49 protein-coding genes and 1 tRNA gene (1 of these 50 running past the window's edge) are annotated in these 57,671 nt (G+C 73.2%); 26 read left to right on the forward strand and 24 right to left on the reverse strand.

Going from position 1 to position 57,671, the window contains the following annotated elements:
* Nucleotides 1–8 precede the first annotated feature (8 nt).
* On the reverse strand, nucleotides 9–1,382 hold the full coding sequence (gene gdhA / locus AB4880_RS21550; protein ID WP_367921340.1) for an NADP-specific glutamate dehydrogenase: 1,374 nt from the start codon (nucleotides 1,380–1,382) through the stop codon (nucleotides 9–11).
* A 190-nt stretch (nucleotides 1,383–1,572) separates the two neighbouring features.
* Between gdhA and AB4880_RS21555 the strand changes: the two genes are divergently transcribed.
* Nucleotides 1,573–3,624 (forward strand): molybdopterin oxidoreductase family protein, encoded by a 2,052-nt coding sequence (locus AB4880_RS21555; protein ID WP_367921270.1) that lies wholly within the window; start codon nucleotides 1,573–1,575, stop codon nucleotides 3,622–3,624.
* A gap of 1 nt (nucleotide 3,625) precedes the next feature.
* Here the strand turns inward: AB4880_RS21555 and AB4880_RS21560 are convergent, their stop codons facing one another.
* From AB4880_RS21560 to AB4880_RS21585, 6 genes are all read right to left on the reverse strand, one after another.
* Nucleotides 3,626–4,372: a PIG-L family deacetylase gene (locus AB4880_RS21560; protein ID WP_367921271.1), complete on the reverse strand. Its 747-nt coding sequence runs from the start codon at nucleotides 4,370–4,372 to the stop codon at nucleotides 3,626–3,628.
* A gap of 1 nt (nucleotide 4,373) precedes the next feature.
* A complete protein-coding gene (locus tag AB4880_RS21565; protein ID WP_367921272.1) occupies nucleotides 4,374–6,548 on the reverse strand; it encodes a glycosyltransferase in 2,175 nt (724 codons plus the stop codon).
* The gene (locus AB4880_RS21570; RefSeq protein ID WP_367921273.1) at nucleotides 6,545–7,324 is read right to left on the reverse strand and encodes a glycosyltransferase; all 780 of its coding nucleotides are present in this window, start codon (nucleotides 7,322–7,324) and stop codon (nucleotides 6,545–6,547) included. Before AB4880_RS21570 ends, AB4880_RS21565 begins: the two co-directional genes overlap by 4 nt.
* Nucleotides 7,321–8,805, reverse strand: coding sequence for a hypothetical protein (locus AB4880_RS21575; RefSeq protein WP_367921274.1), 1,485 nt, complete (start codon nucleotides 8,803–8,805; stop codon nucleotides 7,321–7,323). The genes AB4880_RS21570 and AB4880_RS21575 overlap by 4 nt, the downstream gene beginning before the upstream one ends.
* Before the next feature lie 90 nt (nucleotides 8,806–8,895).
* The gene (locus tag AB4880_RS21580) at nucleotides 8,896–10,392 is read right to left on the reverse strand and encodes an aldehyde dehydrogenase family protein (protein WP_367921275.1); all 1,497 of its coding nucleotides are present in this window, start codon (nucleotides 10,390–10,392) and stop codon (nucleotides 8,896–8,898) included.
* A 36-nt stretch (nucleotides 10,393–10,428) separates the two neighbouring features.
* Nucleotides 10,429–11,769 (reverse strand): aspartate aminotransferase family protein, encoded by a 1,341-nt coding sequence (locus AB4880_RS21585; RefSeq protein ID WP_367921276.1) that lies wholly within the window; start codon nucleotides 11,767–11,769, stop codon nucleotides 10,429–10,431.
* A gap of 116 nt (nucleotides 11,770–11,885) precedes the next feature.
* On the opposite strand from AB4880_RS21585, the gene AB4880_RS21590 reads away from it, so the two are divergent.
* The 5 genes from AB4880_RS21590 to AB4880_RS21610 all read left to right on the forward strand — a co-directional run bounded on the left by AB4880_RS21590 (nucleotide 11,886) and on the right by AB4880_RS21610 (nucleotide 20,038).
* Entirely contained in the window at nucleotides 11,886–13,481 is a 1,596-nt protein-coding gene (locus tag AB4880_RS21590) for a PucR family transcriptional regulator (protein WP_367921277.1), read from the forward strand.
* A gap of 437 nt (nucleotides 13,482–13,918) precedes the next feature.
* Nucleotides 13,919–15,367 (forward strand): FAD-dependent oxidoreductase, encoded by a 1,449-nt coding sequence (locus AB4880_RS21595; RefSeq protein WP_367921278.1) that lies wholly within the window; start codon nucleotides 13,919–13,921, stop codon nucleotides 15,365–15,367.
* On the forward strand, nucleotides 15,367–18,159 hold the full coding sequence (nirB, locus tag AB4880_RS21600) for a nitrite reductase large subunit NirB (RefSeq protein ID WP_367921279.1): 2,793 nt from the start codon (nucleotides 15,367–15,369) through the stop codon (nucleotides 18,157–18,159). Before AB4880_RS21595 ends, nirB begins: the two co-directional genes overlap by 1 nt.
* Nucleotides 18,156–19,268 (forward strand): uroporphyrinogen-III synthase, encoded by a 1,113-nt coding sequence (locus AB4880_RS21605; protein ID WP_367921280.1) that lies wholly within the window; start codon nucleotides 18,156–18,158, stop codon nucleotides 19,266–19,268. Before nirB ends, AB4880_RS21605 begins: the two co-directional genes overlap by 4 nt.
* Nucleotides 19,265–20,038: a sirohydrochlorin chelatase gene (locus tag AB4880_RS21610; RefSeq protein ID WP_367921281.1), complete on the forward strand. Its 774-nt coding sequence runs from the start codon at nucleotides 19,265–19,267 to the stop codon at nucleotides 20,036–20,038. The genes AB4880_RS21605 and AB4880_RS21610 overlap by 4 nt, the downstream gene beginning before the upstream one ends.
* A 9-nt stretch (nucleotides 20,039–20,047) precedes the next feature.
* Here AB4880_RS21610 and AB4880_RS21615 read toward each other — a convergent pair whose 3' ends face one another.
* Nucleotides 20,048–20,494 carry a MarR family winged helix-turn-helix transcriptional regulator gene (locus tag AB4880_RS21615; protein ID WP_367921282.1) on the reverse strand — a complete coding sequence of 149 codons (447 nt, stop codon included), beginning with the start codon at nucleotides 20,492–20,494 and terminating at the stop codon, nucleotides 20,048–20,050.
* A 216-nt stretch (nucleotides 20,495–20,710) separates the two neighbouring features.
* On the opposite strand from AB4880_RS21615, the gene AB4880_RS21620 reads away from it, so the two are divergent.
* Together AB4880_RS21620 and AB4880_RS21625 are read left to right on the forward strand one after the other, a co-directional pair.
* Nucleotides 20,711–21,910, forward strand: coding sequence for an MFS transporter (locus AB4880_RS21620; protein ID WP_367921283.1), 1,200 nt, complete (start codon nucleotides 20,711–20,713; stop codon nucleotides 21,908–21,910).
* Between the two features lie 55 nt (nucleotides 21,911–21,965).
* Entirely contained in the window at nucleotides 21,966–22,745 is a 780-nt protein-coding gene (locus AB4880_RS21625) for an aldo/keto reductase (RefSeq protein WP_367921341.1), read from the forward strand.
* Between the two features lie 98 nt (nucleotides 22,746–22,843).
* Here AB4880_RS21625 and AB4880_RS21630 read toward each other — a convergent pair whose 3' ends face one another.
* The 8 genes from AB4880_RS21630 to AB4880_RS21665 form a co-directional block, all read right to left on the reverse strand.
* A complete protein-coding gene (locus AB4880_RS21630; protein WP_367921284.1) occupies nucleotides 22,844–24,619 on the reverse strand; it encodes a DUF3352 domain-containing protein in 1,776 nt (591 codons plus the stop codon).
* 40 nt (nucleotides 24,620–24,659) lie between these two features.
* A complete protein-coding gene (locus tag AB4880_RS21635) occupies nucleotides 24,660–26,162 on the reverse strand; it encodes a sodium/solute symporter (protein ID WP_367921285.1) in 1,503 nt (500 codons plus the stop codon).
* On the reverse strand, nucleotides 26,162–26,536 hold the full coding sequence (locus AB4880_RS21640) for a hypothetical protein (protein WP_367921286.1): 375 nt from the start codon (nucleotides 26,534–26,536) through the stop codon (nucleotides 26,162–26,164). The genes AB4880_RS21635 and AB4880_RS21640 overlap by 1 nt, the downstream gene beginning before the upstream one ends.
* Nucleotides 26,533–27,270, reverse strand: coding sequence for a LytR/AlgR family response regulator transcription factor (locus AB4880_RS21645; protein WP_367921287.1), 738 nt, complete (start codon nucleotides 27,268–27,270; stop codon nucleotides 26,533–26,535). Before AB4880_RS21645 ends, AB4880_RS21640 begins: the two co-directional genes overlap by 4 nt.
* Nucleotides 27,267–28,388, reverse strand: coding sequence for a sensor histidine kinase (locus AB4880_RS21650; protein ID WP_367921288.1), 1,122 nt, complete (start codon nucleotides 28,386–28,388; stop codon nucleotides 27,267–27,269). Before AB4880_RS21650 ends, AB4880_RS21645 begins: the two co-directional genes overlap by 4 nt.
* Before the next feature lie 61 nt (nucleotides 28,389–28,449).
* A complete protein-coding gene (locus AB4880_RS21655) occupies nucleotides 28,450–29,388 on the reverse strand; it encodes a class I SAM-dependent methyltransferase (protein ID WP_367921289.1) in 939 nt (312 codons plus the stop codon).
* 85 nt (nucleotides 29,389–29,473) lie between these two features.
* On the reverse strand, nucleotides 29,474–29,863 hold the full coding sequence (locus AB4880_RS21660; RefSeq protein WP_367921290.1) for a type II toxin-antitoxin system VapC family toxin: 390 nt from the start codon (nucleotides 29,861–29,863) through the stop codon (nucleotides 29,474–29,476).
* Nucleotides 29,860–30,132, reverse strand: coding sequence for a type II toxin-antitoxin system VapB family antitoxin (locus AB4880_RS21665; RefSeq protein WP_367921291.1), 273 nt, complete (start codon nucleotides 30,130–30,132; stop codon nucleotides 29,860–29,862). The genes AB4880_RS21660 and AB4880_RS21665 overlap by 4 nt, the downstream gene beginning before the upstream one ends.
* Before the next feature lie 73 nt (nucleotides 30,133–30,205).
* Between AB4880_RS21665 and AB4880_RS21670 the strand changes: the two genes are divergently transcribed.
* Nucleotides 30,206–30,934, forward strand: a complete 729-nt coding sequence (locus AB4880_RS21670) for a Fic family protein (RefSeq protein WP_367921292.1) — start codon at nucleotides 30,206–30,208, stop codon at nucleotides 30,932–30,934.
* A gap of 295 nt (nucleotides 30,935–31,229) precedes the next feature.
* On the opposite strand, the gene AB4880_RS21675 is transcribed toward AB4880_RS21670, so the two are convergent.
* Together AB4880_RS21675 and AB4880_RS21680 are read right to left on the reverse strand one after the other, a co-directional pair.
* The gene (locus AB4880_RS21675) at nucleotides 31,230–33,596 is read right to left on the reverse strand and encodes a CARDB domain-containing protein (RefSeq protein ID WP_367921293.1); all 2,367 of its coding nucleotides are present in this window, start codon (nucleotides 33,594–33,596) and stop codon (nucleotides 31,230–31,232) included.
* A 90-nt stretch (nucleotides 33,597–33,686) separates the two neighbouring features.
* The gene (locus AB4880_RS21680) at nucleotides 33,687–34,496 is read right to left on the reverse strand and encodes an HAD family hydrolase (protein WP_367921294.1); all 810 of its coding nucleotides are present in this window, start codon (nucleotides 34,494–34,496) and stop codon (nucleotides 33,687–33,689) included.
* Nucleotides 34,497–34,626: 130 nt separating this feature from the next.
* On the opposite strand from AB4880_RS21680, the gene ssd reads away from it, so the two are divergent.
* From ssd to AB4880_RS21715, 7 genes are all read left to right on the forward strand, one after another.
* A complete protein-coding gene (ssd, locus tag AB4880_RS21685) occupies nucleotides 34,627–35,799 on the forward strand; it encodes a septum site-determining protein Ssd (RefSeq protein ID WP_367921295.1) in 1,173 nt (390 codons plus the stop codon).
* Nucleotides 35,796–36,977 carry a TadA family conjugal transfer-associated ATPase gene (locus AB4880_RS21690; RefSeq protein WP_379227942.1) on the forward strand — a complete coding sequence of 394 codons (1,182 nt, stop codon included), beginning with the start codon at nucleotides 35,796–35,798 and terminating at the stop codon, nucleotides 36,975–36,977. The genes ssd and AB4880_RS21690 overlap by 4 nt, the downstream gene beginning before the upstream one ends.
* Nucleotides 36,974–37,681 carry a type II secretion system F family protein gene (locus tag AB4880_RS21695; RefSeq protein ID WP_367921296.1) on the forward strand — a complete coding sequence of 236 codons (708 nt, stop codon included), beginning with the start codon at nucleotides 36,974–36,976 and terminating at the stop codon, nucleotides 37,679–37,681. Before AB4880_RS21690 ends, AB4880_RS21695 begins: the two co-directional genes overlap by 4 nt.
* A 5-nt stretch (nucleotides 37,682–37,686) precedes the next feature.
* Nucleotides 37,687–38,445, forward strand: a complete 759-nt coding sequence (locus AB4880_RS21700; RefSeq protein ID WP_367921297.1) for a type II secretion system F family protein — start codon at nucleotides 37,687–37,689, stop codon at nucleotides 38,443–38,445.
* A gap of 165 nt (nucleotides 38,446–38,610) precedes the next feature.
* Entirely contained in the window at nucleotides 38,611–38,799 is a 189-nt protein-coding gene (locus AB4880_RS21705; RefSeq protein WP_367921298.1) for a DUF4244 domain-containing protein, read from the forward strand.
* Nucleotides 38,800–38,808: 9 nt separating this feature from the next.
* Entirely contained in the window at nucleotides 38,809–39,237 is a 429-nt protein-coding gene (locus AB4880_RS21710; protein WP_367921299.1) for a TadE family type IV pilus minor pilin, read from the forward strand.
* A complete protein-coding gene (locus AB4880_RS21715) occupies nucleotides 39,234–39,605 on the forward strand; it encodes an Rv3654c family TadE-like protein (RefSeq protein ID WP_367921300.1) in 372 nt (123 codons plus the stop codon). Before AB4880_RS21710 ends, AB4880_RS21715 begins: the two co-directional genes overlap by 4 nt.
* A 46-nt stretch (nucleotides 39,606–39,651) precedes the next feature.
* On the opposite strand, the gene AB4880_RS21720 is transcribed toward AB4880_RS21715, so the two are convergent.
* Together AB4880_RS21720 and AB4880_RS21725 are read right to left on the reverse strand one after the other, a co-directional pair.
* On the reverse strand, nucleotides 39,652–39,972 hold the full coding sequence (locus AB4880_RS21720) for a hypothetical protein (protein ID WP_367921301.1): 321 nt from the start codon (nucleotides 39,970–39,972) through the stop codon (nucleotides 39,652–39,654).
* A 10-nt stretch (nucleotides 39,973–39,982) separates the two neighbouring features.
* Entirely contained in the window at nucleotides 39,983–42,361 is a 2,379-nt protein-coding gene (locus AB4880_RS21725) for a DEAD/DEAH box helicase (protein WP_367921302.1), read from the reverse strand.
* Nucleotides 42,362–42,644: 283 nt separating this feature from the next.
* Here AB4880_RS21725 and AB4880_RS21730 point away from each other — a divergent pair, with 283 nt between their 5' ends.
* From AB4880_RS21730 to AB4880_RS21740, 3 genes are all read left to right on the forward strand, one after another.
* A complete protein-coding gene (locus AB4880_RS21730; protein ID WP_367921303.1) occupies nucleotides 42,645–42,977 on the forward strand; it encodes an STAS domain-containing protein in 333 nt (110 codons plus the stop codon).
* A gap of 193 nt (nucleotides 42,978–43,170) precedes the next feature.
* A complete protein-coding gene (locus AB4880_RS21735) occupies nucleotides 43,171–45,471 on the forward strand; it encodes a sodium-translocating pyrophosphatase (RefSeq protein WP_367921304.1) in 2,301 nt (766 codons plus the stop codon).
* Nucleotides 45,472–45,473: 2 nt separating this feature from the next.
* A complete protein-coding gene (locus tag AB4880_RS21740) occupies nucleotides 45,474–46,259 on the forward strand; it encodes a DUF2817 domain-containing protein (RefSeq protein WP_367921305.1) in 786 nt (261 codons plus the stop codon).
* A 28-nt stretch (nucleotides 46,260–46,287) separates the two neighbouring features.
* On the opposite strand, the gene AB4880_RS21745 is transcribed toward AB4880_RS21740, so the two are convergent.
* On the reverse strand, nucleotides 46,288–46,572 hold the full coding sequence (locus AB4880_RS21745) for a hypothetical protein (protein ID WP_367921306.1): 285 nt from the start codon (nucleotides 46,570–46,572) through the stop codon (nucleotides 46,288–46,290).
* A gap of 106 nt (nucleotides 46,573–46,678) precedes the next feature.
* Here AB4880_RS21745 and AB4880_RS21750 point away from each other — a divergent pair, with 106 nt between their 5' ends.
* The 7 genes from AB4880_RS21750 to AB4880_RS21780 all read left to right on the forward strand — a co-directional run bounded on the left by AB4880_RS21750 (nucleotide 46,679) and on the right by AB4880_RS21780 (nucleotide 55,556).
* Nucleotides 46,679–48,190 (forward strand): DUF7059 domain-containing protein, encoded by a 1,512-nt coding sequence (locus AB4880_RS21750; protein WP_367921307.1) that lies wholly within the window; start codon nucleotides 46,679–46,681, stop codon nucleotides 48,188–48,190.
* Between the two features lie 5 nt (nucleotides 48,191–48,195).
* Complete coding sequence (locus AB4880_RS21755; protein ID WP_367921308.1) at nucleotides 48,196–49,152, forward strand: DUF2510 domain-containing protein; 957 nt, start codon at nucleotides 48,196–48,198, stop codon at nucleotides 49,150–49,152.
* Between the two features lie 121 nt (nucleotides 49,153–49,273).
* Entirely contained in the window at nucleotides 49,274–52,003 is a 2,730-nt protein-coding gene (topA, locus tag AB4880_RS21760; protein WP_367921309.1) for a type I DNA topoisomerase, read from the forward strand.
* 37 nt (nucleotides 52,004–52,040) lie between these two features.
* A complete protein-coding gene (gene tmk / locus AB4880_RS21765; protein WP_367921310.1) occupies nucleotides 52,041–52,700 on the forward strand; it encodes a dTMP kinase in 660 nt (219 codons plus the stop codon).
* On the forward strand, nucleotides 52,697–53,848 hold the full coding sequence (locus AB4880_RS21770) for a DNA polymerase III subunit delta' (RefSeq protein ID WP_367921311.1): 1,152 nt from the start codon (nucleotides 52,697–52,699) through the stop codon (nucleotides 53,846–53,848). Before tmk ends, AB4880_RS21770 begins: the two co-directional genes overlap by 4 nt.
* A 10-nt stretch (nucleotides 53,849–53,858) precedes the next feature.
* Nucleotides 53,859–55,412, forward strand: a complete 1,554-nt coding sequence (locus AB4880_RS21775; protein ID WP_367921312.1) for an alpha/beta hydrolase — start codon at nucleotides 53,859–53,861, stop codon at nucleotides 55,410–55,412.
* Between the two features lie 71 nt (nucleotides 55,413–55,483).
* Nucleotides 55,484–55,556, forward strand: a tRNA-Thr gene (locus AB4880_RS21780).
* On the opposite strand, the gene AB4880_RS21785 is transcribed toward AB4880_RS21780, so the two are convergent.
* The 3 genes from AB4880_RS21785 to AB4880_RS21795 all read right to left on the reverse strand — a co-directional run.
* Entirely contained in the window at nucleotides 55,525–55,824 is a 300-nt protein-coding gene (locus AB4880_RS21785) for a hypothetical protein (RefSeq protein WP_367921313.1), read from the reverse strand. The two genes, AB4880_RS21780 and AB4880_RS21785, sit on opposite strands and share 32 nt — an antisense overlap.
* A gap of 493 nt (nucleotides 55,825–56,317) precedes the next feature.
* A complete protein-coding gene (locus AB4880_RS21790) occupies nucleotides 56,318–56,704 on the reverse strand; it encodes a hypothetical protein (RefSeq protein ID WP_367921314.1) in 387 nt (128 codons plus the stop codon).
* Nucleotides 56,705–56,822: 118 nt separating this feature from the next.
* Nucleotides 56,823–57,671 carry the 3' portion of a LysR family transcriptional regulator gene (locus AB4880_RS21795; protein ID WP_367921315.1) on the reverse strand. Its footprint extends 69 nt past the window's final position, so only the last 849 of its 918 coding nucleotides appear in the window; its start codon lies beyond the right edge, outside the window; its stop codon occupies nucleotides 56,823–56,825.

Genomic DNA, 57,671 nt, shown 5'->3' on the forward strand with positions numbered 1-57,671 from the left:
GACGCGACTCAGATGACGCCGAGCGCCAGCATCGCGTCGGCCACCTGGATGAAGCCCGCGATATTGGCGCCGGCGACGTAGTTGCCCGGAGCGCCGTAGGCGTCGGCGGTGGCGAGGCAGCGGTCGTGGATGCCGACCATGATCTCCTCGAGGCGCGCCTCGGTGTGGGCGAAGGTCCACGAGTCGCGGGAGGCGTTCTGCTGCATCTCCAGGGCGCTGGTCGCGACCCCGCCGGCGTTGGCGGCCTTGCCGGGTGCGAAGGCGACGCCGGCGTCGGCGAAGACCTTCACCGCCGCCGGGGTGCACGGCATGTTGGCGCCCTCGGCGACGACGGTGCAGCCGTTGCGGACCAGGGCGAGCGCGTGGTCGCCGTCCAGCTCGTTCTGGGTGGCGCAGGGGAGCGCGATGTCGCAGGGCACGTCCCACACGGAGCCCGCGGGGCTGCCGGAGCTGCCGGAGCTGCCGGTGCCGGTCGCGACGAAGCGGGCCGACTCGCGCGCCTCGGCGTACGCCGACAGCCGCTCGCGGCGGACCTCCTTGACCTCCTTGAGCAGGTCGAGGTCGAGGCCCTTCTCGTCGACGACATAGCCGCTGGAGTCGGAGCAGGCGACCACGGTGGCGCCGAGCTCGGCGGCCTTCTCGGCGGCGTAGATCGCGACATTGCCGGAGCCCGAGACGACGACCGTCTTGCCCGCGAAGGAGCTCTTGCGGGCCTTGAGGATCTCGTTGGCGAAGTAGACCGTGCCGTAGCCGGTGGCCTCGGTGCGCACCAGCGAGCCGCCCCAGCCGATGCCCTTGCCGGTGAGGACGCCGGACTCGTAGCGGTTGGTGATCCGCTTGTACTGCCCGAACAGGTAGCCGATCTCGCGGCCGCCGACGCCGATGTCGCCGGCGGGGACGTCGGTGTACTCGCCGATGTGGCGGTAGAGCTCGGTCATGAACGACTGGCAGAAGCGCATGATCTCGGCGTCGCTGCGGCCCTTCGGGTCGAAGTCCGAGCCGCCCTTGCCACCGCCGATCGGCATGCCGGTGAGCGCGTTCTTGAAGATCTGCTCGAAGCCGAGAAACTTCACGATGCCCAGGTAGACCGACGGGTGGAACCGCAGCCCGCCCTTGTAGGGCCCGAGCGCGGAGTTGAACTCGACCCGGAAGCCGCGGTTGAGCTGCACCTGGCCCGCGTCGTCGACCCACGGCACCCGGAAGATGATCTGCCGCTCCGGCTCGCAGACCCGGCGGATGATCGCCGCGTCGGTGTACTCGGGGTGGCGCGCGACGACCGGTCCCAGGCTGTCGAGCAGCTCGCGAGCCGCCTGGTGGAACTCCGTCTCGCCGGGGTTCCGGGCCAGGATCTCGTCGAAGATCGGCTGCAGGGTGGGGTTCAGGTCGTTCACGGGGGGACTCCTTCGGACACGGCCACAGGATGTGGTGGGGTCTCAACGAGAAGGGACACGGTCTCATCCCGGCGCGACCATGGCCGACAGCGGGTCGTCCGGTGAGACCGTGAGGAGACGTTGACGCGGCGGGGCACCCGCTGCTCGCGAACCCGAAATCGGTACGCCGTGCAATGGGTCCATGACCGCGCCGGAGACGCCGAGGGCCACCGAGACCCACTGCCCCTACTGCAGCCTCCAGTGCGGCATGCGGGTGTCGCCGCGCGGGCGCGGCCAGGGCCTGGAGATCGGGGCCTGGGCGGCCTTCCCCGTCAACGAGGGTGCGCTGTGCCGCAAGGGCTGGACGGCGGGCGAGCTGCGCGGCAGCCGGGAGCGGCTCACCTCGCCCCTGGTCCGCGACCGGGCGACCGGCGCGCTGCGCACCGCGGAGTGGGACGAGGCGCTCGACCTGATCGCCGAGCGGCTGCGTGCGGTGCAGGCGGCGCACGGTCCCGACGGCGTCGCCGTCTTCGGCGGCGGCGGGCTCACCAACGAGAAGGCGTACCAGCTCGGCAAGCTCGCCCGGGTCGCGCTCGGCACCAGCCAGATCGACTACAACGGCCGCTGGTGCATGAGCTCCGCGGCGAGCGCGGGCAACCAGGCGTTCGGCATCGACCGCGGGCTGCCGTTCCCGCTGGCCGACGTCGAGCAGGCGGACGTCGTCGTCCTGGTCGGCTCCAACCTCGCCGAGACCATGCCTCCGGCCGCCCGGCATCTCGACCGGCTCCGCGAGCGCGGTGGCCGGCTCGTGGTGATCGACCCGCGGATCACGCCGACCGCCGAGCGGGCCGACCTCGCCCTGCAGCCGGTGCCGGGCACCGACCTCGCGCTCGCGCTGGGAGTGCTGCACCTGCTCGACGCGCAGGGCGCGGTCGACGAGGAGTACGTCGCCGCGCGGACCACTGGCTTCGACGCCGTACGACGCTCGGTGGCGGCGTGGTGGCCCGAGCGCGTCGAGCGGGTCACCGGGATCGCCACCGACGAGCTGCGCGCCCTCGTCGCCGTCCTCGCCGGCGCCGACCGGGTGATCGTGCTGACCGCCCGCGGCCCCGAGCAGCACGCGCAGGGCACGGCGACCGTCCTCGCCTGGATCAATGTCGCCCTTGCGCTCGGCATGCCCGGGCGCCCGTACGCCGGCTACGGCTGCCTGACCGGCCAGGGCAACGGCCAGGGCGGGCGCGAGCACGGCCAGAAGGCCGACCAGCTGCCCGGCTACCGGATGATCGACGACCCCGACGCGCGGGCGCACGTGGCGGCGGTGTGGGGCGTCGACCCGGAGTCGCTGCCGGGCAAGGGGCGCTCGGCCTACGAGCTGCTCGACTCCCTCGGCCAGGACGGCGGCGCGCGGGCGCTCCTCGTCTTCGGCTCCAATGTCGTCGTCTCCGCGCCGAACGCCACGCACGTCACCGAGCGGCTGGAGGCCCTCGACCTGCTCGTGGTCTGCGACCTGGTGATGTCCGAGACGGCGGCGCTCGCCGACGTGGTGCTGCCGGTCACCCAGTGGGCGGAGGAGACCGGCACGATGACCAACCTGGAGGGGCGGGTGATCCTGCGCCGGCAGGCGGTTGCGCCGCCGCGGGGCGTGCGCAGCGACCTCGACGTGATCGCCGGGATCGCGGAGCGGATGGGCGCGCCGGTGCCCTTCGCGACCGACCCCGAGGAGGTCTTCGCCGAGCTGGGCCGGGCGTCCGCGGGCGGACGGGCCGACTACTCCGGCATCAGCTATGACCGGATCACCGCCGAGCAGGGGGTGTTCTGGGGAGCGGAGCGGATGTTCGCCGACGGCTTCGCGACGCCCGACGGGCGGGCGCGGTTCGTGGTGACGGACTTCGTGGGCGCGGCCGAGCAGCCGGACGCGTCGTACCCGGTGCACCTGACGACCGGGCGGGTGCTCGCGCAGTACCAGTCCGGCGCGCAGACCCGGCGGATCCGCTCGCTGCCCGACGAGGGCGCCTTCGTGGAGCTGCACCCGATGCTCGCCGACCGGATCGGCGCGCGCGACGGCGAGCCGGTCGTCGTCCGCACCCGGCGGGGCGAGCTGAGGGCACCGGCGCGGGTGGTCGCCAGCATCCGCCCCGACACCGTGTTCGTGCCCTTCCACTGGGTCGGCGCCAACCGGCTCACCAACGACGCCCTCGACCCGTCGAGCCGGATGCCGGAGTTCAAGGTCTGCGCCGCCCAGGTGGTGGTCTGAGTCAGGGCACCTGCAGGAACCACTCCACGCCGAGCAGCCGCCGGGCCAGCGGCCGCGGCAGCGCGAGCAGGATCCGCAAGGTGCGGACGCCGCCGCCGGCCTGCGAGGCGTGCGCGGCCAGGGCCGCGCGCTTGGCCGCCAGCCGGTCGCGGACGTCGACCCGCAGGAGCGCCGGGCCGCGGGGCGAGTAGATGTCGTCGCCGGGGATGGTCAGCCCCGGGAGCAGCCGGGCGAGCGGCCGCAGCACGCGGAACAGCCGGACCAGCCAGGTGCGGTCGAGGGTGGCCTCGAGCAGCAGGGGACGCCGTACGGCGAGCGGCTGGGCCGCCCGTGCGATCCGGTGCACCTGCACGTGGTCGGGGTGCCCGTAGCCGCCGCGCGCGTCGTACCCGGTGAGGAGGTCGGCGTTCTCCTCGTCGAGCAGCGCGGCGACGGCCCGGGCGGCCTCGGAGACGTCCGCATCGGCGAGACGTCCGGGGCCGTCGGTGGGGGCGTCGGCCATGCCGGAGTCGGCGTAGCCGAGCCAGACGACGCGCGCGGCGCCGAGCGCGCGGGCGGCGGTGGCCGCCCCGTCGCGGCGGGTGCGGCCGAGCCCGTCGCGCAGGGCCGCGTCGGCCAGCCCGGCGTCGCCGTCGGTCGCGAACGCCAGCACCACGCGGTCACCGGCGGCCGAGCGCTGGGCCAGCCAGCCGCCGGTCAGCAGCGCCTCGTCGTCGGGATGCGCGTGCAGGGCGAGGATGGTGGCCACCTCAGCTGCTCACCACGACCGCAGCCGGTACGGCGGCGGGCTCGGACGCCGGAGCGACGGCGACCGCGCAGTCGGCGGCGGCGCGATAGAGCGCGTCCGTGCGGGTCAGGGCGTCGGCCCAGCCGAACCGCGGCGCGACCCGGCGGTTGTGGGCGGTGATCCGCTCGCGCAGCTCGTCGTGCTGGATCAGCTCGGCCATCGCGACCGCCATCTCGGTGTCGTCGGCGACGAGCAGGCCGTCGATCCGGTCGCGGACGAACTCGCCCACGCCGCTGCTCCGGAAGGCAACGACCGGCAGGCCGGCGCAGCGGGCCTCGAGCGCGGCGATGCCGAACGACTCCTTGGGTGCGGGGGCGACGTAGAGCGACGCGGTGCGCAGCACGTCGAGGACCTCGGAGCGCCCGACGCGGCCGGTGATCTCGACGCAGTCGCCGAGCCCCTTGCGCCGGACCGCCCGCTCGAACCGGCCGCGCAGCGGGCCGTCGCCGACGACGACCAGCCGGACGTCGCGGTGCGGGGTGAGGCGGCGGACCTCCTCCATCATCCGGAGCAGCTGGATCGGGCGCTTGCGCGGCATCAGGCGCATCACGCTGACCACGACGGCCGGGGCGTCGCCCGTCCGCACGGCGGGAGGCGAGGAAGGCTGGGCGCGCCAGCGCTCGACGTCGACCGCGTCGGGCAGCACCGCGACGTCCGCGCCGCCGAGCGCCCGGCTGCACACCGCCGCGGCGGCCTGGCTGACGGCCGACCAGGCGACCGGCCAGCCGCGCAGTCCGGCACGGGCCGCGAGCCGGCCGATGCCGCCGGCACCCGACCACAGCGAGTGGACGGTGACGAGGGTGGGCACGCCCGCCGAGGCGGCGGAGCGCGCGACGGTCAGGCCGTACGGCGAGAACACCGACACGTGGACGTGGACGGCGTCGTAGGTGCGGACGGCGCGGCGGGCCTGGCGCAGCGGAAGCCGTCGTACCCAGGCGGGGTCGTCGCCCTGGCCGCGGGTCGGCGTGAGCACGTCGGCCTCGAGCCCGGCGCCGCGCTGGTGGCGGACCAGGTCGTCGACGTGGGTCTCGATGCCGCCGAGGCGGGGCAGGAAGACGTCGGTGACGTGGGCGACGCGGTGGATGGTGCCGGTGCGGGTGCGGAAGTCGGGCGCCAGCGCGCGGCGCGACTTGCGCCGCTGGCCGAGCAGCCAGAGGCCGAGCGTGCCGCCGCCGACGGGGATCTCGACCACGAAGACGAAGATCCGGTAGAGCACGACCGCCGCGGCCACGCCGGCCGGGTCGCCGCCCAGCGCGAGCAGGATGCCGGCCAGGCCGAGGTCGGCGAGGCCCACGCCGCCGGGCGTGAAGGGGACGATGGTGAGCAGCCGCTCGACCGCGAAGCCGGCGATCACCTCGGGGACGCTGGTGCCGGCGCCGGTGAGGTGGAGGCAGAGGCCCAGCAGCAGGCACTGCAGCGCGACATAGCCGGTGATGCCGACCGACATCCGCAGCCAGCCGCGGGCGACGAGCGTCGCGCACTCATGGCGTACGTCGTGCAGCGCCGCCGTGATCCGCAACGGTCGGTCCCGCCGTACCAGCCGCAGCCCCGCGTGGACGATGCGCTCGAGCCACCGGCCGAGGAACTCCGCGCCGTGGGGCGTGGCGAGCAGGCCGCCGGCGACCGCCACCAGCGCGACGAAGCCGCCGGTGGCGACCAGCGCGGTGGTGCGCAGCGAGGGCATCACGTCCTCGCCCGCGCGGGTGAGCGCGAGGACGCCGACGACGGGCAGCAGCAGCTTGGCGCCGACGTCCCACAGGTTCGTGAGGAAGGTGTAGCCCGCGAAGGAGCGGACGTTGATGCCCCAGGCGCGCATCATCCGGCGATTGAGCTCGACACCGGCGGCGCCGCCGAGCGGCACCACGTTGGCGACGGCGCTGCCCGTGACGTTGAGCGTCAGCGCACGACGCCGGGTCAGGCTGGGGGCGGCGGCTGTCAGCACGAACGAGTGCACGAACAGGCCGAGCAGCCACACGCCCACGAGCCCCAGGACGGCCGGCAGCGGGATGCTCAGCAGCACCGGCAAGACACCCCCCCAGGGCACCTTGACGACGTGCGGCACCACGACGCCCACCAGGACCAGCGCGAGCACCCACGACGCGGCGAACCGCAGCCGTGCCCAGCCTCGGGAGCTCACGCGGACCTCAGGGATCGGGCGGACCGGGCATTGCGCTCACGGATCTCGGCCATCCGCCACCGGGCGATCAGGACGACCGCCTCCCGCGCCACGTCGGCGCTCATCTTGGAGGCCCCGGCCGTGCGCTCGGTGAACGTGATGGGGTGCTCGGCGACCCGGAGCCCCAGCCGCTCGGCGTGCCAGGTGTTCTCGACCTGGAAGCCGTAGCCGTTGGACTCGGTGTCGAGGACGCCGCACTCCAGCAGCCCGTCGACGCGCCACGCACGGAAGCCCGAGGTGGTGTCGCGGGTGCGCAGCCGCAGCGTCTGCCGCGCGTACAGATTGGCTGCCCAGGAGAGTGCCCGGCGCCGCGCCGGCCAGTTCTCCGTGGCGCCCCCAGAGACATAACGTGAGCCGACCACCAGATCATTGTCGCGCAGCAGCGCCAGCATGGGCGGGATTGTCTCCACCGGGTGCGATCCGTCGGCGTCGAGCTGGACGACGATGTCGTAGCGATGGCGTACCGCCCACGCGAAGCCGGCGCGGTACGCCGAGCCCAGTCCGCCCTTGCCCTCGCGCTCGAGCAGCCGGATCCAGGTGGGGTGCCCCGGGTGCTCGCGGACCACGTCCGCGGTGCCGTCGGGGCTGCCGTCGTCGACGACGAGGACGTCGAGCAGCACCCCGCGCCGGGTCGCCGTCGCCGCGCGGATCGCGGCGATCCGGTCGAGGAGGACGGGCACGGTGGCGGACTCGTCGTACGTCGGGACGACGAGGAGGCCGCGGGCGGTGGTGTTCATCGGTGCTCCCAGACGTGCAGGCCGCCGTACCGGACCTGGTCGGTGTAGTGCTGGTCGAGGTACTGCTGCGCCCGGGTCGCGTCGAGCCCCCACGAGGCGACGCCGTTGCCGGCGACGACCACCCAGCGCGGGGCGTCGGGCCCGGAGAGGACCTGGGTGAAGGCGGTCAGGTGAGGGTCGCGGACGCGGACCGGCAGGCTCCACAGTTGGGGATAGGGGCTCTGCAGCCCGCTGCCCGCCACGATGTTCGGGTGCCCGAAGGCCACGACGACGCCGTCGCCCGGCGCTGCGTGCGCGCGCAGGTAGGTCTCGACCTGGGCGTCGGCCGAGACCGTCGGGGCGCTGAGGGCCAGCTGGGTCCAGGCGATCGTGGTCGACAGCGCGGTGACGGCGAGGCACGCGGCGAGCAGGTGGCGGGCGCGTCCGGCCGGACGGGCGAGAGCGACGAGCAGAACGAGACCAGGCACCAGGCCGGTCAGGTAGTGCATCCAGTAGCTCCCGCCCGCCGCCACGCCCACCAGCTCCCAGGCCACGAGGGCCATCGCGGCCGCTGGGAGGGCTCGTTCGGGCGTGGGTCGGAGCACCCGGCGCAGGACCGGGACGACGGTGGCGACGAGGACGAGTGCGGCGCCGCTCGTCACGAAGGCCTGCGCCACATGGCTCATCCGCTGCGGTGTCGACGAGGAGGCGGACGTGCTGATCACGGCGGAGGCGTGGATCCGGAAGACCACCACCGCGTCCCAGAGGCCGGCCGGAGTGGTGCCGAGAGCGGCGGCGGAGGCCAGCGCCCCCGCCAGGACGGAAATCGCGCCGCCTGCGAGCCCGGCGAGCAGCCGCCGGCGCTGCGGCGACAGCAGCGCCAGGACGAGTCCGAAGACGAGCGCGTCGGCGAGGCTCTGCTTGATCAGCATCGCGGTCATGCCGGCGGCGCCCGCGCCCGCCGCCCAGGCGAGGGTACGGCGACCGGTCGGCGCCTCCAGTGCTCGCACCGCCGCCCACAGGCCCAGCAGGACGAAGGGGACCGCCAGCACCTCGCCGTTGGTCTCCGGCATGCCGAACAGCGGCGTCGTCAGCAGCGCGCCCGCGAGCACCGGTGCGCCGACGATCGTCCAGCCTGGCCGCTCGATCTGCAGGCGGCTCGCGACCGCAGCGGCCAGGACGCCGGCGAGCACGACCGCGGCGCCCGCCGCCATCACGCCGAGAAGTCGCACCCCGGGGGCGGTGAGCCCACCCGCCGGGGTGGTGACCGGCATGAGGTGAGCGCCCAGCCGGTACAACCAGAGCAGAACGGGCGGTCGGTCGACCCAGTAGTTCCCGTAGAGGGACGTGCCGTGGCCCCATTCCCGCCCCAGCATGAGGAATCCGGCCTCGTCCGCCGTCAGCGGCTGGGTCAGGAAGGGGGCCCAGGCCAGGACGGTGACCACCGCGGCGACGTACGTCACGGGGGAGACCCGGACGCGCCGGGGGCCTGGACTCAGCACGTGACGACGCTAGGTCGCCCCGCATGAAGGAACCATGAAACCGCCGGTCAGCGGCTCGGGCGCGGGCCGGCGTCCAAGCCGGTCACGGCGTCAGGAGCCCAGCCGGACGTTGATCTGCTTGGTCTGGGTGAAGCCGGCGATCATGCCCTCCAGCGACACCTCGCGGCCGATGCCGCTCTGCTTGTAGCCGCCGTAGGCCTGGCCGACCATCTGGCCGCCGCCCTGGTTGACCTGGACCCACCCGGCCTCGAGCCGGTGCGCGGTGTCGAGCGCCTGGTTGACGTCCTGGCTCCACACGTACGCCGCCAGGCCGTACGCCGAGTCGTTCGCCATCCGGATGACCTCGTCGGTGTCGGTGAACGGGATCGCCATCACGACCGGACCGAAGATCTCCTCGCGGGAGAGCCGGAAGGAGTTGTCGGCGCCGGAGAACACGGTGGGCACGTGGTAGAAGCCCTCGGCCAGCGGCCCGGTGGTCGGCGGGGTGCCGCCGAGCTCGAGGGTGAGCGCCGGGTTGGCGAGGCCCTCGTCGAGGAAGCCCTGCACCGAGCCGTACTGGACCTCGTTGATGACGGCGCCGATGTCGGACGCCTCGTCGAGCGGGTTGCCGACGGTGAGCGACCCGAGCCGGGCGACCAGCTTCTCCAGCACCTCGTCGTGGACGTCGCGGTGCAGGAAGAGCCGCGAGCCGGCGGTGCAGCTCTGGCCCTGGCGGTGCACGCGCGAGGAGAGCAGCAGGCCCTCGATCAGCTCGTCGGTGACGGCGCCCGGGAACACGATCGACGGGTTCTTGCCGCCGAGCTCGAGGGAGACGTGGGCGAGCCGGTCGCCAGCCTGGCGGGCGATGTGGCGGCCCACCTCGGTCGAGCCGGTGAAGGAGACCTTGTCGACGCCCGGGTGCTCGACCAGCGCGGCGCCGGCGGTCTCGCCCTCGCCGGTGACGACATTGAGCACGCCGTCCGGCAGGAGCTCCTGGCAGATCTCCGCGAGGAGCAGGATCGACAGCGGTGCGTCCTCGGCCGCCTTGAGGACGACGGCGTTGCCGGCGGCGAGCGCGGCCGGGACCTTGAAGCCGGCGATCATCAGCGGCGAGTTCCACGGCAGGATGCCGCCGACGACGCCGAGCGGCTCCTGGCGGGTGTACTGCAGCTGCGACGAGCCGGCCGGGAGCGTGGTGCCCTTGACCTCGCCGGCGACGCCGCCGAAGTAGCGGAAGAGGTCGGCGAGGGTCTTCGCCTCGGGGCGAGCCTGGGTGCGCAGCGCGTTGCCGGTGTCGGCCGCGGTGATCTGCGCCAGGTCCTCGGCGCGCGCATCGATCGCGTCGGCGATCGTGAGCAGCACCCGCTGGCGGCCGGTGAAGTGCTGGTCGCGCCAGGCCGGGAAGGCGGCGCGCGCGGCGCGCACCGCGCGGTCGACGTCCTCCTTGTCGCCGCTCGGCACCTGGGCCAGCACCTCGCCGTGGCGGCCGGGGCTGAGCACCTCGCGCCAGGCGCCGGTGACGCTCTCGACCCACTGGCCGCCGATCAGCATCAGCTTCTTCGGGGCGGTGCTGGCGGTGCTCGTGGGGGCGTTCAGGGTCTGGGTCATCGTCGAGTCCTTGAGGTGGTCTGCGGGGAAGGGGGATCAGGCGCCGTGGGCCTCGGCGAGGGCCTGGTCGAGGATCGCCAGCCCCTCCTTGGCCTCCTCCGCCGTGATGGTCAGCGGCGGGACGACGTGGATGCGGTTGAAGTTGGCGAACGGGATCAGGCCGCGGCGGGTGCAGCCGGCGATGATCGCGGCCATCTCGGGGCTCGACCCGCCGTACGGCGCCAGGGGCTCGCGGGTCTCCTGGTCGCGGACCAGCTCGATCGCCCAGAAGGCGCCGGTGCCGCGCACCTCGCCGATCCACGGGTGCCGGGCGGCGAGGTCGCGCAGGGCCGGGCCGAGGACGTCGCGGCCGAGGACGTCGGCCTGCTCGACGATGCCCTCGTCCTCCATCGTCTCGATGGTGGCGACGGCCGCGGCGCAGGCGAGCGGGTGGCCGGAGTAGGTGAGGCCGCCCGGGTAGGCGCGCGCGGCGAAGGTCCGGTAGATCCGCTCGGAGATCGCGACGCCGCCGAGCGGCACGTAGCCGGAGTTGACGCCCTTGGCGAAGGTCAGCAGGTCGGGGACGACGTCGCCGTGCTCGATGGCGAACCAGCGTCCGGCGCGGCCGAAGCCGGCCATCACCTCGTCGGCGATGAGCACGATGTCGTGGCGGTCGCACAGCTCGCGCACGCGCGCCAGGTAGCCCGCCGGCGGCATCATGATGCCGGCCGTGCCGGGGATCGACTCGAGGATGAGCGCCGCGATCGTCGACGCGCCCTCGAGCGTGATGACCTGCTCGAGGTGGGCGAGCGCGCGCTGGCACTCCTCCTCCTCGGTGGTGGCGGAGAAGGCGCTGCGGTAGAGGAACGGCCCGAAGAAGTGGACGGTGCCGGTCGAGCCGTTGTCGCTGGGCCAGCGGCGCGGGTCGCCGGTCACGTTGACGGCGAGCTGGGTGCCGCCGTGGTAGGAGCGGTAGGTCGACAGCACCTTGTGCTTGCCGGTGTGCAGCCGCGCCATCCGGATCGCGTGCTCGTTGGCGTCGGCGCCGCCGTTGGTGAAGAAGATCCGGTCGAGGTCGCCGGGGGTGTGCGACGCGATCAGCCGGGCGGCCTCGGACCGGGTGCCGTTGGCGTAGCCGGGGGCGATGGTCGCCAGCGTGGCGGCCTGCTCCTGGATCGCAGCGACGATCCGCGGGTGCTGGTGGCCGAGGTTGGTGTAGACGAGCTGGGAGGTGAAGTCGAGCAGCCGGTTGCCCGCGCCGTCCCAGAGGTAGGAGCCCTCCGCCTTGGTGACCACCATCGGGTCGAGCGAGCCCTGCGCCGACCAGGAGTGGAAGACGTGCTCGCGGTCGAGGTCGTAGGCGCGCTGGGCGTCGGCGGTGAGGGCGGCGGAGTTCATGGGCCTCATCCTCCGGCTGGCGAGGGCGGTGGGTGCCCGGCAGAATGTCGGAGTTCGCAGCAGTCGCCGACGATCCGTCGGGTGACTGCGCCCACGTCCACCGAGGGAGGCGCCGCATGGCCGAGCTGACCGTGGCCGACGTCCTGCGGATGCCGATGGTCCGCCAGGCCGGGGCCGAGGTGCTGGCCGGCGCGAGCGGTCTCGACCGCGCCGTGCGGTGGGTGCACTCCGCCGAGGCCGCGGACATCGCGCCGCTGCTGCGCGGCGGCGACCTGCTGCTGAGCACCGGCATCGCGCTGCCCGACTCCGACGACGAGCTGCGCGCCTACGCCAGCAGCCTCGACCAGGGCGACGTCGCCGGCCTGATCATCGAGCTCGGCCGGCGCTGGCAGCGCCTGCCCGACAGCCTCGTCGCCGCCTGCGAGTCGGCCGGCCTGCCGCTCGTCGCGCTCTCCCGGGAGGTCCGGTTCGCGGCGCTCACCCAGCTGATCGGCGAGCGGATCGTCGACGAGCAGCTCGACGAGCTGCGCGAGGCGCAGCGGGTCCACGACACCTTCACCGAGCTGAGCATCACCGAGGCCGGACCGCGCGAGATCCTGGACGCCGTCCAGCGACTCGCCGGCGCGGCCGTCGTCCTCGAGGGCGCGGACCACCAGGTCACCGACTACCGCTCGGGGCCCGACGACATCGGGGAGTTCCTCGCCGACTGGACCGCGCGCTCGCGCGCCGTACGGCTCGACGGGCGCACCACCTGGGACCCGGTCCAGGGCTGGCTGCTCACCCGGCTCGGGCGGCGGGAGCGGCGCTGGGGGCGGCTGGTGATCGCGTGCCCGGCCGAGCCGCCGCAGCGGCTGATCGCCGTCGCCGAGCGGGCGGCCGCGGCGCTGGCGCTGCACCGGCTGCACGAGCGCGACCGCGACAGCCAGGTCCGCCGTACCCATCACGAGCTGCTGCTCGGCCTGCTCAACGACCCGGGCAACGAGGAGATCCACCTGCGCTGCGACCTGGCCGGCCTGCCCACCAAGCGACGGCAGTTCGTGGGCCTGACCATGCGACCGGTGGTCGACGCGAGCGAGTCGGGCCGCTCGGCCGCCCCCGCGCTGGACGAGCTGATCGCGGCCACCGTCCATGCCGCCCACGAGCTCACGCTGCCGCTGCTGATCTGCCAGGCCGACCGCGACGTCCTCGCCCTGCTCTCGCTCGGCGCGACCGCCGACGCGACCGTCCACGTCGACGAGCTCGCCCACCGGGTACGACGCCGCAACGCCGCGATCGTCGGCGCCGGGCGGCCCGTCACCGCCATCACCGACACCGACCAGACCATCAAGGAGAGCACCCACATCGTGCTCTCGGTCCGCACCCCCGACCCCGCGCGGCCCGTGCACCGGCTGGAGGACGTCCACCTGCGCGGCCTGCTCACCCTGCTCGGCGACGACGAGCGGGTCCGGCTGTACGTCGAGCGCGAGCTCAGGGCGCTGCGCGAGCACGACCGGCGCTGGGGCACCGGCCTGGTCGAGGCGCTGCGCGCGCTGGTCGAGCACCCCGGCAGCAAGTCCAGCGCGGCCGCGAGCCTGCACGTCTCGCGCGCGGCCTTCTACGACCGGCTGGCCAAGATCGAGAGCGTCCTCGACGCCCAGCTCGACGACCCGGACATCCGGGTGTCGCTGCACGTCGCCCTGATCGCGGAGGACCTCGCGGGCAGTCGGCCCTGACACCGCCGTCCTGACACCGCCGTCCGGACGCCGCCGGGCGCACGATCGGGGCTCGGTGGGGGTGGGGCGCCGTCCCTTGTAACTCGGTGTTCGGTCATCCACCACGGTGGTCGGGCATCTGCCACGGTCTTGTTACCGGTCATGACCCCCGGGTAGATCCACCGACACCGAGTTACATGACGCCCCGCCCGCGCTCCGCGGTCGCGGTCCCTTTGCGCTCGTGCTCGCTCATCACCACGGTGCTCGCCCGTCCACCACGGTGGTCGGGCATCTGCCACGGTCTCATTACCGGTCATGACCCCCAGGTAGATCCACGGACACCGAGTTACATGGGCGGGTCCCCTCGCGAGGCCGGGCGTGAGGCCGTGAGCAGGAGTTGACCTCGCGGTACGCCGCGACGCCCCCGACCCGAAACGTCGGGAACGTCGAATAGCCACATGACCGGGACCGCAGCCACACGCGTCGTCGTCGTCGGCGCCGGCATGGCGGCGACGCGGCTCGTCGAGGAGCTCGTCGTGCGGGGCGCGACGAGCGTCCTCGCCGTCACCGTGCTCGGCGACGAGCCGGTGGCGCCGTACAACCGGATCCTGCTGTCGGCCGTCCTCGAGGGCGCGCACCGCCCCGACGCGCTGACCCTCCGCTCCCCGCAGTGGTACGCCGACCACGGCGTCACGCTCCGCACCGGCGCCCGTGTGCTCGGCATCGACCGCGAGCGGCGTGACGTGATGCTCGTCGACGGCACCTTGATCGAGTACGACGTGCTGGTGCTCGCCACGGGCAGCATCCCCAGCCTGCCGCCGATCCGTGGACTGGTGCGGCTCGACGGGTCGCTGCACGAGGCGGTTCACGCGTTCCGGTCGCTGGCCGACTGCGAGCGGCTGGTCGCCGCGCTGCCAGGGAGCGGCCGCGCGGTCGTCGTGGGGGGTGGGTTGCTGGGGTTGCAGGTCGCCCGGGCGTTGGGGGTTCGCGGCATCGCGACTGAGATCGTCGAGGGCGCCGAGCACCTGCTGCACCAGCAGATCACCACCGCCGCGGGCCGGATCCTCGCCCGCGACCTGCGCCGCCTCGACGTCGCCGTCTACACCGGCGCCCGCGCGGTCCGGCTGGTCGACGGCCCGGCGCTGCGGCTCGACAACGGGTACACGCTCGACACCGACCTGGTCGTCCTCACCGCCGGCGGGCGCCCGTCGACCGCACTGGCGCGCGGCGCGGGCCTGGAGGTACGACGCGGGATCGTCGTCGACGACCGGCTGGCCAGCGTCACCGACCCCGACGTGTTCGCGCTCGGCGACTGCGCCGAGCACGACCGCCGTACGACGGGTTTCGTGCCGCCCGCCTGGGAGCAGGCCGGCGTCCTCGCGCGCGTCCTCTGCGGCGAGCCCGCCACCTACGACGGCAGCCGGGTCGTCGCGCGGCTGCGCGCCACCGACCTCGACGTCGCGGTCCTCGGCGACGCGGCGCGCGAGCTCGCCGCCGGAGGAGAGGTGGTGGAGGTCGCGAATCCGATCGTCGGCTCGCACCGCCGGCTCGTCGTCCGCGACGGCCGGATCGTCGCCGCGACCCTGGTCGGCGACCTCTCCCGGGTCGGCCTGATCACCCAGCACTTCGACCGGCGGACCGTGCTCGGGCCTGATGAGCCCGGCCGGCTGCTGATGCCGGAGCGGACGGGAGGGGGCGTCGACAGCGCGGTCGCGCTCCTTCCCGACGATGCCGAGGTGTGCGCCTGTGCGGGCGTCACCGCCGGCCGGATCCGCGGCTGCTCCTCGCTGGAGCAGGTCCGCGACACCACCCGCGCGACCACCGGCTGCGGTGGCTGCGCCGGCACCGTCCGCCGCCTGCTCGACAGCGCCGGCGGACCTGCCCTCGCCACGAAAGGACGCCTCTGATGGCTCACCTCCGCAAGCAGCTCGTCGTCGTCGGCCACGGGATGGTCGGCCACCGCTTCGTGCAGGCCGCGATCGAGCGCGGGCTCACCGAGACCCACGACATCACGGTGCTGGGGGAGGAGCCGCGCCCGGCGTACGACCGGGTGGCGCTGACCTCCTTCTTCGAGGTGGGCGCGGAGGCGCTGTCCTTCCTCCCTGACGGTGTGTACGACGACCCGCGGGTCACCCTCCGGCTCTCCACCGAGGTGGCGTCGGTCGACGTGGAGTCGCGCATCGTGACCGCCGCCGACGGCGCCACCTACTCCTACGACGAGCTGGTCCTCGCCACCGGCGCCGCGCCCTTCGTGCCGCCGGTGCCGGGCCGCGAGCTGGGCAACGTGTTCGTCTACCGCACGATCGAGGACCTCGAGGCGATCCGTGCCGCGAGCGCGGGAGCCCGCGCGGGCGCGGTGATCGGCGGCGGACTGCTCGGCCTGGAGGCGGCCAACGCCCTGCACCAGCTGGGCGTCGAGACGCACGTGGTGGAGATGGCGCCCCGGCTGATGGCGGTCCAGGTCGACGACGCCGGCGGCGCCACGCTGAAGCGGCACGTCGAGGAGCTGGGGCTCACCGTCCACACCGGTGTGGTGACCGACGAGATCGTCGGCGCCGAGCGGGTCGAGGGGCTCCGCCTCAAGGACGCCGACACGCTGCCGCTCGACATCGTCGTCTTCTCCGCCGGCATCCGTCCCCGTGACGCGCTCGCCCGCGCGGCCGGCCTCGACGTCGCCGAGCGCGGCGGCGTCCTGGTCGACGAGCAGTGCCGCTCGTCCGACCCGTCCGTCTGGGCGATCGGCGAGTGCGCCGCTCCGGGCGGCCGGATGTACGGCCTGGTCGCGCCCGGCTACGCGATGGCCGAGGTCGTCGTCGACACGCTGCTCGGCGGCGCGGCCGGCGCCTTCACCGGCGCCGACATGTCGACCAAGCTCAAGCTGCTCGGGGTCGACGTCGCCTCCTTCGGCGACGCCTTCGGGACGACGGGCGACGCGCTGGAGCTGGTCTTCGCCGACGCCGTCGCGGGCGTCTACAAGAAGCTGGTCGTCCGCGAGGACGCCACCGGCGGCCATGAGCTGCTCGGCGGCATCCTGGTCGGCGACGCGTCGGCGTACGGCGTGCTGCGGCCGCTCGTCGGCTCCGGGATCCCGCTCCCCGCCAACCCGGAGGAGCTGATCCTCCCGGCCGGGCGCGGCGCCGGCGTCGACCTCGGCCTTCCCGACGAGGCGCAGGTCTGCTCCTGCAACGACGTGTCGAAGGGCGACATCCTCGCCGCCGTCGCCGACGGCGGCACCTGCGACGACGCCGGCTGCGTCACCGCGTGCACGCGCGCGGGCAGCACGTGCGGCTCCTGCAAGCCGATCGTGAAGAAGATCGTCGAGGAGCACTTCGCCGCGGCCGGCAAGGTCGTCGACCGGTCCCTGTGCGAGCACTTCGCGATGAGCCGGCAGGAGCTCTTCGAGATCGTCGCGGTGCACGGCTACAACCGCTTCGACGACATCGTCGCGGGCCACGGCCGCGGCCGCGGCTGCGACATCTGCAAGCCCGCCGTCGCGTCGATCCTGGCCAGCCTCCTCAACCACCACGTGCTCGACGGCAGCAACGCCACCCTGCAGGACACCAACGACGCCTACCTCGCCAACCTGCAGAAGAACGGCACCTACTCCGTCGTCCCACGCATCCCCGGCGGCGAGATCACGCCCGAGTCGCTGATCGTGATCGGTGAGGTGGCCCGCGACTACGGGCTCTACACGAAGATCACCGGCGGCCAGCGGATCGACCTCTTCGGCGCACGGATGGAGGACCTGCCGGCCATCTGGAAGCGGCTCGTCGACGCGGGCATGGAGTCCGGCCACGCCTACGGCAAGTCGCTGCGGACCGTGAAGTCCTGCGTCGGCTCCACCTGGTGCCGGTACGGCGTCCAGGACTCCGTCGCTCTCGCGGTCGAGCTCGAGCTGCGCTACCGCGGCCTGCGCTCGCCCCACAAGATCAAGGGCGGCGTCTCCGGCTGCGCCCGCGAGTGCGCCGAGGCGCGGGGCAAGGACTTCGGCGTCATCGCCACCGAGAAGGGCTGGAACCTGTACGTCGGCGGCAACGGCGGCGCCGTCCCCGCGCATGCGCAGCTGCTCGCCGGCGACATCGACCGCGAGACGCTCGTGCGCTACCTCGACCGCTATCTCATGTACTACATCCGCACTGCTGACCGGCTGCAGCGCACGGCGTCCTGGATCGACGAGATCGGCGGACTGGAGCGGGTTCGCGCGGTCGTCGTCGACGACAGCCTCGGGCTGGCCGACGAGCTGGAGGCGGCGATGGCCCGGCACGTCGACTCCTACTTCGACGAGTGGCGCGCGACCATCGAGGACCCGGTCAAGCTGGCCCGGTTCGTCTCGTTCGTCAACGCGCCCGACGAGCCGGAGATCTGCCGGATCGACCAGATCGCCCGTGAGTCCGGCGTGTCCGCACTCATCGACGGCGAGCCGGTCGCCGTCTTCCGGACCTACGACGACGAGCTGTTCGCGCTCTCCGACGTCGACCCGTACGGCGGCGCCGCCGTCCTCTCCCGTGGCATCGTCGGCACCCGCACGGTCGGCGGCGAGCAGGTGCCCTTCGTCGCGAGCCCGCTGCTCAAGCACCCGTTCGACCTGCGGACCGGCGTCTGCCTCGACGACGCGAGCGTCTCCGTGGCGACGTACGACGTCCGCCTGGTCGACGGCGTTGTGGTCGTCGGCGCCCGGCGCGAGACACTGGCGTCGTGAGCGATCAGCCCCTGGCCGGCTTCCGGATCGGCGTGACCGCGGCGCGGCGCGCGGAGGAGCAGATCGCGCTGCTCGAGCGGCGCGGTGCGACCGTCGTCCATGCGCCGGCGCTGTCGGTCGACCCCAACCGGATCGACGAGGAGGCGCTGCAGGCCGCCACCAAGGAGGTGCTGAGCCGGCCGGTGGACATCTTCGTCGCGACCACCGGCATCGGCATGAAGTCGTGGTTCGGCGCGGCCGAGCGGTGGGGCCGGCTCGACGAGCTGACCGCTCACCTCGGTCAGGCGGAGATCCTGGCCCGCGGGCCGAAGAGCGTCGGCGCGCTGCGGCGGTTCGGGCTGCGCGAGCTGTGGTCGCCGGAGTCGGAGGCCTTCGAGGACGTCCTCGGCCACCTGCGCGGGCGCGACCTGAGCGGCCGCCGGATCGTCGTCCAGGAGCACGGCCAGTCGCTGTCGATGGCCGCCCACGCGCTGCGCCGGCTCGGCGCCGACGTCACCACCGTCGCCGTCTACCGGGTCGAGGGCGCGGCCGACCCCGAGCCGATGTTCGCGATGATCGAGGACATCGCCGAGCGCCGCCTCGACGCCGTCACCTTCACCGCCGCGCCTGCGATCGCCGCGCTGATGGAGGCCGCCGTCACCGCCGGCCACCGCGACGAGGTGGTCAGCGCCTTCCAGGCCGATGTCACCGCGTCCTGCGTCGGACCGGTCACCGCAGCCGCCTTCGAGATGTGGGGTGTGCCCTCGATCTACCCGGAGCGCTCGCGGCTCGCGGCGATGGTCAAGCAGCTCGAGACCGAGCTGCCCTCGCGCGCCAGCGGCACCTCGCTCGAGGTCGCCGGCCACACCCTCCTGCTGCACGGCGACGACGTCCTGCTCGACGGGGCGGAGGTCAAGCTCTCGCCCGCGCCGTACGCCGTGCTGCGCGCGCTGCTCGTCAACCCCGGCACCGTCGTCTCCCGCCGCGACCTGCTCGGGGCGCTGCCCTCGGGCACCGCCGGCTCGGAGCACGCCGTCGAGATGGCCGTGGCCCGGCTGCGCGCCGCTCTCGGCACGCGGTGCGTGCAGACCGTGGTCAAGCGCGGCTACCGACTGGCCGTCGCGACATGAGCGAGAAGATCGACGTGACGTCATTCGCCCCGTGGGTTTGCGCCCGCAGAACGAATGACGTCAGCGACATCGGACACCTGGTCACCGTCGCCCACGGCACCCGCACCGCCGCGGGCAACGAGGTAGCGCGGCTGATCACCCGGGCGGCAGGGGAGCGGCTCGGCCGGCCCGCCACGACGTCGTACGTCGAGCTGTGCGCGCCGCTGTTCGCCGACGTGGTCGGTGGCGCGGTCGCCGCGGCCGCCTCACCGGTCATCGCCGTGCCGCTGCTGCTCTCGACCGGCTACCACCTGCGCGTCGACCTCCCCTCCGCCGTCGCCGCCTCTCCGGCCGCGATCAGCCTCGCCCCGGCCCTCGGCCCGTCGGAACACCTGGCCGCCGCCCAGGCCGACCGGCTGCGCTCCGCCGGCGCCGTACCCGGCCGGCCGGTGGTCATGGTCGCCGCCGGCTCCACCGACGCCCGTGCCCTCGACGACCTCGACCACGCCGTGGCCCTGCTCGCCCGCGCCTGGGGCGCGCCGGTCCGGCTCGCCACGCTGTCGGGCCTCGGGCCGCGCCTCGCGGACGTGGTGCGCGACGGCGACGCCGTGTCGCCGTACCTGCTGGCGACGGGGCACTTCCACCGCCGCGCCCAGGAGGACGCGCTCGCCGCCGGCGCCGGCGTGGTCGCCGATGTCATCGGGCCGCATCCGCGCCTCGTCGAGCTGGTCGTCGAGCGGGCGCGCGCGGCCGTCGTCCGGTGGCGCGAGGGCGTGCGCAGCTCGGCGTGACGCCGGCCGTCAGCTCGCCGCGACCGAGCTGACGAAGTTGACCAGCCCGGCCAGCTCGGGCACCTCACGCGCCTCCTCGAGCGTCGTGCGCAGGACCTCGTCGTGGAGCGGGCGCGCCTTCGTCAGCAGCGCCCGGCCGGCGGGCGTGAGCTCGGTGTAGATGCCGCGCCGGTCGTCGGCGCACAGGATCCGGGTGAGCAGGCCGCGGTTCTCGAGGCGGGTGACCAGGCGCGTGGTCGCCGACGCGGAGAGCGCGGCGGCGCGGGACAGCTGCTGCATCCGCATGTGCCAGCCGTCCTGGCGGCTGAGCGCGTCGAGGACCGTGTACTCGACGATCGACAGCTCGTGCTCGCGCTGCAGCGCCTTGTCGAGCGCGGCCTCGATCATCCCGTGGACGGCGGCCAGCGTGCGCCAGCCCTGCGTGCGGATCTCGACGGCGTCGTCGGCGATGCCCATCGCGTGCCTCCTCCTGGTTGTGCGTCGTACCGGACGCTTCGGTCGCCCCACGGCCGGTTTCGCGACCCGTTCGTCCGGTACGACCGTTCCCGACCGCCCCCAGCATACCCGACTTGCGCAGGTAGTGCGCGTGTGCAACTATCAATACGAAGCGTGTGCAACTAATGCAGACGCTGACTATCGTCACACGCCATTCCTTTCAGGAGCGCACCACTCATGCCTGTCGCACTGCTCGCCCTCGCCATCGGGGGCTTCGGGATCGGCCTGACGGAGTTCGTGATCATGGGCCTGCTGCCCGAGGTCGCGACCGACTTCGCCGTCTCCGAGACCACCGCCGGCTACCTGATCTCCGGCTACGCGCTCAGCGTCGCGGTCGGCGCTGTCGGCCTGACCCTCGCCCTCACCCGGGTGCCGCGCAAGACCGCGCTGCTGGGCCTGATGGTCCTGTTCATCCTCGGCAACCTGGTCTCCGCCATCGCGCCGGACTATCCGACGATGATGGTCGGCCGGGTCATCGCGGCCCTGTGCCACGGCGCCTTCTTCGGCATCGGCTCGGTCGTCGCGGCCCAGCTCGTCGCGCCCGACCGCAAGGCCAGCGCGATCGCGTTCATGTTCGGTGGGCTGACCCTCGCCAACGTCCTCGGCGTCCCGCTCGGCACCCTGCTCGGCCAGGCGGCCGGCTGGCGCTCGACGTTCTGGGCGATCACCGTCATCGGCGTGGCGGCCTTCGTCGGGATCGCCGCGCTGGTGCCGACCGCGCGGGCCGCCGACGCCGCCGGTACGACGAGCCCGCGCACCGAGCTCGCCGCCTTCCGCAGCCCACAGGTGTGGCTGTCGATCGTCCTCACCGTGCTCGGGTACGGCGGCATGTTCGGCGGGTTCACCTACATCGCGTTCACGCTCACCGAGGTCAGCGGCTTCGGGGCGGGCGCCGTGCCGTGGCTGCTCGTCCTGTTCGGCGTCGGCCTCTTCGCCGGCAACCTGCTCGGCGGCCGCGCGGCCGACCGCAACCTGGTCCGCACGCTGCTCGTCGTCCTCACCGCGTTGACCGTCGTCCTCGCCGCCTTCGCGCTGACCGCGAGCAGCAAGCCGGCCACGATCGTGGCGCTGGTGCTCATGGGCGCGGTCGGGTTCGCGACCGTCCCCGGCCTGCAGATGCGGGTCATGCACTACGCCGACCGCGCGCCGACCCTCGCCTCGGGCGCCAATATCGCCGCCTTCAACGTCGGCAACGCCCTCGGCGCCTGGCTCGGCGGCCTCACCCTCGCGGCCGGTCTCGGCTACACCTCCCCGCTGTGGGCCGGCGCCGCCATCACCGCGCTGAGTGTGGTCGTCCTCGTCGTGGCCGCCAAGGCCCGCGGCGGCGAGCTCAGCAGCACCCCCGTCGTCCTCGCCCCGGCGCCCGCCGCGGCCTGAGCCCCGAACCAAGGAGCACCGCGTGCAGCACCTCACCCTCAACAACGGCGTCGTCATGCCCCAGCTGGGCTACGGCGTCTTCCAGGTCCCGAACGACGAGACCGAGGCGGCGGTCAGCGCCGCGCTCGAGGCGGGATACCGCAGCATCGACACCGCGTCGATCTACGGCAACGAGGAGGGCGTCGGCCGCGCCCTCGCCGCGTCGGGCCTCGCCCGCGACGAGCTGTTCGTCACCACCAAGCTCTGGAACAGCGACCACGCCGACGCCGTCGCGGCGTACGACGCCAGCCTCGAGCGGCTCGGTCTCGACCACGTCGACCTCTACCTGATCCACTGGCCGGCGCCGGCCAACGACCGCTACCTCGACGCGTGGGCCGGCCTCGAGAAGCTGTACGCCGACGACCGCGTCCGCGCCATCGGCGTCTCCAACTTCCTGCCCGAGCAGCTGCGCCGGATCACCGACCTCGGCGGCACCGTTCCGGCCGTCAACCAGGTCGAGCTGCACCCCGCGCTCCAGCAGCGCGACGTGATCGCCGCCGACGACGCGCACGGCATCGTCACCGAGGCGTGGAGCCCGCTCGCCCAGGGCGCCGTCCTCGCCGACCCGGCGATCACCGCGATCGCCGAGCGCCTCGGCCGGACCCCGGCCCAGGTCGTGCTGCGCTGGCACCTCCAGCAGGGCCGCGTGGTGATCCCGAAGTCGGTCACGCCGTCGCGCATCGCCGTCAACCTCGACGTCTTCGGGTTCGAGCTGACCGACGGCGACCTGGCTGCGATCGACGGCCTGGAGCGGGACGGCCGCACCGGCCCCCACCCGGCCGAGTTCAACGGCTGAGCCACGGCTGAGCAACGGGGCCGGTCGACCGTCTCACCCGGCAGAACTGCTGTGATTTCGGCGAATTCGCGACCGATTCGCCGGGTGAGACCGTCAGGTCAGCGGTCGAAGGCGACCCGGAGCACCATCCGCTCCCGGTCGCCTTCGCGCGTCATGGCGAGCCCGGCGGTGGCCAGCGGCGCCACGTCGGACGCCTTCAGGTCGCCCGCGGTGATCCGCTTCAGCCAGTCGCCGGCGTCGAAGTCGACGTAGGTGATGGTCGTCGCGCCCTTCGCGTCCGGTACGGCGCCCCGGAACCGGTCGCTGTCGCCGAGCCGCTTCGCGGGCTCGGCCACCTCGTCGACGAAGTCCTGGTCGGCCCCGATCACGATGCCGCCGTCGACCTTCCGCGAGATCACGTGCGCCGCGTCCTTCGTGCCGAGCGCGGCCCGCAGCTTGTCGAGCGCCTTCTCGATCGCGTCGGCGTCGCCGGCGATCCGGATCGCCACCGGCACCTGGTCGCCGTGGCCGGTGAAGGTGTCGGCCAGGCCGGGGCCGGCCACGATCGCGAACCGGTCGCCGCCGAGGGTCTCCAGGTCGGCCAGGGTCAGGCCGGTCGCCTTCTCGAGGGACTTCGCCATCTCCTTCGGTGAGGTCTCCCCGCCGAAGAAGCCCTCGCCGAGCGAGCGCTCCGCCCATCCTTCGGCGAACCGGCCGCCGAACGCCGCGGCCACGTCGTCCGGCAGGTCGGCGAGGACGTCGAGCGCGTCGTCGCCGTCGTACCGGTCGGTGGGCGAGGCCAGCATCGGGTCGCCGATCACCTCCAGCTCGAGGTTGCCGTCGTCGAAGCGGGCCACGCCGCCGATGCCGGAGAACGCCTCGAGCCGGCGCCGCAGCTCCTTCGGCACCTCGAGGTCGAAGGAGTCGTCGTCGAGAGCCGGGCCGCCGTCCGTCTGCTTGTTGAAGTAGGCCTCCCAGTCCTTGTCGAGCTGGGCCTGCTCGGCGGGCGTGAGCTGGTCGTACTTCTCCATCCGCGCGAAGAGGGCCTTCTCCTCGGGCGTCTGCTGCGGCATCGCCTCCATCTCGCCGCTCGGCTCCCCCTCCGCGAGGGAGCTCGGCACCGTGGCCAGGAAGCCGGTGAACCCGCCGAGCGGATCGGTCCACGAGAACATGCTGGGCAGGAAGAACAGCAGGAAGGGGTCGTCGCCGATCGCCTTCAGCGCAGCCTTGCCGGCCTCCGGTGCGGCGTACAGGGTGATCACGCCGGGGTCGCCGGCCGCGCCGGTCAGCTCCTGGAAGTCGGTGTCGTCGGAGAGCGACCGCTTCCGGCCGTCGGCGACCACCCGCTGCGCGACCTTCTCGTTGCGGGCGAGCACGACCCATCCGTCGCCGGTCGCGTAGCCGAGGTCCCCGTCGCACTTCGCGATGATGTCGTCGAGGCCACGCTCGGCCTTGCCGGTGTCGGACGCCTGGACGACGACGACGGCCTCCGGCTTGCCCTGCGGTACGACGGCCAGCGCGGCGCGGTCGCCCGCCCACGGCTCGATGTCGTCGAGGCCGATGTCGCAGCCGCTGTCGTCGCTCACCTTGTCGATCACCGCGCGGCGCAGGTCGTCCTGGCTGCCGATCCCGAGCTGCTTCTCGAGGCTGGGGAACCGGCGCAGCGTGTCGTACGCTGCCAGCTTCTGCCCGCCGGGCGGGTCGAGGTCGAGGCCGACATAGGCCAGGGTGTCGCCCGGGAGCACCTCGGCGGCCTGCGGCCCCTGACCCATCCACTGCTGCCACGCCCACGCGCCGCCGCCCACGACGGCCACGATGCCGAGCGAGCCGGCGGCGATCGCGGCGACCCTCCGGCGCTTGCGGGGGACGGCGGTGACGGGATCGGGGGTGCTCATCGCGACAACCTAGTGCGACAGGTGCTGTCATGTCAGCGACTCAGCGACTCAGCGACTCCGGCGTGTGCAGGCGCACCAGGAACCGGCGCGCGTGCGCCGGTTGCCGGTGCGCCGTCGCGAGCGACACCGTCACCATGACGAGGACGGCGAGCGGCGCGCTCCATGCCGCCGGCTGGCCCAGCAGCGCTCCTGCCCAGCCGCCGGGCAGGTAGCCGGCCAGCGTCGCGATCGCCGCGCCGCCGGCGCCGAGGCCGCCCGCGGCGAGTCCGGCCAGCGCGCCGGCGTCGGTCAGTCGCGGCCACCAGATGCCGAGCACGAGCAGCGGGCAGAAGGTCGACGCGGCCACCGCGAACGCCAGCCCGACCGACTGCGCGACGCCGACGTTCTGCACCAGGAGCGCCGCCAGGACGGGGATCACGACCGCCGCCACCGCGGCAAGCCGGAACGCCGCGACCCCGCGCTGCTCGCTGACCAGTCGGCTGGTGACGTCCTGGGTGATGACCCCGGACACCGCGATCGCCAGGCCCGAGGAGGTAGAGAGGAAGGCGGCGAAGGCGCCGGCCGTGACGAGTCCGGTGAGGACGTCGCCGCCGACGCCGTCGATCATCAGGCGCGGAAGCTCGAGGACCAGGACGTCGGAGCGTCCCTCGGCGGCCAGCCGCCCGCCGTACACGCGGCCGAGCGCGGCATAGACCGGCGGCCACAGGTAGAAGAGGCCGAGCAGGCCGAGCACCACGACCGTCGTGCGACGGGCGGCGCGGCCGTCGGGGTTCGTGTAGAAGCGCACCACCACGTGCGGCAGCCCCATCGTTCCGAGGAAGAGCGCCGCGATCAGCGAGTACGTCGTGTAGAGGCCGATCCCGCCGCTCCCGTCGGCCACCGGCGTCGACCAGTGCGTGCCGCCGACCGTCCCGTGTGGTCGGCCGTCGCCCCACCAGACGGCGACGAGGACGGCGGCGGGGACGAGCAGCGCGGTCAGCTTGAGCCAGTACTGGAAGGCCTGCACGAAGGTCACCGACCGCATCCCGCCGGAGGTGACATTGGCGAGGACGACGACCGCGACGACGAGCGAGCCGACCCAGTCCGGTGCGCCGATCGCCGAGCGCAGGGTGATGCCGGCGCCCTCGAACTGCGGGATCAGGTAGAGCCAGCCGATGCCGACGACGAGCAGCGAGCAGGCGGCGCGCACGGTCCGCGACCCGAGCCGGGCCTCGGCGAAGTCGGGCAGCGTGTAGGCGCCGGAGCGGCGCAGGGGAGCGGCGACCAGGACGAGGAGGACCAGATAGCCGGCGGTCCAGCCGACCGGGTACCAGAGCATGTCGGCGCCGCCGACGAGCAGCAGTCCGGCGATGCCGAGGAAGGATGCGGCGGAGAGGTACTCGCCGCCGATCGCGGAGGCGTTGAGCCCCGGGCGCACCGTGCGCGAGGCGACGAAGAAGTCGCTCGTGGTGCGCGAGAAGCGCAGCCCCCACGTGCCGATCGCCAGCGTCACCAGGGTGACGAGAGTGACCGCCACCAGTCCGGGGACGTCGGAGCGGTCCATCAGGTCGCGTCCTCGGTGCTGTCGACCAGATCGGCGAACACCTGCTCGTTGCGCTCGGCCCGGCGGACGTAGCGCCACGCGAGCAGCAGCAGGAACGGGTGGACCAGGACGCCGAGCAGCAGCCACGGCAACGGGATCCCGAGCGGTCGCAGGTCCGCCAGCCCCGGCCACAGGTGGAAGGCGACCGGCACCGCGCCGAGGGTGACGGCGAGGACGCCGAGCACCCGCGCGGCCAGGCCGAGCTGCTCGCGCAGCAGCGAGCTGAGGAAGACGTCGCCGAGCGCGGTCTGCTCGTGGACGTCGCCGCGCCGGCTCGCCGGACGCCCCGCGGCGGTGTGCCGCGGTGGTCCGGTGACCCGCACCCGCTCGGTCATGAGCCCGCGCGGGCCCGCCGGACGAGGACGTCGCGCAGCCCGCGGGTGTGGCGGCGGCTCACCGGCAGCTCGAGGTCGCCGACCCGGACCGACGTGCGGCCCGCCTCGGTGCGGACCTCGGTGACGTGGGCGAGCGCCACCAGCAGGGACCGGTGGATCCGGTGGAAGCCCGCGGGCGCCCACTCCTCCTCGAGCGTCGTGAGCGGGACCCGCACCAGATAGGCCTCGCCGCCGGTCGTGTGCAGCCGGGCGTAGTCGCCCTGGGCCTCCACGTGGGTGATGTCGCCGCGGTCGACGAACCGGGTGACGCCGCCGCGCTCCACCGCGACCTGGGTGTCGGCCGCGGCAGCGGGCGGGGTGGCGCCGCCGAGGACGCGTCGTACGGCTTCGGCGAGGCGTTCGGGCCGCACCGGCTTGAGGACGTAGTCGACCGCGCGCAGGTCGAAGGCGTCGACGGCGTGCTGCTCGTGCGCGGTCACGAAGACGACCGGCGGCGGCTGCTTGAAGCGGCCCAGCACCTCGGCCAGCTCGAGCCCGCTCAGGCCGGGCATCTGGATGTCGAGGAAGACGCAGTCGACCTCGCGCTCGCGCAGGATCCGCAGCCCGTCGGTCGCGGACTGACAGGCGATCACCTCGCCGATCCGGTCGTCGGCGCCGAGCAGGTAGGTCAGCTCGTCGAGCGCCGGCCGCTCGTCGTCGACGACCAGCACCCGCAGCCCGCTCGTGGGCGTCATGCGGTCACTCCCGGCGCGAACTTCGGCACGCGCACGATCACCTTGGTGCCGGCACCCGGAGCGGTCTCCACGACGAGACCGTAGTCGTCGCCGAAGGTCGCGCGCAGCCGGGCGTCCACGTTGCCGAGGCCGACCGAGTCGAGGGCGGCGTCGCCGGCGAGGGCACGCCGTACCTTCTCGGGATCCTCGCCGACGCCGTTGTCCTCGACCTCGAGGACCGCCTCGTGGCCGCGGTCGTGGGCGAGGATCGTCAGGTGGCCGGTCTGGTCGACGCTCTCGAGGCCGTGGCGTACGGCGTTCTCGACGAGCGGCTGGATGCACAGGAAGGGCACCACCACCGGCAGCACCTCCGGCGCGATGTTGAGCGTCACCTGGAGGCGGTCGCCGAAGCGCGCCTGCTCCAGCAGCAGGTAGCGCTCGATCGAGCGCAGCTCCTCGGCGAGCGTCGTGAACTCGCCGTGGCGCCGGAAGGAGTAGCGGGTGAAGTCGGCGAACTCGAGCAGCAGCTCGCGCGCGCGGTCGGGGTCGGTGCGGACGAAGCTGGCGATCGCGTTGAGCGAGTTGTAGACGAAGTGCGGACTGATCTGCGCCCGCAGCGCCCGCACCTCGGCCTCGATCATCCGGTTGCGGTGGGCGTCGAGCTCGGCCAGCTCGAGTTGCCCCGACACCCACTCCGCGACCTCCTCGGTCGCCCGGACCAGCCCCGCGGTCGGCGTCGGCGCGAACGCCTGCACGGTGCCGAGCACCCGCCCCTCGACGACCAACGGACTCACCACGCCGGTGCGGATCGGGCATCCGTTGGTCGTGCAGCCGAGCTGTCCGCGGTCGACGGTGCGTGTGCTGCCGCGCTCGATCGCCAGCAACCCGACGGCCGCCGCCTGGTCGACGTGATGCTGCCCCAGCCCGTCCCACGCCAGGACCGACTCGGTGTCGGTGATCGCCACCGCCGGCGTCCCCAGCAGGTTGCGCAGATGCCGTACGGCGCGCTCCGCGCTGCTCGTCGTCAGCCCCTCGCGCAGCGCCGGCGCCGCCAGCGACGCCTGGTGCAGCGCCCGGAAGGCCGCCCGGTCGGCCTCGCTCCCGAGCCGGCCCCGTCGCCACAGCCGGTCGGTCCGCATGGGCCCATCATGCCCAAGCCACAGGGTTTTCCGCCGAGGTCGCCGGGTCGGCCCGGCGGGATCAGCGGAAGTCGATGAGCAGCATGCCGGTGTCGTCGTCGGCCGGCGGCTCGGCGGCGGGAGCGAGCGCGACCGGGACGGTGGGCTCGCCGACGTACTCCTCGGCGTCGTGCTCGGCGCCGGTCTCCGGGGTGTCGTCGCTCGCCTCGGGCGCCGGGGTCGGCTCCGGGCGCGGCGTCCTGGGCTGGATCCCGACGACCGCGCGGAAGCACTCGGTGACATAGGGCAGCTGCATGCCGTCCATGCCGCGACCGAAGTCGTCGTAGAACGCGAGCACCTCGCGGATCCGCGACTCCTGCGCGGTGCGCTCGAGGCCCGCGACGTCGGGCAGGGAGCGGACCAGGTCCTGCACGGACGCGCGGTCGATGACCTGCCACTGCTTGAAGGAGGCGTCCTCGGCCGGCCCGAAGTACGGCGAGGAGTCGATCTCCTCGCCGATGCCCTCGCCGGCGGTGTGGTGGCCGATCAGGTTGCCGAGCCGCTTGACCCACGGGATCCGCTCGTCGCGGACGTTGCGGATCAGCGCCAGCGACCCGCCGCGCTTGAGCACCCGCGCGATCTCCGGCAGCGCCTTGTCGTGGTCGAACCACTCCATCGCGTCGCCCACCACGACGACGTCGAAGCTCGCGTCGGCCGCGGGGATCTCCTCCGCCGACGTCTGCGAGACGCGCAGCTCGGGCAGCCGGGTGCCGAGCCGGTCGAGCATCCGCGGGTCGGGATCGGTGGCGTGGACGTCGTGGCCCAGCGCGACCAGGTGCTCGGTCAGCTTGCCGGTGCCGGCGCCGAGCTCGAGGACCGCGAGCGGCTCGTCACCCAGCAGCCACTCCACGGCCTCGCGCGGGTAGCCCGGCCGGCCGCGGTCGTACGCCTCGGCGACACTGCCGAAGGACAGACCGGGCGTGGCGCCGGCGGACGCGCTGGAGGTGGAGTCGGTAGCCATCACCGCCGAGGGTACGGCGCGCCGCGCCTCGGATCGCGGAGGCACGCGCAGGTTGCCCGCGCGTGAAGACGGGGGAACGTGCGGGTCAGCGCACGCGCAGCACGTCGGTGTGGACGAAGTCGTCGCCCTTGAACAGCAGCGGCTCGCCCGACGTCGCGCTGAGCGCATAGGCGACGCAGTCGGCGAAGTTGAGCCGGGCGGGTGATCCGGACCCGCGTCCGTAGCGGCGGAAGGCGATCCGGGCGGCGCGGGCGTGGGCCTCGGTGACCGGCTCGATGGTGATGCGGGCGGTCTCGACGATCTCGTCGAGGTTCCTGCCGCCGTTGGGGCCGCCCGAGCCGTCGGCGACCATCGTGGCCTCGAACCAGTTGGCCGCTGAGATGCGCGCCGACGATTCGGTCAGCCGGGCGATGAACTCGTCGCGCTCGGGCTCGTTGCGCACGATCGCGATCAGCGCCGAGGTGTCGACGATCACCGGGGCAGGCCGGTCTCGGGGTCGTAGAGGTCTTCCACGGAGCGGATGCGGTCGTCGCCCTCGATCTCCGGCAGGTCCTCCCAGCGGATCGCGATCGCACGGAGCTTCTCGGCACGCCGCAGCCGATCGGCCTCCACCGGGTCGGCGCCGTACGCCGCCAGCAGCCGCTCGAGCGCCTCCTCGATCGCGCCGGTCTGGGTCTTGCCGGTCACCCGCGCGGCCTGCCGGGCCAGCTCGTGGACGTGCGGGTTCTTGATGTTCAGGCTCATCGCTTCCTCCTGGCCACCAATCTACCTTCCACCCCCGAATCGTTCTACCTTTCTACCCTTCTAGGCTGCCCTCGTGACCACCGACCCCCACGCCTGGCTCGTCTCCCTCGAGGGCGTCCCGTCCGGCTTCGCCGGCGCCCGCGACGGCATCGACGTGGTGCTGCGCGATCGCGGCCTGCGCCGGACCAGCCCCGAGCTGACTGCCGAGTCGCTGCTGCGCGGCGCCCAGGCGAGCGCCGTCCTGGAGGGCTCCGCGTCGACGCTCGCCGAGGTCCGCGCGGGTGAGGGCGACGAGATCGCGGCGGACGCCGTCCGGCTGGCGACCGAGCTGCTCGCGCTGGTCCCCGTCCTTCGGCGCCAGCCGCTGCAGGCGCTGGCCCGGCTGCACACCGTCGCCGCCCGTGGCACCCTGCCCGACGAGCTGCTGGGCCGCCCGCGCGACGGTGAGTCCGCCGCCAAGCTGCGGGGCATCGCCGAGCTGATCACCGCGCCCACCGAGGCCCCGGCGCTCGCCGTCGCGGCCGTCGTCCACGCCGAGCTGATCACCGCGGCGCCGTTCGGCTCCCACAACGGCATCGTCGCGCGTGCCGCCGAGCGGCTGCTGCTCGCCACCAAGGGCGTCGACGAGAAGTCGCTCGTCGTACCGGAGGCGGCGCACCTGGCGTTGCGCCCGCAGTACGAGTCCAACCTGCGCGGCTGGGCGAGCGGTGGACCGGCCGGCATGCACGCCTGGCTGCTGTACGCGACCGAGGCGTACGCCGCGGCGGCCGAGGCGAGCCCGCTGGTGCGCGACGCCGAATAGCTCAGAAGCCCGAAAACCAGGGGCAAATGCAGGTGGCACCCGAGCCCACAGAGGAGTCTCGGGTGCCACCGCTGACACGTGAACCATGGCTACCAGGCGTGCACCGTCAATTGCTGCCCCGGACATCTTCCGGAGTGTCAGCGCCCTGTTAGGAAGGGTGGATCGCCGCGTGGGTACCGGGAACACGTGTTGCTTTTTTGTTCTTGCGTCCTTTCTACGCCGGTCCCAGGCCACCTTCAAGGCTTGTCTTTTGCCGAAGGCAGGGGAACGCTGAGCGGTTGGGCGCCGCCGGCCCTCAGGGCGTCGTACGGAAGGGCGCCAGGAACGAGATGTCGATCTCGTCCTTCTTCACCAGATAGTCCGCGATCCCCTGCGTGACGCGGGCCGACGGACCCACCCGCCAGCCGACGTCCTTGATGCCGCCGTGGCCGTCGCTGGTGAGGTAGATGCCCGACTTGAAGCTCAGGTCGAGGAAGCCGCCGATCTTGACCTGGCCCTTGGCGCCGGCGAATGCGGTGAACTGTCCGGTCCGCAGGTCCCACGTCAGGTCCTGGAAGGACGACAGCCACGGGATGGCGTCCTGGCTGAAGGACTGGGTGATCTTGTCGCAGTTGACCTTCAGCTTCGACACCCCGAGCTCGAGGGTGAACGTCGTCGTCCGCAGCAGCTCCGGGCACGGGCCCTCGGACGCGGGCTTCGGAACACCCGGAATCTCCGGCTCCGGCGCGGGATCCGGCTCGATCACGCAGGTCTGCGCCCACGTCTTCTCCAGACCGGTGAAGACCATCGCGGCCGCGACGATGCGGGAGTAGGTGATCCGCTCCAGCTCCGTCACCTGCAGCAGGGCCAGGTCGTGCGCGGCGTCGTCCGCCAGATTGCTGGCGTACGCCGACACGCGGCGCGAGGCCAGGGCGACGTACTCCTCGCCGACGCTGTGGGCCTCCCCGAGCAGCCCCCGCCACTGGGCGTGGGCGCGGCTCAGTGCGGGACGGCACTTGCTCGTCATCGTCTGCTGGTAGCAGGACTCGGAGTCCGGCACGCCCCGGCAGGCCTCGACGGACTCGTTCGAGAGCTGCAGCACGGTCGCGTCCTGCTCGTGCCCGGGGCCGCCGAAGAACTCGTCGCGCAGGCCCGCCATCAGCTTGATCTTCGTGGTCAGGCGCTGCTCGAGATCGTCGAGCTGCGGGGTGTCGAGCGCCATCGCGCTGTCGGCGATGATCGCGTCGCGGCGGTCGCGCTCGGCCTGGGTGAGCAGGTCGTCGGTGCCGTCGAGGCGCGCCTGCAGCTGGTCGCTCTGGTCGAGGGTTGCCTGGACCTCGCCCTGGAAGCCCTGGTCGATGGCCTGGTACGTCGGCGCCAGGAAGACACCGTCCGACGGGGTGTCGGGGACGGTGACCGGTCGCAGCTGCGTGCTCCTGCCGTGCGAGAGGTCGAGGTCGGGCGCGGGCCGGGTCGGCTCGGGCTTGGTCGGGTCCTCGGCGGCCGGCTTGGGGCGCTGGTCGCGCTGCCGGGAACGACGGACGTACCGGGCGGCGAGGGCGTCCTTGCCGCTGCACGCCTCGACGGTGGCGAGTCCGGCGTCGGCCTCGCTGAGCCGCGGCTCGGCGACGCGAACGGCCTGGAACAGCGGCCGGGCAAGGGTGGGACGGCCGGTCATGACCAGTGCCTCGCCGCGCACCACCAGGGCGTCGTACTGCGGGTTGATGCCCATCGCGCCGCGCCGCAGGTCGAGCGGCACCGCGCCGTCGAGCAGCGCGAGCGCCTCGTTGGGGCGGCCCATCCCGACCGCGACGGCGGCCGCGTTGATCAGGTGGTTGCCGATGCGCGGCTCGAGGTCGTGGGCGCGGAGCAGGCCGGCGAGCGCGAGGCCGGGAGAGCTGCGCAGCAGGCCCTGGGTGGCGAGCTGCTGCGCCTCGGCGGCGTCGTCGGTGAGGCCGGAGCGCGCCAGCCGGGCAAGGACGTCGCGTCCGCCCGCGGCGGTGAGCGCCGCCTTCAGGCGGGCGATCGCGGTGGCCGGGGTCATCGCCTGCGCGGGGACGGTCCGGCGGCACATGCTCCTGATGGAGACGAGCGAGAGCTGCTCGGTCGGCAGCCACGGGGAGGTGTCGGCGTACGACGGCATCTGCATGCTGTCGGTGCCCGGCGCCGCCGTGACGCGGATCGCCGTCGGGGCGGGCGTGCAGTCGTCGTACTCGGTCTTCTCGCGGACGACGCCGCGGTCGTCGGCGCACGCGAGCAGCCGGTAGACGCCCGGTGCGGTGCCGACCGGGACACCGACGCCGACGGATGCGGTCTTGCTCTTCGCCCTCGGCTTGAGCCTCGGCATCGCGCGGGAGCCGATGAGCAGGATGTCGGCCGGCGCACTGCGCGGGTTGCTCGTCGAGACCTTGCGTGCGGCCTGGCTGCCGGCGACGTCACGGGTCAGGTAGAAGCGCGTCGTCGAGGCGGCCGCGCGGGCCTTGCCCCGGTTGGCGACGCGGTGCCGGACGTTGATCAGGCCGCCCTCGGCGACCGTGGTCCGGTCGGCGGTGACGCTCAGGGCGGTGAGGTCGGGGAGTGCCTTCGCGGTCGCGTGGGCCGAGCCGGGGTCGGCCGACAGCACGACCGGCAGCGTCGCGGCGGTCGCCGTGGCGAGCACGGTGAGGCGGGTCAGGAGGTTCACGACGCCACCGTGGTCGGCCGCGCGTCCCGTCGTCGTGGGTCCCGTGTCCCGAGTTGCGCGGGACAACGGTCTCCGGCGGTGGTCTTGGGCTCAGGCGCTGAGGCCGCGGCGGCGTACGCCGACCCAGACCGCGGCGCCGACCGCCACCACGCCTCCGACGGCGAGCGCCGCGAGCGTCGGCTTCGGCGGCGGCAGGTGCAGGCGCGACTGCAGCGCCACCGGGCGGGTGAACACCAGCACCGGCCAGCCCTTCGCGGCCGCGATCTTGCGCAGCTCCTTGTCGGGGTTGACCGCATGGGGATGCCCGACCGCCTCCAGCATGGGGACGTCGGTCACCGAGTCGGAGTAGCCATAGCTGTTCGCGAGGTCGTAGCCCTCGCTCTCGGCCAGCGCCCGGATCGCATGGGCCTTCTCCTCGGCGTAGGCGTAGTACTCGATCTCGCCGGTGTAGCGGCCGTCCTCGGCCTTCAGCCGGGTCGCGACCACGCGGTCGGCGCCGAGCAGTGCGCCGATCGGCTCGACCACCTCGCTGCCGGACGTCGAGACGATGACGACGTCGCGGCCCGCGGCGTGGTGCTCCTCGATCAGCCGGACCGCCTCGTCGTACACGAGCGGGTCGACGACATTGTGCAGCGTGTCGGCGACGATCTCGCGGACCGTGGCGACGTCCCAGCCGGCGCAGAGCTGGGACATGAACTGCCGCATCTTCTCGACCTGGTCATGGTCGGCGCCGCCGATCATGAAGACGAACTGGGCGTACGCCGAGCGCAGCACCGCGCGCCGCGAGATCAGGCCGCCGGCCTGGAAGGGCTTGCTGAAGGCCAGCACGCTCGACTTGGCGATGATCGTCTTGTCGAGGTCGAAGAACGCAGCGGTCGGCGGCGTACCCGCGGGGGCCATGCGGACATCGTAGGTGTCTCCTGTTGCAGGACTGTCCAGGAGTGGTGCACAGGCGGCCTTTCCGGCCGTCCTCTCCACAGCCGCTCCGGTCGTGAGCGTGGCGTTGCCGGGCCGCGGCGAGAAGGTGGTCATGACCCGCAACCGACCTTCCGACTCCTCTCGCTCCCGGCACGCCTCGCCCGCGGACGTGCCGCCCCTGGTGGTGACCGCTGATGACGCCCTGCTCGCCGAGCTGCTCCCGCTCGCCGCCGCGGCCGACGTCGCGCCGACGATCGCCCGTGACCCGTTGACCGCGCTGGTGACCTGGAGCCGTGCCCCGCTGGTGCTGGTGGGTGCCGATCAGGCCGAGCTGATGGCGCGGGTCGCGCCGGAGACGCGACCCCACGCGTTCGTCGTCACCCGCGGCCGCGCGCCCGACGACCTGTTCCGTACGACGCTGACCCTCGGCGCGGAGCAGGTGGTCGAGCTGCCCGGCGCGTCGGGCTGGCTGATCGAGCAGCTCGCCGACCTGACCGAGCGGCTGCCCGACCGCGGACGCGTGATCGGGGTGATCGGCGGCAGCGGCGGAGCCGGCGCGACCACGTTTGCGTGCGCGCTCGGCCAGTGGGCGGCCCGCTCCGGAACGGCCGTCGTCGTCGACTGCGACCCGCAGGGGCCCGGCCTCGACCGGATGCTCGGCATGGAGCGCCACGAGGGCTTCCGCTGGGACGCGCTCGCCCAGACCAACGGACGCCTGTCGGCGCGGGCCCTCCGCGAGGCGCTGCCGCGGCGGGGCGGCCTGGGCGTGCTGTCCTGGCACGTCGACGGACGGATGCCGACGCTCCAGGCCTTCGCGGTCCGCGACGTGCTCTCCGCCGCCCGGCGCGGGCACCACGTGGTCGTCGTCGACCTGCCGCGCTCACCCGACCCGCTCGTCGACGAGGTCGCCGCCCGCTGCGACCTGCTGCTCGTCGCCACCGTGGCGAGCGTCGTCGGAGTGGCTGGCGCGGCCCGGATGGGCGCCCGCTTCGCGTCCCACGCCGACGTCGGCGTGGTGCTGCGCGGCGAGGCGTTCGACGCCGCCGACGTCATGCGTGCCGTCGGGCTGCCCGTGCTCGCCCAGATGCGCGACCAGCGCGGGCTCGCCGAGGCCGTCGACCTCGGGATCGGGCCGCTGCGCTCGACGCGGGGTCCGCTCGCGCGGGCGACCGCGAGCGTGCTCGACGCTCGCCCGGACGGCGTGGGCGGCTCGGGCGGCTCGGGCGGCTCGGGCGGCTCGGGCGGCTCGGGCGGCTCGGGCGGCTCGGGCGAGGTGGCGGCATGATGGCGCCGCCCGAAGGCGAGCTGGTCGAGGAGGTCCGGGCGCGGCTGTCCACCACGCCGGGCGCCCTCAGCCCCCACCGGGTCGCCGAGGCGCTGCGCGCGGCAGGCCGGCCTGTCGGCGACGCGACCGTGCTCGCGGTCTACGAGGCGCTGCGCCGCGACGTCGTCGGCGCCGGTCCGCTCGAGCCGCTGCTCCGGATGCCCGACGTCACCGACGTCCTCGTCAACGGCCCGGGCCCCGTCCGCTTCGACCGCGGTCGCGGGCTCGAGGTGAGCGACGTGGTGCTCGACTCCGAGGAGCGGTGCCGCCGCCTCGCCCAGCGCCTGGTCGCGAGCGGTGGGCGCCGGCTCGACGACGCGGCGCCCTACGCCGACGTGCGGCTGCCCGACGGAACCCGCTGCCACGCCGTCCTCGCCCCGTTGGCCCATCCGGGGACCGCCATCTCGCTGCGCGTCCCGCGCAGGGGCGGCTACTCGCTCGCCGAGCTGCACGCCGTCGACGCGCTCACCCACGACGGATGCGAGCTGCTCCGCCAGGTCGTCGCCGCCCGCCTGGCCTTCCTGGTCACCGGCGGCACCGGCACCGGCAAGACCACGCTGCTGTCCGCCCTGCTCGCCGAGGTCGATCCCGCCGAGCGGATCGTCGTGGTCGAGGACGCCGCCGAGCTCCGCCCCGACCATCCCCAGGTGGTGGGACTCGAGGCGCGCCCGGCCAACCTCGAGGGCGCCGGGGCGGTCGTGCTGCGCGACCTCGTCGCTCAGGCGCTGCGGATGCGCCCCGACCGGCTGGTCGTCGGCGAGGTCCGCGACGCCGCCGTCGTCGACCTGATGGCGGCGATGAACACCGGCCACGAGGGCGGCTGCGGGACGCTCCACGCCAACTCCGCCGCCGACGTACCGGCTCGGGTCGAGGCGCTCGCGCTCACCGCCGGCCTCGGCCGTGCGGCCGCCCACAGCCAGCTCGCCTCGGCGCTCGACCTGGTCCTGCACCTGGTCCGCGACCGCACGACCGGACGCCGTCGTCTCGGCGAGGTCGCCGTCCTCACCCGGGACGCCGACGGCTGGGTCCACACCGAGCCCGCCGCCACCTTCGCCGCCACCGGCGAGCTGGTCGTCGGGCCGGGGTCACGCCAGCTGATCGAGCTGCTCGACCGGCGACTCGACGGGCGGCTCCCGTGATCGCCCTCGTCGTCGTCCTCGTCACGACAGCCGCCCTGCTCCTCCTCGGGCCGGCGCCGCGACTCGGGCCGGCCCCCGCCGACGCACCGGGCTCGACGCTCGCATCGGGGCCGCGCCGGCGCCGGGTTCCCGTGCCCGGGCTCCTGGCCGCGCGCCGCCGCGAGCGAGCCGCCGCCGACGTCCGGAGCCGCGTCATCGAACTCTGCGACGCCCTCCAGGCCGAGCTCAGTGCCGGACAGACGTCCGCCGCCGCCCTCGACCACGCCGCCACCGCATGGCCGGATGTCACCCCGGCCGCTCGGGCCGCCTCCTCCGGCGGCGACGTCCCCGCCGCTCTGCGTTCTCTCGCTGCCCTCCCCGGCGCCGACGCCCTCCGGATCGTCGCCGCCGCGTGGCAGGTCGGCCACCGCACCGGCCGCGGCCTCGCCGACGTCCTGGGCCGCGTCGCGACCGACCTCCGCGCTGCCGAGCAGACCCGTCGCATCGTCGCCAGCGAGCTGTCGTCCGCCCGCGCGACGGCCCGCCTCCTCGCCGGACTGCCGCTCCTCGCCCTCCTCCTCGGCTCCAGCGCCGGCGCCGACCCCTGGCAGTTCCTCCTCGGACAGCCGATCGGCCTGGCCTGTCTCGCCGCCGGCCTCGCGTTCGGCTATGCCGGCCTCGCCTGGATCGAGGCGCTCGCCCGCAACGTCGACCGGATCGGGTGATCGCCGTGAGCCCCGCTGTCCTGTCCTTCCCGGTCCTGCTGGTCGCCGGCCTGGTCGCGGGCGGCGCCTATCTCGCTGCCGCCACGCCGCCTCGCCTGCCGTCGAGCGCCGCAGCCGCGACCACCGTCGCGCCCGATCTCGCGCCCGCGCCCGAGGCCGCCGAGGGCCTCCTGCGCCGCGCGCGGCCGCTCTGGTCCCTGCTCGCCGGCGCCGGCGCCGCGGTCTTCCTGGCCGGGCCGCTGGCCGGGCCTGCGGGTCTCACCGCCGCCACCTTCGTCTGGGTCCTCGCCGGCGAGATCGAGCCCGCGGCGGTCCGCCGTCGCCGGATCGAGGTCCGCCGCGACCTGCCCCACGTCGTCACCCTGCTCGCCGCGGCCCTGCACGCGGGGCTGGCGCCGGCCGCCGCGATCGAGCACGTCTCCCGCGCGCTGCCGGGCGCGGCGTCGTACCGGTTGGCTCCGGTCGCGGCCCGTCTCCAGCTCGGCGGCGACCCCGTCGCCATCTGGACCGGACTGGCCGCCGATCCCGATCTCGCCCCGCTCGGCCGCACCCTCGCCCGCGCCCACCGGACCGGTGCGCCGATCGTCGCCGCCGTCGAGCGCCTCGCCACCGACCTCGCCGCCCACGCACGCGCGGAGGTCGAGGCCCGGGCCCGCGCCGTCGGGGTCCGTGCCGCCGTACCCCTCGGCCTGTGCCTCCTCCCGTCCTTCCTCCTGCTCGGCGTCGTCCCCCTCGCCGTCGCGCTCGCCGCCACCGTCGTCTGAAACATCAGCCCCACCCGTCCCACCGCCCGCCACCTTCGATCCACACCCCGCTGCCGTCCCCTTCCCTCCTCCACAGCCCCACCCCACCCCGACCGCCTCCACCGCCCCCGCCACGCACGATCGACTCACCCGCCGCACCCGCGGCCCCGACGAACGGAGCGATCCATGGTCTGCCACATCCGCACCACCACCAGCCGCGGCGAGCGCGGCGTCACCACCGCCGAGTACGCCGTCGCGACCGCCGCCGGCGCGGGCTTCGCCGGTCTCCTCTTCAAGCTCCTCACCGGAGGCTTCGGCAACCGCCTCATCACCCGGCTCTTCGACCACGTCCTGGCCCTGCTCGGGCTCGGCTAGGTGCCCGCCATGTCGTCCCGCCCCGCCCACCGCGCCCGCCACGCCCGCCGCGGCGACGAGCGAGGGGCCGTGACCGCCGAGCTCGCCGTGGCCCTGCCGACCCTGCTCGCCGTGACGGCCGGGCTGCTCTGGCTGCTGTCCGTCGCGGTGGCCCAGATCCGCACCGTCGACGCCGCCCGCGAGACCGCCCGCGCCCTCGCCCGCGGCGATGCCGAGGCCGACGCCCTCAGGGTGGGGCGGCGGGTTGCGCCCGACGGCGTCCGGATCACCGTCGCCCGCAGCTCCGATCGCGTCGTGGTCCGCGCCGCCGGCCGGATCGCCGGTCCGGGCGGCATCTTCGCGGCCCTCCCCGGTGCCGCTCTCGCCGCCGAGTCCGTCGCCCTCGCCGAGGCCCCGAGTGACTCCCGCGGCGGAGTCCTTCCAGGCGGCGCGCCATGACCCGCGGCCGGCCCGACCAGCGGGGCGCGGCGACGGTCCTGACCATCGCGATGGCCGGCGTTCTCCTGCTGGTCGGTGCCGCGGCCACGGTGGTCGGCGCGATGGTCGTCGCCCATCGCCGCGCGCAGGCCGCCGCCGACCTGGCCGCCCTGGCCGGCGCGGCGTCCCTCGCCGATCCGACCGCTCCGTCAGGCGGTGGCCGCGATCCGTGCGCCGTCGCGGGCCAGGTCGCCGCCGCCAACCGGGCGCGACTGCGCAGCTGCCGGATCGAGTCGGCGGACGTCCTCGTCGAGGTCGTCGTCACCGGCCCGCACTGGCTGGGTCAGGTCCACGACCTCACGGCCGCCGCCCGCGCCGGTCCCGGGTGACGCTATGCGACCGGCGAGGCGGCCGGCCAAGGCGGCCGAGCGAGGCTCAGGCCTCGTCGTCTCCGCGCCGCGCCTGCTCCTCGCGCCGCCGCTCCAGCTCGACCTCGTCGAGCTTGCCGGACAGCTGAGCGAGCTGCTTGTGCTCCTTGCGCCGCTGCCAGCTCTGCCGGACGCCCACCTTCATCATCCACAGGCCGACGACGATCAGGAGGGTCGAGATGGCACCCCACAGGACGAGGGTGCCGGGCGAGACGTCCCAGTTCAGGATCTCCGCGGAGCGGTGCTTGTAGTCGATGCTCGCGCCGAAGAAGCTGAGCACGAGCCCGAGTACGCCGAGCACCAGGATCACCAGTCCGAGCAGAAGCATGATGCGCAGGTTAGGCCATGTCCGGCGCCGCAGGCGCGTGTCGCAGCAGCGCGTCGAGCAGGACGACGGCTCCGGCCTTGTCGAGCGGATCGTTGCCGTTGCCGCACTTCGGCGACTGGATGCACGACGGGCAGCCGGTGGCGCACTCGCAGGAGGCGATGGTGGCGCGGGTGGCGCGGAGCCAGGCGGCAGCGGTGCGATACCCGCGCTCGGCGAAGCCGGCTCCGCCGGGGTGGCCGTCGTGGACGAACACGGTGAGCACCCCGGTGTCGGGGTGGCGGGCGGTGGAGACGCCGCCGATGTCCCAGCGATCACAGGTCGCGAAGAGAGGAAGGAGGCCGATCGAGCAGTGCTCGGCGGCGTGGGCGGCGCCGGGCAGGTCGGCGACGTCGAGGCCGGATTCGGCGAGCATCGTGACGACGACGTCGTCGGGCACGGTCCACCACACGGCGGCGGTCGACAGGGTCCGGGCGGGCAGGTCGAGCGGGGTCTCGTCGATGACCTCGCCGGTGCGCAGCCGCCGGCGGAGGTACGACGTGACCTGGTTGGTGACCTCGACCGTCCCGAACGACAAGCGGCACGGGCCCCAGTCGACGGCCTCGCGCTCGTCGATGACCTCGATGTCGGTGACGTCGCGGGCGGTGGTGGTGTGATCGACGTCGGCGCGACGCATCGTGGCAACGTTGTCGTCGAGGTCGAGCGACTCGACGAGCCAGGTCTCGCCGCGGTGCAGGTAGATCGCGCCCGCGTGGGCGGTGCTGTGGGCGCGGGCTCCGTCGACCGTGCCGACCACGCGGCCGGTCGCGCCCTCGACGAGCTGGACCTGCGCGCCGCCGGCGGAGCGGATGTCGGCGAGGTCGGCGGCGCGGGCGCGGTCGGTCCAGTACCAGCCGGCCGCGCGGCGGCGGAGCAGCCCGCGCTCGACCAGCGAGCCGAGGACCTCCCGCATCCGCGGGCCGAACAGCGGGGCGTCGGCGACGGTGACCGGCAGCTCCTGCGCGGCGGCGCACAGGTGCGGGCCGAGGATGTAGGGGTTGTCGGTGTCGAAGACGGTGCCCTCGACCGGCCGGCCGAGCAGCGCGTCGGGATGGTGCACGAGGTAGGTGTCGAGCGGGTCGTCGCGGGCGACGAACATCCCGAGCGCGCCGCCGCCGTCGCGCCCGGCCCGGCCCACCTGCTGCCAGAAGGCCGCGCGCGTGCCCGGGTAGCCGGTGACCAGCACCGCGTCGAGCCCGCTCACGTCGATGCCGAGCTCGAGCGCGTTGGTGGCGGCCATGCCGAGGAGTCGTCCGCTGCGCAGGTCGTCCTCGAGCGCCCGGCGCTCCTCGGGAAGGTAGCCCCCGCGGTAGGAGTCGACCCGCCCGGCGAGCGACGGGTCGACCTCGGCGACCAGCTCGCCGGCGCGCTGGGCGACGGTCTCGACGCCGCGGCGGGACCGGACGAAGGCGAGGGTCCGCACGTCCTCGACCACGAGGTCGGCGAGCAGGTCGGCAGTCTCGGCGGTGGCGGGACGGCGGACGGGCGCGCCGTTCTCGCCCTGGTACGACGTGAGCGGCGGCTCCCACAGCCCCACCTCGAGCGCGCCGCGGGGCGATCCGTCGGCGGTCACGGCCGTGACGGCGAGCCCGGTCATCCGGCGCGCGGTCAGGTCGGGGTCGGCGACGGTGGCGGACGCGAGGATGAACGTGGGGGAGGCGCCGTAGGAGGCGCACACCCGCCGGAGCCGCCGCACGATCTGGGCGACGTGGGCGCCGAAGACACCGCGGTAGTGGTGGCACTCGTCGATCACGACGTAGCGCAGCGCGCGGAAGAAGGGCGCCCACCGCTCGTGCCCGGGCAGCAGCGAACGGTGGAGCATGTCGGGGTTGGACAGGACGTACTCGCCGTGGTCGCGGGTCCACTCCCGCTCCTCGGGGGTGGAGTCGCCGTCGTGGGTGGCCACCCGGACGTCGAGTCCCAGGTTGCGGATCGCCGTGCACTGGTCGTGGGCCAGCGCCTTGGTGGGGGCGAGGTAGAGCACCGCCGCGCCGCGCTGGCCCCGGGGGCCGCGGGCGGCCCGGATCTCGGAGAGGGCGGGCAGCAGGTAGGCGAGGGACTTGCCCGACGCCGTACCGGTCGCGACGACGACGTGCTCGCCGCGGTGGGCCGCCTCGGCGACCGCCACCTGGTGGGCCCAGGGCTGGACGACGCCGCGCGCGGAGTAGGCCGCGACGACCGCCGGGTCGGCCCACGCCGGCCACGCGGCGAGGACGGCGTCGCGGGCCGGCACCTGTCGGCGATGGGTCAGCCGGTCGGCGCGGCCGGGCAGCGCGGTGAGCCGGTCGAGGAGGGCGCCCGGATCGCGTCGCGCGGCGGCGGCCGGGCGGTGCAGATCGGGCTGGGCGGTCATGCTCCGATTGTCTCAAGCGGGCCCGACACAATCCCCCGCGGCAGGCCGGCGATCCGCCCGCGGACCCCTCGAGGACCACTCGAGGACCACTCGAGGACCACTCGAGGACCACTCGAGGACGCCTCGACGAGGCCCCGACGGCACCCCCACCGGGCCCCGACCAGCGATCCCGCGCCTCAAACGCGTGGATTCCGCGGTTTCCGCGCTCCCTGTGCGTCGCCCTGGGTGGCATGGTTTGATAAGTGCCACTGCAGACGTTGGTGAGGTATCCCGGGGTGAAGTCGTGAATCTGACACTGTCGACGCGCGAGGTCGGTGGGCGCACCGTCATTGCCGTGGGTGGCGAGATCGACGTCTACACCGCCCCGAAGCTTCGCGACACCATCACCGAGCTCGTCGCCGCCGGCACCTACCACCTGGTCGTCGACATGCAGGCGGTCGAGTTCCTCGACTCCACCGGTCTCGGCGTGCTGGTCGGCGGGCTGAAGAAGGTCCGTGCCCACGACGGCTCGCTCGAGCTGGTGTGCAATGCCGACCGGCTCCTGAAGATCTTCAAGATCACCGGCCTGGCGAAGGTGTTCGTCATCCACGACACCCCTGAGGGCGCGCTCGCCTGAGCGCGCTCCTCCACCGCTGCGTCGACACGACCGCAGCGGTCCGTCGGCGCGCTCGGGCGACAGCAAGAAGTGAAGTCGCGTGTGACGCGCCTCACATCCTCCATGTGTTCTGCGCCACACTCTGCGTAGACTCCGGGCACGATCTCAGACCTGGCCCCCGCGGCCGAAGCTGAACTCCCCAGGAGGCAGTCGTATGCCCCGTCCGCTCGTCGTCGATGTCGAAGTCACCGGGGGCGACCTCGCCCTGGTGGCGATCGTGACCGTGATCGCTCTCGGTGCGCTGGGAATGGCCGTGCTGTTCAGATCGGAGGTCCTCCGCGCCGGCGAGGGCACCGCGAACATGCAGCGGATCGCCCAGGCGGTGCAGGAGGGAGCAAACGCCTACCTCACCCGTCAGTTCAAGACGCTGACGGTCTTCGCGGCGATCGCGTTCATCGTCCTGCTCGCCCTCCCCGCGCATTCGGCGGACGGCGCGAGCGGCCTGCATTCGGAATGGGCGACGCGGATCTTCCGCTCGATCTTCTTCCTCGTCGGCGCCTCCTTCTCGGGCGCGATCGGCTACCTCGGCATGTCGCTCGCCGTCCGAGCCAACCTGCGCGTCGCGGCCGCCGCCAACGAGCGGGGCCGCGAGCCGGCGATGAACATCGGCTTCCGCACCGGCGCCTTCGTCGGCATGGCCACCGTCGGCCTCGGCCTGCTGGGAGCCAGCGTCGTGGTCATCGTCTTCCAGGACACTGCGCCCAACGTCCTCGAGGGATTCGGCTTCGGCGCCGCGCTGCTCGCGATGTTCATGCGTGTCGGCGGCGGCATCTTCACCAAGGCCGCCGACGTCGGCGCCGACCTGGTCGGCAAGGTCGAGCAGAACATCCCCGAGGACGACCCGCGCAACGCCGCCACGATCGCCGACAACGTGGGCGACAACGTCGGCGACTGCGCCGGCATGGCGGCCGACCTCTTCGAGTCGTACGCCGTCACCCTGGTCGCCGCGCTGATCCTCGGGTCGCAGGCATTCGGCGACAAGGGCCTGGTGTTCCCCCTGGTCGTCCCCGCGATCGGCGCGCTGTCCGCGATCGCGGGTGTGTACCTGACCAAGCCGCGCGTGGGCGAGAACGGCCTGCGGACCATCAACCGGTCCTTCTACCTGTCCGCGGCGGTGGGCCTGGTCGCCAGCGCGATCGCGTCCTTCCTCTACCTGCCCGGCACGTGGAGCGAGCTCGGCACCGGTGTCAGCGCCGACCTCGCCCCGCCGGTCTTCGCGGCCGGCGCGGTCGCGATCGGCATCGTGCTCGCCGCCGCGATCCTCGCCCTCACCGGCTACTTCACCGGCACCGAGCACCGCCCGGTCAACGACGTCGCCCGCACCTCTCTCACCGGCCACGCGACGGTCATCCTGTCCGGCCTCTCGGTCGGCCTCGAGTCCGCCGTCTACACCGCGATCGTCATCGGCGGCGCGGTCTTCGGCGCAGCCCTGCTGGCCGGCGGATCCACCGGGCTGGCGCTGTTCGCGGTCTCCCTCGCCGGCTGCGGACTGCTGACCACCGTCGGTGTCATCGTCGCGATGGACACCTTCGGCCCGGTCTCCGACAACGCCCAGGGCATCGCGGAGATGTCGGGCGACGTGAGCGCCGAGGGCGCGCAGATCCTCACCGAGCTCGACGCGGTCGGCAACACCACGAAGGCGATCACCAAGGGCATCGCGATCGCGACCGCCGTCCTCGCGGCGAGCGCGCTCTTCGCGTCGTACACGCAGAGCGCCTTCGAGGAGGCCGGCAGCGCGATCACCGACAAGTTCCTGGTCTTCGACGCCAAGCTCATCGTCGGCGCGCTGCTCGGCGCGGGGGTGGTCTTCCTCTTCTCCGGTCTCGCGATCAACGCGGTCGGACGGGCGGCGGGCGCCGTCGTCTACGAGGTACGCCGCCAGTTCCGCGAGATCCCCGGGATCATGGAGGGCACCGGACGTCCCGAGTACGGCCGGGTCGTCGACATCGTGACCCGCGACTCGCTCCGTGAGCTGGCCACCCCCGGCATCCTCGCCATCCTGGCGCCGGTCGCGGTCGGCTTCGGCCTCGGCGTCGGTCCGCTGGCCGGCTTCCTCGTCGGCGCGATCGCCTGCGGCACGCTGATGGCGGTCTTCCTCGCCAATGCGGGCGGCGCGTGGGACAACGCGAAGAAGCTCGTCGAGGACGGCAACTACGGCGGCAAGGGCTCCGAGGCGCACGCCGCGACCGTCACCGGCGACACCGTCGGCGACCCGTTCAAGGACACCGCCGGCCCGGCGATCAACCCGCTGCTGAAGGTGATGAACCTGGTCTCGCTGCTCATCGTCGGCGCCGTGGTGAGCCTGTCCTACGGCAGCAGCAAGAACGACGTCGTCCGGATCCTCATCGCGCTCGCCGCGGCCGCGGGCATCTTCGCCGCGGTCTACGTCTCCAAGCAGCGCACGTCCTCGCTCAACGACGGGGCGTCGGAGCCGGCCGCGATGGAGTCGGCCTGACCTTGCGCCGAGTACTTGCGGCGCTGGTGGCGGCGGGAGCGACCCTGGTCGTTCCCGCCGTCCCCGCGCACGCCACGGCGCCCCATGACGTCACCCGGCAGGTCACCGCCCGGTCGTACGTCGAGCACGCCGAGACCATCGGCCGCTCGACCCGCGGCCGGGCCATCCGCGCCTACTACCGCGGCGACGCCGACGCGCCGCACGTCCTGGTCCTGCTCGGCCAGATGCACGGCGACGAGAAGGCCGGACCGGCGACGGCGCGCTGGGTCCGCGACCACGTCCGTCCGAAGGCGGGCACGGGCATCTGGGTGATCCCGACCATGAACCCCGACGGCAACGCCCGCAACACGCGGGTCAACGCCCGCGGCGTCGACCTCAACCGCAACTGGCCGACCAGCGGCTGGCGGCACACGCAGCGCGGAAGCCGGACGTGGGGCGGCCCGCGCGCGGCCAGCGAGCCCGAGACCCGCGCGATGCTGGCGTTCCTGCAGCGGGTGCGGCCCGACTACGTCGCGTCCATCCACCAGCCCCTGCACGGCATCGGACGCGGCGGGCGCGACGTCCGCTGGGAGCGACGCCTCTCGCGCAACCTGCACCTGCCGCGCCGGTTCTTCGGTGTCGGCAACCCGTCGGGCACGGTCTCGCCGACCCTCACCGGCTGGTACGACGCGCGGCCGGCGCGCGACGGCGTCGCCACCACCATCGAGTACGGCGCGCGCACCTCCCGTCGCTACCGGACCGTCGTCGCCGGTCGCGGGATCGCGCGCGCCGCCCGCGTCCTGCCGTAGGGGCGCCCCACGGCAGGACGGCCCTGCGTCAGGGGCGCATCCAGTGCGGGTGGCTGCGGCTGCCCTTGCAGACGTACCGCCGGCCGCGCGCGTCCCAGCCGCTCCGGCCGTACTGGGACCGCGGGCAGAACTGCCCGCCGCGGATGCAGGTCCCGCTGCTGGTGCGCGTGCACGGGCGGGCGTGCAGCGTCGACGCCGCGTCGGCAGCGGCGGCCGCGGCGGCCGGAGTGGCGGTCGCCTGGGCGATGCCGGCCGGGCCGACGAGGCCGGTCAGGGTCACGACGAGCGTGGCCATCAGGAGCTTGAAGCGCATGGGGGTCTCCTTGGATCTCATCAGTCGTGCACTGCTCAGATCGGACAGACTCTGGCAGATCTGACGTGTCGGCGTCCGCGAAATGGCGACCGTCTAGCGTGTTCCCGTGCTGCCCGTCGCCCTCGCCGCCCCGCTCCGCGAAGCCCTCCTCGACGCCGACTTCACCTACGACGCCGTCAGCGAGCTGCTCGGCCCGGAGGCTCACCAGGCGCTCTCGCGCAACGAGACCACGCCCGGCCTGCGCCGGACGACGGACGGCGGCCCGCTCGCCACCCTCGTCCGGCTCTTCCTGCTGCAGGCCGCGGTCCCCGTCGCCGACGCCGAGCGCGCGCTGCCCGGGCTCGTCGACCGGCTCGCCAACGCGGGCGCGCTGGCGCAGTCCGTGGGGGAGGTCGCGGCCCGGCTCGACGTCCGCCCCTACGCCACCGAGGAGGGCGACCTGTGGGTCGTCAGCGACCTGACGCCGGGCCTGGACGGCGCGCCGACCGCGGTGACCGGCGACTACGTCCTCGGCATCAGCCCGGCGTCGTCCAGCCTGGCTCAGCTGACCCTGCGCCACGACGTCGGGACGGCGCTCGACCTCGGCACGGGCTGCGGCGTCCAGGCGCTGCACCTGGCCACCCACAGCGACCGGGTCGTGGCGACCGACGTCAACCAGCGCGCGCTCGCATTGGCCCGGTTCAACGCCGCGCTCAACGAGGTCGACGACAAGGTCGAGGTCCGCGACGGATCCTTCTTCGCGCCGGTGCAGGGCGAGCGGTTCGACCTGATCGCGACCAACCCGCCGTTCGTCATCTCGCCCGCCACCGGCGAGCGCCTCGTCTACCGCGACTCCGGGCTGCCCGGCGACCAGGTCGTCGAGCACATCGTCCGGACGGCGCCGGACCACCTCACCGACGGCGGCTGGTGCCAGGTGCTCGCCAACTGGGTGATCGAGCGCGACCGGCCGTGGGACGAGCGGCTGGCCACTTGGCTGCCGGACGAGTGCGACGCGCTCGTCGTCCAGCGGGAGGTCCTCGACCCGGCGTCCTACGTCGAGCTGTGGCTCAAGGACTCCGGCCACCACCCGGCCACCGGTGGCGACCCTGCCGGCTACGCCCACCGCTACGACACCTGGCTGTCCTGGCTCGAGCAGCAGGGCGTCGCGGGTGTCGGCTTCGGCTGGCTCAACCTGCGTCGCCGCGCCGGCGTGACCCCCGGTGGCCTGGTGCGCGACCTCCTCGAGTGGCCCTACGACGTCGAGCAACCCATCGCCCCCGCCATCGCCGGCTGGCACGACGCGGCCCTGGCCGCGCGGTCCGTCGTACCCGAGACCCGGCTGGTGCTGCGCGAGGACGTGGTCCAGGAGGCGGCCGGCCCGGTCGGCGGCGAGGACCCGGCCACGATCGTGATCCGCCAGCAGCGCGGCTTCCGCCGGGCCCGGCAGGTCGACACGGTGGTCGCCGCGGTCGCCGGCGCGTGCGACGGCGAGCTGCCCGTCGGACCGCTCGTCGACGCGGTCGGCACGCTGCTCGACCGCGACCCGGCAGGCCTGCGCGAGGTCTACCTGCCCGAGCTCGCCGAGCTCGTCGCCGAGGGCTTCCTCGCCCCGGTCGACGGCGCTCCTGGGGCAGACTGACCCTCGTGACGAACGCAGGCTGGTACCCCGACCCGGCGGGCGCGCCCGACACCTACCGCTACTGGGACGGTCAGGCGTGGAGCCAGATGACGACCACGCAACCGTCGGGGCCGGCCGCGCCCCAGCAGCCGCAGCAGCCGCAGCAGCCGCAGCAGCCGCAGCAGCCGCCCGCGCCGACGCAGTACGCCCAGCAGCCGCAGCAGTTCCAGCCGGCCTGGAGCCCGGCCCCGCCCCCGGGCGGCAAGCGCGGCGGCTCCAAGACCGTCCTGATCGTCGTCGCCGCGATCGTGGTGCTCGCCCTCCTCGGCGTGGGCGGGTTCTTCGGGATCCGCGCGCTCACCGGCGACGACTCCCCGAAGGCCGGCGACCACGGCGACGGCCCCTCGGACGGAGGTTCCCAGACGATCCGCGCCACCGGCATCCAGTGCACCGGCGGCAAGCCCGCCCCGACCACCGACCCCGGCACGGCGCCCACGTCGATCAGCGGCGGCGGCCTCACCATCCCCGTCCTCGACGGCTACACCGTCGACCCCGACGTGTCCCGGGCGCTGACCTTCGCCGACGACATCCCCGTGCAGTACGCGCAGGTCGAGGCCAAGTGGGTCTCCGAGTACGCCGTCGGCAGCCTCCCGCGCGCCAACGGCTTCGACAGCACCGAGCAGGCCGCCGAGGTGGTCATGCAGTGCCTGACCACCAACAAGGACGTCTACGCCGGCTTCAGCGACCGCAAGGACCTCACCCGCGAGCAGGTCACCGTCGACGGCAAGCCGGCGTACCGGATCACCTCCGAGATCCGCGTCGACAACCCCGACGTCACCGCCGAGGGCGATGTGACCTCGGTCATCGTCGTCGACACCGGCGACCCGGCGTCGTACGGCGTCTTCCTCGGCGTCGTGCCGATCGGCGACAGCACCCGGATCGCCCAGGAGGAGCAGACCATCAAGGCCATCACCGTCGACTGAGACCGCTCGGTCCTCGCTGGCCCCAGCGTCCGCGACGGACGCCGATAACGACGCCGCTGCACCCCACGCGCTACCGTGAACCGCCGGATCAGGCAGTGCACGAGTAGTAGAGAAGGTCCCCGTGTCCCACAAGTTGGTGATCGTCGAGTCGCCGGCGAAGGCCCGCACCATCGGCGGCTACCTCGGCGACGGCTTCGTCGTCGAGTCGTCCATCGGCCACATCCGGGACCTCCCGAACAATGCCGCCGACACCCCCGCGAAGATCAAGGACAAGCCGTGGGGGCGGCTGGCGATCGACGTCGACAACGGCTTCCAGCCCTACTACGTCGTCCCACGCGACAAGAAGTCCCACATCGCCAAGCTCAAGCAGCTCCTCAAGGACGCCGACGAGCTCTACCTCGCCACCGATGGTGACCGCGAGGGTGAGGCGATCGCGTGGCACCTGCTCGACGAGCTGAAGCCGAAGGGCATCCCGGTCAAGCGGATGGTCTTCCACGAGATCACCAAGGCCGCGATCCAGGAGGCCGCCGCCCACCCCCGCGAGCTCGACACCGACCTGGTCGAGGCGCAGGAGACCCGACGGATCCTCGACCGCCTCTACGGCTACGAGGTCTCGCCGGTGCTGTGGCGCAAGGTGATGTCCGGCCTGTCCGCCGGCCGCGTGCAGTCGGTCGCGACCCGGCTCGTGGTCGACCGCGAGAAGGAGCGGATGGCCTTCAAGGTCGCCTCCTACTGGGACCTCGAGGGCACCTTCGACGGCTATCCCGGGGGGTACCCGGGGGGTGCCCCCCCGGGCGTACGGATGTTCCCGGCCAAGCTCCACACGGTCGACGGCACCCGCGTCGCGAGCGGCACCAACTTCGGCGCCGACGGCCTGCTCAAGGCCAAGGCCGACGTCGTCCACCTCGACCAGCGGCGGGCGCAGGCACTGGTCGCCGCCCTCGCCGACACGACGTACGACGTCCGGTCGGTCGAGGCGAAGCCCTACCGGCGCTCGCCGTACCCGCCGTTCCGCACCACCACCCTCCAGCAGGAGGCGAGCCGCAAGCTCGGCATGAGCGCGAGCGTGACGATGAGCGTCGCGCAGCGGCTCTACGAGAACGGCTTCATCACCTACATGCGTACCGACTCGACCACGCTGTCCGACAGCGCGATCGGCGCGGCGCGCAGCCAGGTCCAGGAGCTCTACGGCGCCGAGTACCTCCCCGACGCGCCGCGCACCTACGCCAACAAGGTCAAGAACGCCCAGGAGGCGCACGAGGCGATCCGACCCGCGGGCGACTCCTTCCGCACCCCGGCGCAGACCGGTCTCAAGGGCGACCAGTTCCGCCTCTACGAGCTGATCTGGATGCGCACCGTCGCCTCGCAGATGAAGGACGCCGTCGGCCAGTCGGTCACGATCCGCCTCGGCGGCGCGGCCAGCACCGGCGAGGACGTCGTCTTCTCCGCGTCCGGTCGCGTGATCACCTTCCACGGCTTCCTCAAGGCCTACGTCGAGGGCACCGACGACTCGGCCGCCGCGAAGGACGACCAGGAGACCCGCCTGCCCAACCTGCAGGAGGGCGACCCCGTCTCGGCCGCCTCGCTGAGCGCCAGCGGCCACGAGACCAAGCCGCCGGCGCGCTACACCGAGGCGACGCTGATCAAGGAGCTCGAGGACCGCGAGATCGGCCGGCCCTCGACGTACGCCTCGATCATCGGCACCATCCTCAACCGCGGCTACGTCTACAAGAAGGGCACCGCCCTGGTGCCGGCGTGGATCGCGTTCTCGGTGATCCGGCTGCTGCAGGAGCACTTCACCCGGCTGGTCGACTACGACTTCACCGCCGGCATGGAGGACATCCTCGACGAGATCGCCAAGGGCGAGAAGGACCGGGTCAGCGAGCTCAGCGAGTTCTACTACGGCTCCGACAAGCTCGCCGGCCTGAAGCGGCTGGTCGAGGACCTCGGCGAGATCGACGCCAAGGAGCTGGCCACCTTCCCGGTCGGCACCGAGGACGACGGCATCCAGCTGCGGGTCGGCAAGTACGGCCCCTATCTCGAGGGGCCCGGCGACGACGGCACCGCCTTCGCCAAGCGGGCCAACGTGCCCGACGACCTGCCCCCCGACGAGCTCACGGTCGCCAAGGCCAAGGAGCTGCTGGCCAACCCGGCCGGCGAGGAGATCGACCTCGGCGTCCACCCCGAGACCGGTCTGCAGGTCGTCGCGAAGAACGGTCGCTTCGGCCCCTACGTCACCGAGGTGCTGCCCGAGGACGCCCCGAAGTCGGCGAAGCCGCGCACCGGCTCGCTCTTCAAGTCGATGTCCCTCGACACGATCACCCTCGACGAGGCGATGAAGCTGCTCGAGCTGCCGCGCGTCGTCGGCGCCGGCGAGGACGGCGAGGAGATCACCGCCCAGAACGGCCGCTACGGCCCGTACCTGAAGAAGGGCACCGACTCCCGCTCGCTCACCAGCGAGGACCAGATCTTCGGCATCACCCTCGACGAGGCGCTGAAGATCTACAGCCAGCCCAAGCAGCGCGGCCGCGCCGCCGCCGCGCCGCCGCTCAAGGAGCTCGGCAACGACCCGGTCTCCGGACAGCCGATCGTGGTGAAGGCCGGCCGGTTCGGCGAGTACGTCACCGACGGCGAGTACAACGCCACGCTGCGCAAGGACGACTCGGTCGAGGAGATCACGCTCGAGCGAGCCGCCGAGCTGCTGGCCGAGCGCCGGGCGAAGGGCCCGGCCAAGAAGGCCGCCAAGCGGGGCGCGAAGAAGACCGCCGCGAAGAAGACGACGGCCAAGAAGACCACCACCAAGAAGGCCGCGGCGAAGAAGACCACGAAGAAGGCCGCCAAGAAGTCCTGACTCCGGTCGGGTCGGAGGCTTCGTCTAGGTTGCTCCCGTGACCCCCTACCCCGGCCAGTACGCCGCCACCGGCATCTTCGTCTGCTTCGAGGGCGGCGAGGGTGGCGGCAAGTCGACCCAGTCGCGGTTGCTGCACGACCGGCTGACCGAGCAGGGCTACGCCGTCCGGCTCACCCACGAGCCGGGCGACACCCCCGTCGGCAAGGACCTGCGCCGCATCGTGCTCAGCCCCGAGACAGGCGCGCTGGCCAACAAGACCGAGTTCCTGCTCTACGCCGCCGACAAGGCCGAGCACGTCGAGACGCTGGTGCTCCCGGCGCTCGAGCGGGGCGAGGTCGTGATCACCGATCGCTACGTCGACTCCACGCTCGCCTACCAGGGCGCCGGCCGGGCGCTCGACCGTGACGAGCTCGAGGAGATCTCGCGGTGGGCCACCGGCGACCTGCGGCCGCACCTGACCGTCGTCCTCGATCTCGAGCCGGAGGCCGGCCTGGGCCGGTTCGAGGGCCGCGACCGGATCGAGGGCGAGGGGCTCGAGTTCCACCAGCGGGTCCGGCAGTCCTTCCTCGACCTCGCCGCCCACGACCCCGAGCACTACCTGGTGCTCGACGCGCGCGCACCGATCGAGGCGATCGCCGACCAGATCGCGGCGCGGGTCGAGCCGCTGTTGGTCCAGGCCCGGAGACTGGAGCCGTGAGCATCTGGGACACCCTCGTCGGTCAGCGGCCGACGATCGCCGCCCTGGAGAAGGCGGTCGCCGGCCAGGGCATGACCCATGCCTGGCTGTTCACCGGGCCGCCCGGCTCTGGCCGGTCCAACGCCGCCATCGCCTTCGCGGCGGCGCTGCAGTGCCCCCAGGGCGGGCAGGGGCCCGACTGCCCCGACACCTGCCACGCCTGCCACACCGTCCTCGCCGGGTCGCACGCCGACGTTTCCGTCGTCCGCACCGCCAAGCTGTCGATCGGCGTCGACGAGGTCCGCGACCTGGTCCGCCGCGCGTCGCTGAGCCCGATGGGCGACCGCTGGCAGATCCTCATCGTCGAGGACGCCGACCGGCTCACCGAGCAGGCCTGCAACGCCCTGCTCAAGGCGATCGAGGAGCCCAACGGCCGCACCATCTGGATGCTCTGCGCGCCGACCGTCGAGGACGTGCTGCCGACGATCCGCTCGCGCTGCCGGCTGGTGACGCTCTCGACGCCGACCACCGAGGAGGTCGCCGGCTTCCTGCGGGCCCGCGGCATCGAGGACGCGCTGGCGACGTACGCCGCCCGGGCGAGCCAGGGGCACATCGGCCGGGCGCGGGCGCTGGCGTTCGACGCCGACGTCCGCAACCGGCGCCAGGAGGTCGTCTCGATGCCGGCGCGGCTGACCACGCTCGGCCGGTGCATGGACGCCGCCACCCGGCTCGCCGCCGCCGCGAAGGACGAGGCCGACGCGATCACCGCCGAGCTCGACGCGCGCGAGAAGGTCGACCTCGACGCGGCCTACGGCGTCGTCGAGCGCGGGCGCCGTCCGCGTGAGTACGGCCCGGCGCTCGCGGCGCTCGAGAAGGCCCAGCGCACGCGCGCCAAGCGGCGCCACCTCGACGTCGTCGACCGCGGGCTGACCGACCTGATGTCGGTCTACCGCGACGCCATCGCCGTCGCCACCCGGGCGCCGGGCGCGCTGGTCAACGAGGACATCCGCGACCAGGTGGAGTCGATCGTCGACAGCTCCACCCCCGAGCTCAATCTGCGCCGGATCGGTTGGATCTTCGCGGCGCGGGAACAGATGTTGGAGTTCAACGTGCCGGTGGCCCTGGCGCTGGAGTCGATGATGGTGGCGCTGAAGGCGCCGCAACGGTGAGGAGTCGTCCGTGACCAAGAAGCTGATCATTGCGGTCGTGGTGATCTGGGCGCTCGTGATCGCGGGCGGGGTGGGGCTCGGCGTCGTCCTGCTGACCCGCGGCGACAGCGGCACCGACGCGTCGCCGTCCGACACCGCCAAGCAGCCGACCTCGCCGAAGGGTCCCGACGGCCGCACCCTCGACGACTTCTACGACCAGAAGCTCGCCTGGACGAAGTGCGGATCCGACGACTGCGCCAAGCTCGAGGTCCCGATCGACTACCAGAAGCCGGGCGAGGGCTCGATCGAGCTCGCCCTCGAGCGCGCCAGCGCCACCGGCAAGCGGATCGGCTCGCTGGTCATCAACCCCGGCGGTCCCGGCGCGCCTGGCACCAGCACGGTCCGCGACGCCAACCTGTACTTCGGGTCCGAGCTGCGGGCGGCCTACGACATCGTCGGCTTCGACCCCCGCGGCACCGGCCACTCCGCGCCGGTCGACTGCCTGAGCGACAGCGAGCTCGACGCCTACATCGCCGCCGACCCCGACCCCGACACCCCGCAGGAGGTGCAGGAGTCGAAGGACAACTCCGAGGAGTTCTGGCAGGGCTGCAAGGCCCGCTCCGGCACGCTCGGCGGCCACGTCAGCACCGTCGAGGCCGCGCGCGACATGGACGTGCTGCGCGCCGCCCTCGGCGAGAAGAAGCTCGACTACTTCGGCTTCTCCTACGGCACCCGGCTCGGCGCGACCTACGCCGAGCTCTACCCGCAGAACACCGGCCGTCTCGTTCTCGACGGGGCCGTCGACCCGGCGCTGTCGTCGCGCGACGGCGCGCTGAGCCAGGCCAAGGGCTTCGAGACCGCGCTGCGCTCCTACGTCGGCAACTGCGTCTCCGCCGGCAACTGCTTCCTCGGCTCGAGCGTCGACGCGGGCGTGACGACGATCAAGGACCTGCTCGAGAAGATCGACCAGCAGCCGCTCGCGACCGGCGACCCGGAGGGCCGCAAGCTCACCGTCGGCCTGGCCTTCTACGGCCTGATCGTTCCGCTCTACAGCAAGGACAACTGGCCCTACCTCGACGACGGCCTGCGCAAGGGCCTCAAGGGTGACGGCTCGACCCTGCTGATGCTCTCCGACTTCTACGGCTCGCGCGAGAACGGCACCTACACCGACAACAGCCTCGAGGCGATCTCCGTCATCAACTGCCTCGACGACCCCTGGTCGATCACCGCGGACCAGGTCCCGTCCCAGTACCCCGACTTCGAGAAGGCCTCACCCACCTTCGGCAAGGTGTTCGCCTGGGGCCTGACCGCCTGCAACGGCGACCCCTTCCGCTCCACCGACGAGCCCGACCTGAAGATCGACGGCGCCGGTGCCGCCCCCATCGTCGTCCTCGGCACCACGCGCGACCCTGCCACGCCGTACGAGGAGGCGGTCGCGATGGCCAAGGAGCTCGAGTCCGGCGTCCTGGTCTCGCGCGACGGCGACGGCCACACGGCGTACAACAAGGGCAACAGCTGCATCGACGACGCCGTCAACGCCTACCTGATCGACGGCATCGTCCCCAAGGACGGCCTGCGCTGCTGAAGGCGCCCCCGGATTCCCCCTCCGGCGGCCGCGCCCGGTATGCTTCCGCGGTCGCCGGTCTAACGGCGTCGGCCGCCTTAGCTCAGTCGGTAGAGCGAATCACTCGTAATGATTAGGTCGTCGGTTCGATTCCGACAGGCGGCTCCGACAAACCGGCCCCTGACCAGCACAAACGCTGGCAGGGGCCGGAGTCATTCCTGGCCCGATCGGGCCCGATGTACGTGATAGGTACATGAATGACGTAGGAAAGCCCCCGCAGAACTTCAGCGAGGGCTTCGGCGTCGGACGGCTGAGATGCCTGCATATCACCCGTCGAACGACCGGGCGGTCGCTTCACGAGCGGCCGCGCGACAGCGATGCCGTCCGGGCACAGGTCGGCCAGGTCGGTGGCATCGCGGAAGTCGTTCTTCACCCTCGGTACTCAAACGCCTTCACCCCCAGCGGGTGAGCCAGGTGCACGATGGCGCCCGCCGCCTGAAGGGCGTCGACCGCCCAGCACCGGCCGTAGGTGGCCTCCAGGACCACCTCGGGATCCTCCCCGCTGCGCGATCACCAGATCCAGGCTCTCGACATCGTTGAGGATCCGGACCGACTCCAACTCTTCCCCAGGACTCGGTCGTCCTGACGATCACGCTGCGTCGCCGGTGAAGATCGATACCGACGAACTGCTTCCCCGCGTACTCTGACATGAGGGGCCTCCTTCGTCGTCGACGCGAGTACGCCCCCAGCATCCGCCGGGGACGCACGAGGAGCGAGGCCCCGCTCCGTCATCGCATCAGGGCCGGTTTTCGTTTCATCGGATCATGTTCTTTCCGGGAACCAGGCCAGACACTCAGGGCGGTGACAGCAATCTCGTTGCTGCCGAGATTGCTGCCCCGCGTGGAGGGTGAGGGCCAGGCCTGTCGTCAAGGACGAAACACGAACACGTAACGACGATTGAAGGCCTCAGCCAAGCGGTCCAGGAGTTTCAGGGCCGCCAGGTCGGAGCGATCACTTCGGCCGTTCACATGACGCTCATGTGCCCACGCGGCGATGTCTGAAGCCAGCTCTCGTGGGGCTCCGAACTCGACGAATTCATCAGAGTCGCTGAAGAGCAGTTGCGGACCCCACAACGGGCAGTCGACGTCTTCGGCCCCCTCCGCCATCAGGGTGATGGTGATGCCGTCGCCGAGGTCCAGATCGTCGGCCATCGGCCCATCAGGGGCTGTCGCAGCCGGGTCGCCGTAGGCGAAGACAGTTGCCGGGCGGAAGTCTCCGTCGTTCGGACGCGGGTCGCCTTCAGCGGGGGTCACGGCTTGACGTTAGACGCCGTCGCCGCAGGCCCGCTACGGCCCGGGCGGGCAATGAGGATGGCGGGTTCCACAGAACTCCGGCAATCAGCGGGGGAGTGCAGGCGAGGTTGCAGAGTCATCAGACTGCTGCCTCTGGCTGATAGGTCGTGTCGGAAGCTCGGCGCAGCTCGATCAGCAGGTCCTGCAACGCCACCGGCTTCCGCGCCGACCGCCGGTGCAGCGCGACCACGGACACGGTCGCGTCGGTGCCGGCGATCGGTCGGGTGGTGATGAGCCCGGCACGTTCGAGCGCGCTCCCGTTGACGCTGTAGTCCGGCAGGATCGTCACGCCGAGCCCTTCGGCCACCATGACGGCGCCCATCTCGGCGCCGTCGGTGGTGTGCCAGGTCCGCGGGAGGTCGTCGCCGAACAGCCGGTGTGCGTAGCGGTGCATGAGGTAGCCCGACCTCATCCCGATGAACGGCTCGTCCCGGAGGGCGTCGATGCCGACCGACGACTCGCCGGCGAGGGGGTGGGTCGTCGACAGGACGACCATCGGCGTGCCCGTCCGCAGCGGCACGGGGCTCAGGTCGGGCGGCGGGTCGTCGCCGTCGAGGACGTTGATGAGTCCGAGGTCGAGCGCGCCGTCGCCGAGCCGGGTGACGATGTCGGCCTGCTGCAGGCTCTGGATGTCGACCGAGGTGCCGGCGTGGCGCGCCGTGACCGCCTGCGCGGCCGGCAGCAGCAGCGACGCCGTCCCGGCATTGACCGTGCCGACCCGCAGCCGCACCGGCAGCGCCTGGTGCCCGTGTCCCGCGGTGCGTACGCGCTCGAGCGCCTCGAGCGCCTCCAGGACGTGGGGGAGCAGCAGCGCGCCCGTCTCGGTGGGGCGTACGCCGGCGCGATGCCGCTCCAGCAAGTCGACGCCGAGCTCGCGCTCGAGCTTCGAGATGCCCTCGCTCAAGGCGGCCTGGGAGACGTGCAGGCG

The sequence above is a fragment of the Nocardioides ginsengisoli genome (assembly GCF_039537225.1).
Taxonomy (GTDB): domain Bacteria; phylum Actinomycetota; class Actinomycetes; order Propionibacteriales; family Nocardioidaceae; genus Nocardioides; species Nocardioides ginsengisoli.

Coding starts and splice junctions, on each gene's coding strand:
- AB4880_RS21710 (WP_367921299.1), top strand. CDS start 38,809: ATGTCGTCCCGCCCCGCCCACCGCGCCCGCCACGCCCGCCGCGGCGAC.
- AB4880_RS21635 (WP_367921285.1), bottom strand. CDS start 26,162: ATGGACCGCTCCGACGTCCCCGGACTGGTGGCGGTCACTCTCGTCACC.
- AB4880_RS21595 (WP_367921278.1), top strand. CDS start 13,919: ATGACCGGGACCGCAGCCACACGCGTCGTCGTCGTCGGCGCCGGCATG.
- AB4880_RS21655 (WP_367921289.1), bottom strand. CDS start 29,388: ATGGCTACCGACTCCACCTCCAGCGCGTCCGCCGGCGCCACGCCCGGT.
- AB4880_RS21620 (WP_367921283.1), top strand. CDS start 20,711: ATGCCTGTCGCACTGCTCGCCCTCGCCATCGGGGGCTTCGGGATCGGC.
- AB4880_RS21680 (WP_367921294.1), bottom strand. CDS start 34,496: ATGGCCCCCGCGGGTACGCCGCCGACCGCTGCGTTCTTCGACCTCGAC.
- AB4880_RS21665 (WP_367921291.1), bottom strand. CDS start 30,132: ATGAGCCTGAACATCAAGAACCCGCACGTCCACGAGCTGGCCCGGCAG.
- AB4880_RS21735 (WP_367921304.1), top strand. CDS start 43,171: ATGCCCCGTCCGCTCGTCGTCGATGTCGAAGTCACCGGGGGCGACCTC.
- AB4880_RS21715 (WP_367921300.1), top strand. CDS start 39,234: ATGACCCGCGGCCGGCCCGACCAGCGGGGCGCGGCGACGGTCCTGACC.
- AB4880_RS21745 (WP_367921306.1), bottom strand. CDS start 46,572: ATGCGCTTCAAGCTCCTGATGGCCACGCTCGTCGTGACCCTGACCGGC.
- AB4880_RS21625 (WP_367921341.1), top strand. CDS start 21,966: ATGCCCCAGCTGGGCTACGGCGTCTTCCAGGTCCCGAACGACGAGACC.
- AB4880_RS21580 (WP_367921275.1), bottom strand. CDS start 10,392: ATGACCCAGACCCTGAACGCCCCCACGAGCACCGCCAGCACCGCCCCG.
- AB4880_RS21690 (WP_379227942.1), top strand. CDS start 35,796: ATGATGGCGCCGCCCGAAGGCGAGCTGGTCGAGGAGGTCCGGGCGCGG.
- AB4880_RS21585 (WP_367921276.1), bottom strand. CDS start 11,769: ATGAACTCCGCCGCCCTCACCGCCGACGCCCAGCGCGCCTACGACCTC.
- AB4880_RS21570 (WP_367921273.1), bottom strand. CDS start 7,324: ATGAACACCACCGCCCGCGGCCTCCTCGTCGTCCCGACGTACGACGAG.
- nirB (WP_367921279.1), top strand. CDS start 15,367: ATGGCTCACCTCCGCAAGCAGCTCGTCGTCGTCGGCCACGGGATGGTC.
- AB4880_RS21610 (WP_367921281.1), top strand. CDS start 19,265: ATGAGCGAGAAGATCGACGTGACGTCATTCGCCCCGTGGGTTTGCGCC.
- AB4880_RS21705 (WP_367921298.1), top strand. CDS start 38,611: ATGGTCTGCCACATCCGCACCACCACCAGCCGCGGCGAGCGCGGCGTC.
- ssd (WP_367921295.1), top strand. CDS start 34,627: ATGACCCGCAACCGACCTTCCGACTCCTCTCGCTCCCGGCACGCCTCG.
- AB4880_RS21630 (WP_367921284.1), bottom strand. CDS start 24,619: ATGAGCACCCCCGATCCCGTCACCGCCGTCCCCCGCAAGCGCCGGAGG.
- AB4880_RS21650 (WP_367921288.1), bottom strand. CDS start 28,388: ATGCGGACCGACCGGCTGTGGCGACGGGGCCGGCTCGGGAGCGAGGCC.
- AB4880_RS21720 (WP_367921301.1), bottom strand. CDS start 39,972: ATGCTTCTGCTCGGACTGGTGATCCTGGTGCTCGGCGTACTCGGGCTC.
- AB4880_RS21615 (WP_367921282.1), bottom strand. CDS start 20,494: ATGGGCATCGCCGACGACGCCGTCGAGATCCGCACGCAGGGCTGGCGC.
- AB4880_RS21725 (WP_367921302.1), bottom strand. CDS start 42,361: ATGACCGCCCAGCCCGATCTGCACCGCCCGGCCGCCGCCGCGCGACGC.
- AB4880_RS21645 (WP_367921287.1), bottom strand. CDS start 27,270: ATGACGCCCACGAGCGGGCTGCGGGTGCTGGTCGTCGACGACGAGCGG.
- AB4880_RS21590 (WP_367921277.1), top strand. CDS start 11,886: ATGGCCGAGCTGACCGTGGCCGACGTCCTGCGGATGCCGATGGTCCGC.
- AB4880_RS21640 (WP_367921286.1), bottom strand. CDS start 26,536: ATGACCGAGCGGGTGCGGGTCACCGGACCACCGCGGCACACCGCCGCG.
- AB4880_RS21555 (WP_367921270.1), top strand. CDS start 1,573: ATGACCGCGCCGGAGACGCCGAGGGCCACCGAGACCCACTGCCCCTAC.